The organism is Paenibacillus sp. Root52, assembly GCF_001426865.1.
In the GTDB taxonomy this organism is placed as follows: domain Bacteria; phylum Bacillota; class Bacilli; order Paenibacillales; family Paenibacillaceae; genus Paenibacillus.
The window spans coordinates 57,672-115,342 of the sequence record NZ_LMFO01000001.1 but is presented as its reverse complement, the minus strand read 5'-3'; the positions used below and the strand labels follow the sequence as shown (position 1 = coordinate 115,342).

Genomic DNA, 57,671 nt, shown 5'->3' with positions numbered 1-57,671 from the left:
CTTGCACCAAGATAATGTGTACATCCATTTCTCCACCGCTGAATACACGGAACACTACGACAGACCCTGTCACAATGCCTTCTTTGAAACCGGCTCGAACAATGACCGGAAATGCAATTAATATGTATACCGCCAACACCCAATAATGAAAACCGAGAAAATGAAAAAGCACGCTGGCGAACAGGAGTCCCACGACTGACGCGAAGAAACGCGATGATATTGTGCGGATACTTTTTTTTCTGGTTACATCCACACCTAGGATGGCAAGCAATCCTGCCGATGTCGGACCAGGTAGTCCGCACCAGTCCGCAATCAGTACAGCCATTAGTGCTGCGATTGCGGTTTTTATTACCCTAAAGCCCATTTAACTTTCCATCTCCTCTAAGCTGAAAAAAATTCATAGCCAGCTCGTCTCCCTCCGGAATTCAACGCTTTGCACGCTTGTCCGCTGGTACGCGTTCAATCCTCTGATACAACAGATCCCACCGATGGCATGCATAACGCTACAAACGATAATGCTAGTATTACACAACTTGCAACAATCCATTGATCCCCCAAAATAAAAACAAGGAATGATGCATGATACGGTTATGATTGAAATGACAAACGACATCAACCGACATGCACAGGCATGCCGGTTATAACAATGCGCCCCAAGAGGACGCTGGCTAATCCATGCGACGGAACCATCAGGCTCTCTATTTCAATCGTCATCTGTATTCCGGACTGCGCGGAATATCGTAATTGTATGGTACTTGATTTTGTCTGTTCGGGCAACGTGACACCTCTTGTGAAATTCTATACATATCATTTCAAAGTCCAAAAAATCTTTTTCAACGGCACTATAATGATCTACGGCCTGCAATTAATTTACGTTCAACGTATACCACCAGTTGGTACATCCCAGTGGCGACAACAGCAATAATTAATAAGCTGGAGAGTACTAACGTGAAATTAAACACTTGGAATCCATAGATAATAAGATAACCTAGACCCTGTTTTGCAACCAAAAATTCACCTACGATTACACCAACCCATGCCATGCCAACATTCACTTTAAGCGTAGACACGATGGCAGGAAACGACGCAGGCAGAACAACTTTGGTGAAAATTTCAGTGCGATCCCCACCAAATGTGCGAATCACTTTAATATAATTGCGATCCACCTCATTAAAGCTGTTGTACACTACAAGCGTCGTAATAATGACTGTAATAGATAACGTCGTCATTACGATGGCTGTAAAGCCAGCACCAAACATCACAATAAAAATCGGCCCCAGCGCTACCTTCGGCATACTGTTGAACACAACCATATACGGATCAAGCACCTTGCAGAGAAAAGGAGACCACCAGATCAGGACAGCAAGTAATGTTCCCACGAGTGTCCCCAGCAAAAAACCGACTGCTGTCTCTCCTACAGTAACCCCAACATGCACCCAAATTTCCCCACTCGCAACATCCTTGCCGATTTGACTGAATATTTTACTCGGATAACTAAACAGCAATACATCAATCCAACGCATCCTTCCAGCAAGTTCCCATAAGAGAAACATACCTACCAGCAGGGATAACTGTACCGCAAGCACCTGACGACGCCATCTCGCTACCTGCTGGATGTGGTTTTGATATAACTCTTTCATCCAGACCTCACGGTTTTCCTGCTTTCGTTTTGCCTGATTCACTCGATATTCTCACCTCCTCCGGACTGTTCAAGCTCACTCCATAAAGCTTGAAAAAGTTCGTTGAATCCTTCCTGCTCCCGAGCAAAAAAAGGCTGAGCCTCCCGTATCGATGCTGGAACAACAAATTCCTTACGTATGCGACCCGGATTGCGATCAAGCACTATAATTCGATCACTTACAGCAATAGCTTCGGATAGATCATGGGTTACAAGCACTGCCGTCTTCCCTGAGTCCTTCAAAATATCAGAAACCAGATCTTCCAACTGCAGCTTAGTCTGGTAATCCAGCGCAGAGAACGGTTCATCCAACAGCAATAATCCTGGGTCAGTCGCAAGTGTGCGTATAAGAGCAACTCTCTGCCGCATGCCACCAGACAATTCGGAAGGGTACTGATTCTCCGTTCCCGCAAGCCCCATGTCTGCCAGCAGTTCACGCGTTCGAATTCGACTTCGGTCGTCGAGTCTGCCTGTAAGCTCAAGTCCAATCAGTGCATTGTCCAAAATAGTTCTCCAGGGGAACAGATAGTCCTGTTGTAACATATAGCCTACTTGAGAAGACGGGCCTTCAACCAGTCTTCCTTTGACACTAACCTCGCCTGCTGTCGGCGTAAGCAGCCCCGCGATGATCGACAATAAGGTCGTTTTGCCACATCCACTTGGGCCGACTAAGCTGACAAATTCTCCTTGATTCACATGAAGGCTTAGATTCTCAATCACCAAGGAAGCTTCACGTTCACTAACATACACCTGCGAGATCCCTTCCAATCGGATTACCGTTTCGGATTCAGGCATTAACGATCACTTCCTTTCCTGAACACCTTCTTACTTCGACGCAGCATGTTCTGCAAACGCATTATCCACAATCACTTCTGCATCCACACGTTCCTTCAGTTCGCCTGCCGCACTCATCACATCCAGTAGATTGTTCCACTCATCCTCATCAATAATCGGATCAGTCGCATACGTACCTTGTTCCTTGTACCGATTCACACTGCTGATCAGGATCGCTGGATCAATATCTTTGAAGAATGGAAGAATGACCTCGGCAATCTCTTCTGCGGTATGAGAATCAACCCACAGCTGTGCTTTGTGCAACCCATTGGTAAACTTCTGGACCACTTCTTGATTATCATTAATAAAGCTTTGTTTGGTCATGAACACGGTGTAGGGCAGCTTCCCACTCTCCGTTCCGAATGATGCTACGACTTTTCCGCGTCCCTCTTGTTCAAAGATAGATGCCTGTGGTTCAAACAGCTGCACATAATCTCCCGTACCCGATGCAAAGGCAGACGCGATATTAGCAAAATCCACATTTTGTATCAGTTCGAGATCCTGATGTGCATTGATTCCATGTTTGCTTAATGCAAACTCTCCTGCCATTTGCGGCATACCGCCTTTTCTTTGTCCCAAGAATGTGCTCTGTCTTAATTGATCCCAATCAAAGGTATCCTCTGTATTCCGAGCAAAGAGAAACGTTCCGTCGGTCTGGGTAAGCTGTGCAAAGTTAATGACTCGATCCTCAGCTCCCTGCTGATACACATAGATGGACGTTTCTGCTCCCACCAAGGCGATGTCAACAGAGCCAGCAAGCAATGCCGCCATCGTTTTATCACCGCCAGCTGTCGTTTGAATATCCACCTCAAGCCCTTGCTCTTCAAAAAAACCTTGAGCCACAGCAACATATTCTGGTGCATAGAAGACTGAGCGCGTAACCTCACCTATTGTTATTTTGGACTCATTTTTTTCTTGGTTACAACTGGTGAGTGCAACGATGACAATGAGCAAAATAACGATCGCTCGGATGAACCAGGGCGTGTATTTCATCATATTCCCCTCCTTTTCGGGCTTCCATTGTTTCTCTACTAACAATATGCGGAAGCCCAGCAAAAGGTTAAGAAGTTGCACACAAAAGAAGAGCGAGGCTCGTTCGCCCCGCTCTTGCAGATTAAATATGGTTGTTGCCTTTGAATTACAGCTTATATATTTCAGCGTACTTCTCTTCCAAATAATCAGCCAAATAATCTGGATTCAATTCTTCTCCTGTTACTGCCATGATCAATTCAGAAGGTGTACGTGTTCTGCCATAACGATAAATTTTGTCCGTCAACCATTCCTTGATTGGAATGAGATTGCCTTCAGCGATATGGGCATCGAATTCGGGCATCTCTTTGCGCAACGTATGTAGAATCTGTGCCGCATACATGTTGCCGAGAGAATACGATGCAAAATAACCGAAATCTCCACCGGACCAGTGAACATCCTGAAGCACGCCTTCACCATCATTCGGCGGTGCAATACCAAGATACTCCTTGTACTTTTCATTCCACGTTTCCGGTAGATCCTTCACTTCAATCCCTTCATTGAACAGCATTTTCTCAATTTCATACCGGATAATGATATGCAGGTTATAAGTCAGCTCATCTGCGTCAATCCGAATTAACGAGCTCTCTACACGGTTAATCGCGCGATAGAAATCCTCCAGCTCAACTTCGCTAAGCTGCGGGAAATGTTGCTGCAGATCCTTGTAATAGCGCGACCAGAACGGACGGCTGCGGCCAATCATATTCTCCCAAAGGCGTGACTGAGATTCGTGAATCCCCATCGACGTTCCTTCTGCAAGTAGTGTGCCCGCCAGGCTGTCATCAATATTTTGTTCATACAAGGCATGTCCACCTTCATGCAATGAACTGAAGACAGCACTCGCCACATCATCCTGCAAATAGTTCGTAGTGATCCGTACATCACCTGGGTTAAGACCTGTAGCAAATGGATGAACACTCTCGTCCAAGCGACCCGCTTCAAAGTCATATCCCATCTGTTCCAAAATAAATAGACTGAACTTCTCTTGTTGTTCTGTATCAAACAACTGGTTCAGGAAAGCAGTGTCAGGTTTGTGATTCGATGCATTGATCTTCTCCTGTAAAGGAACTAAGCGGTCTTTAAGACGAGCGAACACCGCATCGACCTTCTCTACTGTAAGATCAGGCTCGTACATATCCAGCAACGTATCATAACGTGTATCCTTGACACCCCAGTAATCAATAAACTCCTGTTTGAGTTTAACAATGTCAGTAAGATATGGAGAAAATCCAGCAAAATCGCTGTTATGTTTGGCGTCTTCCCATGCTGTTTCTGATTTAGCCGTCAGCACAGTGTAGGCCTGAACTTTTTCAGGAGGAACGGACTGACTACGATCGTATTCCTTCTTGCAATCCTCCACCTGGCGGCGATCAAGATCCTCAAGCTGTTGTAATACGTCAGCCTGGGTCAATGTATCTAGGTATGATTTCATTTCAGCAGAAGTTTGCAGCTTGAAAGCTTCGGTAGACAACATACCAAGGGTTTCGGATCGTGTCGGAACACCTTTCTTTGGCGCACCTGTGCGTAAATCCCAGTGAAGCAATCCAATGGCTTCATGATAACTTTTGATTTTGCGAACTAAAAGACGAAAAGATTCCAGATGTTCTAGTGTTTGTTGATCCATTGTTACGCTCACCTCTCGAAATTTAATAGTTTTCCCTATTGATGATACTTTTTGAAATGGCTATAATCAACTTTTAACAGAGGCAAATTGAATTATGCTTCTAAAATGAAGCCATAATGATAGATGCTGACGGTAATGATTGAAGCAAAACGGCTTAGGCTAGGACAAGCTACACGAAATATTAGTGGCCGTGCTCATCGTATTTAATCACAGGAGGCAATGGATATGAACAACATTCAAGAGATACTGGAATACAACAAAACATTTGTCGAGACAAAAGAATACGAAAAGTATACGGCTGGCAAATTCCCAACCAAAAAAATGGTAATCATCACCTGTATGGATACCCGGTTGGTTGAAATGCTGCCTAAGGCCATGAATTTGAAAAATGGCGATGTGAAAATTATCAAAAATGCAGGCGCGATCATCTCCCAGCCTTTTGGTAGTGTTATGCGTAGTGTACTCGTCGCTATTTATGAGCTTGGAGCCGATGAAGTTGTCGTTGTGGGACATACGGAATGTGGTATGGCTTCCCTTCATGCTGAGACGATGATTGGTCATATGGTAGAGCGCGGCGTATCTAAAGAAGTCATGTCTACACTTGAAAACTCTGGCATCCGTCTGAACAAGTGGTTGCGTGGGTTTGACAGTGTTGAGGAAGGGGTAAAACATACTGTGGAAGTGATCAAGAAACATCCATTGCTCCCACCTAGTGTACCCGTCCACGGCATGGTTATCGATTCTTACACCGGTAAGCTTGACCTTGTCGCTGAGGGGTATAGCGAGTAGACATCTCTCTTATATGGTTTTGGGTGCGAACCTTCAAGGTTCGCACTCTTTTTTTGTCTAAATTAAGGCAGTTTAGCTGTCAGGTTGTCAAACCATACAGTTTCAGTGTACACTTTTATGAAAGCGGTCAAAGATTACAATTGTATTGTTTTCTCTGGCTCAGCCCTAATATTAAGGAGACATGTGCATGAACATACTTTCCTACGGATTGCTCGGGCTGCTTACCCGCGAGGAGTCGTCAGGTTATGATCTGATGCTGAAGATTCAGCCACACTGGCAGGCTAAGCATAGTCAGATTTATCCCCTCCTGTCCAAGATGGAAAACGATGAGTTATTATCTTCCCGCTGGGTGCAACAGTCTGACAAACCGGACAAGAAAATGTACGCAGTCACGGACAAAGGCATTGAAAAACTGCTTGGATGGATGATCACTCCCGTTACTGCGCCCGTTACACGCGATGAATTCAATCTTCGGATATTGTGTGTTGGTATTGCAGAGGACGGAAGCATGAGACGCATCCTCAATGAGCGTAAAAACTGGTTTAACGAGCGAATACGATATTTTGAAGATTTGAAATCTCGAATCCCTCAGGATAATTTACGTGTGGGAAGTCGAGAGTTCGGGAGCTATATTCTCGTGCAGAAGGGCTTAATGAACGCTCAAACCGGCCTCGAATGGTGTAATTGGGTCACCCAGTTACTAGATGGTCAAGCGGCGATTCAGGATCCAATTCCAGTCATTTCGGAAAATTAAACAAAATTTGAAACGTTTCCGCGAGTTAACCGTATTACTTAAGCAAGGCTGTATTTTATGGAGAAATCCAACAACATTAATCGGGGGGTTACGATCTTTACAATGAAGAAAAAATTCGGTATTAAACATCTTATGATGGTATTCATGGCATTTACATTACTGTTCGCAACAGTTGGTGTGGTTAACCCAGATTCAGCCGATGCAAGACGTGGCGGCGGTTTCAAATCAGGTACGAAAAGTTATAGCAATACTCCTAAGAAATCGGATTCCAATAACAATGTAAGTCAATCGAACAGCAATAACTCAGGTACAGGCGCAGCTGCAACAAACCGTGGCGGATTCTTCGGCGGTGGCGGCGGGTTCATGAAAGGTATGATGCTTGGTGGTTTGGCTGGAATGATGTTCGGTGGATTGTTCGGCGGCATGGGAGCTCTGGGTAACATCCTTGGATTGCTCGTAAACGTAGCTGCTATCATGTTGATTGTTATGCTTGCGATGACACTCTTCAGAAAGCTCACCAACCGTAAACCAGCGGCAGACGGACGTTATAACCGCCGTGATGATCGTGATGATGACCGCAACAGAAACGGACGGTACTAATTCCTATGGTTCTGAGCATGGATGAAATCGTGAATGCGATCTGCCTTCACATGGCAGAACGTAAAGGTGTACGACCAACTGATGTTAACGTTGAATTGAGCTGGGAGGAAGACACAGGATACTCCGCTGAAGTCTGGATTCAAGGCCGAAGTCAATTTTTGGTTGAATCCAACATGATTGAAGCGATTCTGCGTTATCTCAACAGTGAATATAATATTCGAGCTTATCGTGAGGATGTACGACTGGATCTTGATGAAGAGATTACAGCGATTGTAAATCAACACTAATTGAGCTTGAAGCACTAGTAAAACCGCCCTCCTTTGATCTAATCAAAAGGGGGGCGGTTTTGTATTGCTTTCGCTTTTTACTTCAATTTCACCAGGCTGTAGTTCTTCTTCCCTTTACGGATAATGATGAACTTTCCACCGATGGCATGCTCTGCAGAAACGGTAAATTCCAGCTCTGTTACTTTCTCACCGTTCATGGAGATGGCTCCTTTGGTAATATCCTCGCGCGCTTGACGTTTAGATGGCTCTAAACCAAGATCCACCAACCAGTCAACGATATTTTTGGCTTCGCCTTCCGTTTCAAAGGTAGGCATTTCTTTGAAGCCCTGCTCAATCTCATCTGCCGTCAAGGAGCGAATATCTCCACTGAACAAGGCTGCTGTAATCCGTTTAGCTTGCTCCAGCATGTCCTCACCATGCACGAATCTCGTCATTTCTTCAGCGAGTGCCTTTTGTGCTTCACGTTTATGCGGCTCTGTCTCCACCTTTTGTGCCAAGGCATCGATCTCCTCTTTACTCAAGAACGTGAAGTATTTCAAGTATTTCACGACATCACGATCATCCGTGTTCGCCCAGAACTGATAGAACTCAAATGGTGTTGTTTTGTTCGGATCCAGCCAGATTGAACCACCTGCTGATTTACCGAATTTAGTGCCGTCTGCTTTGAGCATAAGCGGAATCGTCAGACCGTACGCTTTTGCCTCAGAGCCTTCTTTTTTACGAATGAGATCAAGACCACTCGTGATGTTACCCCATTGATCAGAGCCGCCGATCTGCAATTGTACGTCTTCATTCTTGTACAGGTGCAGGTAATCGAGTGATTGGAGAATCTGGTAGGAGAATTCAGTGAATGAAATTCCGTCTTCAAGTCTGCTCGCCACGACGTCTTTAGCAAGCATCGTATTCAGGTTAAAGTTTTTGCCGTAGTCACGTAAAAATTCAATGACATTGATCTGGTGTGTCCAGTCATAGTTATTTACCATGCGTACCTGATTGTCGCCTTCGGTCACAAAAAGCTTTTTCAACTGAGCTGTCAATGCATTCACATTGTCTTGAACTTGCTCCAATGTCTGCAAAGAACGCTCAGACTGACGTCCGCTTGGATCACCAATCGTACCTGTCGCCCCGCCAATCAAAATGACTGGACGATGTCCTGCCTGCTGGAAACGCTTGAGCATCATAAAAGGAATCAAATGCCCGATGTGCATACTGTCTCCTGTAGGATCGACACCACAGTACAAGGAGACCGACTTCGACCCAATTAGCTCACGCAGTCCTTCCTCATCCGTCTGTTGATTAATGGCTTCGCGCCATTCTAATTCATCAATAATATTCACGAATATACAACTCCTTCTCCAGTTTCATAATCCTCAGCTCATGAGATACGTGAGTCAGCAAGAAACACATCTGGGCAGCTTTTTTGGACACAAAAAAATCGCCTCCTTGTCATCTGTTGACATAGGGACGATTCTTAACCGTGGTACCACCCAACTTGCACAGACATTGAAACCAAACCTGTCTGTACCGCTTTTGGCGAAATATCGTTCGCCATCCCGCTTGGCATTACCCAAGATACTCCAGAGTGTAATTCGCAGCCCTTGTATGTATCAGGTTCCATCAACCCCTGACTTTCTGTAACAGGGACAAAGCCGCTACTGCGCTCTATCATCGTAGTTCATGTATTAGATTATAGCCAGTATAGCGGAACCTTTGAGCCAATGCAAGACCAAGTAACTTCTACCTTACATGCTTTGCGAATCTATTGTTACTGACCAGCAATATTCTCAAGAGAATTTTTCTTGCATAGATGCTTTGAAAACAGCGTTCGTCTATATTTTACACTCGTAGCTAAAGAGTTATTCTCTTTAACTCTGTTCAAGCTCCCGCCTCTTGCCACTTTCGTGCCAATGTAGATAAACTCCGCCAATCTGTTGGAAAGCTGCCTTAACATCCGAGTTCAGTTCTGCATAGACAGCCTCCGTATACTTCAAATGTGTATGTACATTGTCAACTCCATGCCGTTTCATAAGTTCAACATGCGCAATCGTAAAAATAATATCTTCCAGTAGCCAGTATATAACTTCGTCTGTTTGCTTCAATCGCTTCTTCAACATGGGCATTCCCCGCTCATAGATTGTGACTATATAGGCAGTTTTGTCCACTTCTACATAAGGCACACCCTCCCATTTAAACGCTTCAAATAAACGATTAATATTACCCGCTAACTGATCCGAAGGTAAAGATGTATGCTTGAGTAGTTCAGCTAGTGCATCTGCAATTCCTTGTTTGTTCAGCAAATGTGACATATTCACTCTCCTATAGCCTGCCGATTTAATACGGGATTGCCTTCCGCTATTCAAGGCTTGTCCTCGACATTGATTCACTTTATATATCTTAACCTTCATCCTTACACTATTCCATTAAAAAAGCTGCCCTTAGGCAGCCTTAATTTATTTCATTTTACGAATAACACTAGATGTGGTGCGATAATTACATATTACCATGTTTTATTCTTAGGTTTAAGTACCGCAGAATGTTCGATAGGATGGGTCACATGTGGCAGGGACTTCGGTGTACTCTGAACGTTCAATCGAATGGTCGAATGGATTCGACAGCACCTCAACTAATTTCTCCACCAAACTGAGATCCCCGTGATTTTCCGCATGCTCCAATGCTTCCTCCACTCGATGATTCCTCGGAATGACGGCTGGATTATGATTGCTCATCAGCTGTCGTGCTTCTTCTCTAGATTGAGGCTGTCTCTCCAACCTTGCCTGCCAGCGTGTATGCCACTCCTTGAATTGAGCAAGGTCAGCGAGATTAGAATGAGGAGTCTTATCGAAAGTAAGAGCCAAGAAGGTATTGGTATAATCTGCTCCGGCCTGCTCCAGCGTTTCCAAGAGATCCTTCACCAATGTTTCGTCCTCAGGCTCCGCATTAAACAATCCAAGTTTGGCTCTCATGCCAGACAACCACGCTTGATGATACAAGTCAGAGTACTGGGAGATGGCATCCTGGGCAATTTGCACAGCCTGATCCTCATCCTCATGTAATAACGGCAGTAGAGACTCTGCTAAGCGCGTTAGGTTCCATCCCGCAATGTAAGGCTGATTGCCATACGCATACCGTCCCTGAGTATCTATTGAGCTGAACACAGTTCCCGGTTTGTACACATCCATAAAAGCACATGGCCCATAATCGATCGTCTCGCCGCTTAACGTCATATTATCCGTGTTCATGACCCCGTGTATAAAACCAACCAGTTGCCACTGAGCCACCAGCGATGCCTGGCGTTTGATTACTTCCTCAAGCAGAGAGCGGTAGCGATGCTCATCCAGCTTAATGTGCGAATAATGACGCTCCAGCGTATAATCCGCCAATGCCCGCAATTCCTCTACTGTTCCCCACCTTGCTGCATACTGGAATGTACCTACACGCACATGACTGGAAGCCACACGGGTCAGGATAGCCCCTGGCCGCTCCGTTTCGCGAATGATGGCCTCTCCTGTTGAAACAACAGCGAGAATTCGCGTTGTAGGAATGCCTAATGCGTGCATGGCTTCACTAATAATATATTCGCGAACCATCGGCCCAACAGCCGCACGTCCATCCCCTCCGCGAGAATATGGCGTTCTCCCAGATCCTTTTAATTGAATATCTACGCGTTCCCCTTCTGGGGTAATTTGTTCACCTAAGAGTAATGCACGTCCATCCCCCAGCATATTGAAATTTCCAAATTGATGACCCGCATACGCTTGAGCCAAGGGCTCGGCTCCTTCGGGTATGTGGTTGCCCGCAAAAATGGCCGCCCCTGCATCACTGTTCAGTTCTTCTGTATTTAAACCAAGTTCCCTTGAAACTGTATCATTAAAAATGATCAAGCGAGGGGATTGCACAGGTCCCGCTCCCTGCTTCGTATAAAACGTCTGTGGTAATCGTACATAACTATTATCAAAATTCCAGCCTGTCGCAAGCTTCGCTGTTGGCATGATATCGCTACACTCCTTTTCCTTGAAAACAAGGTTCTTGTTGTACTATTGTTGCCTACTCAAGCAATGCTCATTTATGTAGTCGCATGAAAATTCATTGATAGCGAACATGACACTCATGTTCTTGTAGAAACTTTAGCATATTTAGTTCAATATTGCATGCTTATTCCTTAAATACAGAGCTGTTAACTCTGATAAATATTATAAAGATGAACCTGACTATCGTCCAATCACAATTATCAATAAGTGAACGATTCCAACTTATCAAACGACAACACAAAAACAGCTAATCCATAGTCTGAACCATAAACTAGCTGTTGCTGATTCAATTGATCTTCCCTTTTAATTTCACTTTTACTTCTCGTCAATTATTTAAGGGGCAACGGATAGTCTGATACGATAACATTCTCAATCCATCCATTAAGAGAAGCTACGAATGCTTGATGAGCTGTATGTGGCCCGTAGGCGCGCAATGCCTGCTCATCTTCAAATGTTACTCTTAATCCAATCGTATAACCTTGAATTCGGTCTGTCTCTTCCGTTTGGTTAATACCTGCTGTCAATTCAAGAATGCCCGGAACCTTCTCCTTTAGAGCCAACAATTGATCTACAAACTCCTGCTGCTTAGCCAGTGTGGTCTGATCGTTAAACTTGAAAATAACCAAATGTTCGAACACGTTATTTTCCTCCTTTGCCTGCCTTGAAGCATAGCTTGTTAGTAGTTAATCGTTTACAATCTAAGATGCTCAAATTGTAATGCAAACCGCAATATCATTCAAGAAAATTCCTTCTTCTCCCTTTATACTATCTATAACTTACTTGAAAGAAGGTGCACCATATGACACGTGAAGTGCGAACCGTCGTTTATGATACAGATCTACAATTGGAAGCCTATCAATTCGAAGGTATTATGCAGAAATTCCCGAACCATTTTCATGACTATTACGTCATTGGTTTTATTGAGCAAGGTAAACGTTACCTCGCCTGCAATAACAAGGAATATATGCTGAACAGTGGTGATGTCATTATTTTCAATCCGCAGGATCCTCATGCCTGTGAAGGAATAGATGGTAGAACTTTGGACTATCGATGCATCAACATCCAACCTGAGGTGATGAGAAAATATGTGCAGGAAATTACCGGTCAAGACTACCTTCCTCGGTTTACAGAACCCGTGCTGTATCAGAGTGAACTCTGCACGTCATTACATGAATTACATTTGATGATCTTGGAAGGTCAATCCGATTTCCATAAGGAAGAAGCATTGTTAATGCTATTGGATCAATTGATCAGAGATCATGCGGTTGCGCTGCCTCCAGTAGCGTCACAGGATCTCACCACCGAAATTAGACGTGTCTGCGAGTACATTGAAACTCATTATATGGATCCGATTATGCTAGATCAGTTTGTCGAGATGACAGGTCTGAGCAAATATCATTTATTACGCTTATTTACAACCCAAAAAGGCATTTCGCCCTATCGCTACCTGGAAACAATTCGCATTAGTCATGCCAAGAAGCTGCTTGAACAAGGCGCACTCCCCATTGAAGTTGCTACGCGGACAGGCTTCAGTGACCAGAGCCACTTTACGAATTTTTTCAAAAAACTGATCGGGCTCACCCCTCGGCAGTATAAACGCATTTTTAATCATGAAGCTAGCGCCAGCGCTGCGAAAGATAGTATATGATGACACATGAACGTCAGCTTTCAACTGGGCATATGCTTGCTTTATTTACAATACTCATCTGGGGAACAACATTTGTCTCTACCAAACTTTTGTTGATCAATTTCACGCCTGTGGAGATATTGTTCTTTCGTTTCGTCATCGGATATGTTGTCTTGTTTCTGCTGTATTCCAAACGAATACCCTTGGTCTCATTTAGAGAAGAAATGCTTTTTGCAGCCGCAGGTTTGTGTGGGGTAACCCTTTATTTCCTCATCGAAAATATTGCTTTAACGTACACACTTGCATCGAATGTAGGGATCATTGTCAGCATCGCTCCATTTTTCACAGCTGTACTTGCACACTTTTTCCTTCATGGAGAGCGTCTGAGTCGCTCCTTTGTTCTAGGATTCACCATTGCACTATCTGGCATCATACTTATTAGCCTGAATGGCAGTTTTGTACTGAAGCTGAATCCTATTGGAGATATTCTCGCTTTTCTCGCACCTATGGTCTGGGCAGTTTACTCCGTTCTCATGCGCAAAATCGGCGCATTACCCTATCCTATGATCGGTGCAACACGCAAAGTATTCTTCTATGGCTTGGTTTTCATGCTGCCAACCTTGTTTATGTTTGATTTTGATCTCAATCTGGTGCGGTTCGCCAACATGAACAATCTTGCCAATCTCCTCTTTTTGGGTATAGGAGCCTCTGCACTCTGCTTTGTCACTTGGAACCGAGCTGTACGGATACTTGGTGCCGTGAAAACGAGCATATATATTTATCTTGTGCCAGTAATTACAGTCGTTGCATCTGCACTCATTCTGGACGAAGCGATGACTTGGGTCACCATCCTGGGGGTTGTGCTAACCTTGCTTGGATCTTACTTATCCGAAAAAAGAGGTACAGGTCATGTGGATACTTCAAGTAATGTAGCTGGAAAATCCACTAGTCGATCATTGTAATAGGGAAAGAAGTTTGTCCAGTTCTGCTGGTTCCAGATGTCTCCATTTCCCTCTTTCCAGATGATCCAGCGTAATATTCATAATGCGTACCCGCTCCAGCTTCATAACTCTGTACCCCAGTGCTTTGCACATGCGTCGGATCTGCAAGTTAAGCCCTTGTGTCAATATGATGCGAAAAACAAATTCATCCTGACGATACACCTCGCAAGGCTTGGTAACGACATTTAGAATCTCAACACCCGCCGACATCGCATGGATAAACTCATCTGTTAGAGGTTTATCAACGGTTACGATATACTCCTTCTCGTGATTATGCTCAGAGCGCATCATTTTGTTAACGATATCTCCATCATTGGTTATTAAAATCAAGCCCTCTGAGGCTTTGTCGAGTCTACCAACAGCAAAAATCCGTGAGGGATAATTGACATATTCAATGATATTGCCCGCAACGCTCTCGGCAGCCGTACATACAACGCCAATAGGCTTATTCAGTGCTATGTATACACGTTCACGTTCTTCCCTGGGAATTTCTTGTCCATCGATGAGCACGATATCACCTGGCTCAACATCAGCCCCCCTTTCACACACTTCTCCATTGATCGTAATGCGCCCAGCAGCAATCAAGCGATCAGTTTCTCTGCGTGAGCAGTAACCCGTCTCACTGATGTATTTGTTAATTCTCATGTTCCACCATCCTTTATAATTGAAACGGACTTTTTGGGTAACCTCTTTTGGTACCTTGTACTGATTTCCATTCGTGTCTTAGCCTTATATAATTTAGAGAAACAATACGATCTACCCTTATGTATAAGAACGCTAACCTAATGTTCATTGAGAGGAGATTTTATGGACAAGAAGTTACTTAGGACTCTGAAGAAATTATATCATTACTCGAATGGCGTGTACGACCGCGAACGTCAAGTTACATTGTACCAGGTTGATACACTGACTGCTGCAGAACAAGAACTCTTGCAAGTTCACAATTGGAATGTGAATGACATCGTACAGATCGAACATGATGTGATCATAGACAAGCTGATTGCTCTACAACATAATGAGAGCTTATCTTGGCGGACAATTACTGATGCTTTCATTGCAGGAGTAGGCGGCAGTTATCCGAGGGGCATTTCGACACTTGCAAGCTACCATATGATGATTCATACCACTCCGCATATATACGAACAAGCCGATAAATTTCTCATGTGCAAAATCTGCGGGTTTAGTCACAACGACAATGGCTGGGAGAATATTTCTTGGATTCGTTATGCCATCCACTTGGGGAATTATTATGGAGGCACTAGCCGTGGTGCTTATGTGGATCTGTATGAGATCGTACACCTGCTGGAGAAAACACCGATTACACCAACAGCAGACGATATCACTATTTTTAACCAACTGCTTATCAGTCTAAATGAGGCAACCGATGATGAATCTCCGGGCAAATATGAGAAGCGTCTCACCTCGAATAAGTTAATCAAAGGCACACCTGGAATCCGGCGTGGTATACTGCAATCTCTCGCCTTGGTTGGGGTTCTACCCAATCAGAAGCTGAGTCTCAGTCCAAACCATTGGACAAATGTCGAGGATCTTCATCTTGCGGGGTTACAATTAAACAATACCAGTGGCCGTTCAGACATGGAAATGCCATGGGCAGGCTGGAGAGGAGAACTCGGTGTCGATTGGAACCATGCGAAGCAGCTCTTTGGATATGCCATCCAAGATAAATCTTAAACCTACCGATATTTTCACTTCCCACTGCAAGTAACACATTGAAGCCACAGTACTCACAATTAAGGAGCTTGATGATGAACCAAGTCACAAAAATGACATTTGAACTCAATCATGCCAATGAAGATTCAGGAATATGGATCGGCGGTGACAAAGCATACGTCCAAGAGTGGCCCCTTAATCCTGAGGGTGCCCCTTTAATTCATCTCTTTTCAATCGATAGTAATCAACTTGCCAAGCATATACCTTCTGCCTCTTTACCAGTAGATACGTTCATCTCGGTATTCTCCACCTATTCGGCAGCAGATTATTTTCTGGATCAAGTAACATATACCGGGGATGAGCTGGAGTGGAATGAAAACATATTGGGAGGCTATACATATGTCTCAGTGACTCCTTATTCTATAATGTCCGCCAGCCCTACTTCATGCATACCGTTGTGTGGAATAACATTCTCGGAAGTTGAACTAAGGGAGCATGATTTTCCTGCATTCTCATTTCTCACCTCAAATCCACCTAATGGCATGCACGGAATCTCACATCTATTAGTTCATTACGATATCGTATGTCAGATCTATTCGGGTGATTTCCCGGCGCCATATCAAGACATATTAGGACTTTCCGATGCGAATGGATATTTAATGCTACGCAAAGATAACTCGTCAACTGAAGCGCCATTAGTAGGAATTTTCTTTGTGCAGACTGCTTGAATTTGGATTCTCAAATTACAGTTTAATCTTATTATGAACACGAAAAACAGCCCAAACGGCCTCAATTCTTACGAACTGGAGCTGTTTGGGCTTGCTTGCTGCAGGTTGAACCAATTGGAATACATCATACATTGGAGCAACGTTTATACAGAAATATCCAATGTTCCTCCCAGATTGGGATGTGGAGCTGCCGATTTCAACATTTCAGCCATTTGCTGACCTTGCTGTTGTGCCATATCTTTTGACATCGACATCACTTGCAAGCCCGCAGACTGTTTAACTGATGCTTGACTCATAACTATAGACAATGCTGCGATATCCATAATCCACACTCCTTTCGTCTACAGGCTTTTGCACGTACATCATATATATCGGACAGTCGTGTCGAAATGATGAAAAAATGAATTGACTCTGTGCTTCTTTATTATGTTTTCACTGTTCCTAGATCCGTTCTTCATGCTATAGTTTTAATAACTTAACTAAAATTCATCTCCAATGATCAAAATAAGTTAAATTCACAACAGGGAGAGATCTATATGAATGGCAAAAAATTCACGCTCATCTTCACGGTAGTCAGTATTATCATTGTAGGAGCCATGGTTGGCGCATTAGTTGCAATTGTTCGGATGATGTCCAATTAATGAATTCACCCTAGATACTTCAATTCTCCATTCTCGCTTTTCACCCTCAACACAACTTTGGCATTAACATATTCTGGTGGCTGAATGAATTCCTGTCGGATCTCTGCCATCAGTTCCTTAATGACCTCTTCGACTTCCCCCAACGTGGTGTCTCTCGATACCAGTTTTGTGCGAACAATCTCATTTTGGCGATAGGCCTCGGAATACCCCTCGTGACCTTCTAATCCAAAGGCCTTAATTTCGAATTCCATTTTCATCAGATCCGACATTCATCAACCGTCCTTTCATCATATAAGAGTGCAGTTAGAATTCAATTGCCCATACTTCCTCCACACTCACCAAGCTGGAGTTACCCTTTAATTAAGCCATACTTCACAAAAGCATGGTATAATCCATCCTCTTGGACGGTACCCGTGACATCGTCTGCAATCGCTTTTAACCCAGGCTTCGCATTGCCCATCGCAACACCTACGTGACAGAAGTCTAACATCTCCACATCATTCATCCCATCACCAATCGCAATGGTGTCTTCTCGGCTTATCCCTACATGTTCGATCAGATCAGCGATCGCTGAAGCCTTGTGCACACCCAATATCGTGAGTTCTCCGCTACCTTCACCAAAGATCGGCACGGTGCATTGAATGACTCCGAACTTTCCATCAAACTCCTGCTTAATGCGTTCAAAGGGTACTATAGGATTCTCCAGAAAACAAACCTTATTGACGTCATGCTTGTACAGATCTGTTTCACCATAGGTGATCCCTGCAATAAATGGATGAGGCTGCTGTTCTTTTTTGGCTCGTGCTGATGGATCATTGTCTATATCGCCATATATGCGTCGCTCAAGGTGACCTTGCAGATTCCGGCTGCCATACAGTGCAGAGTTTGATTCCAGAAAGAAATCAATGTCATGTTCATTGAAAAAATCAACCATCTGGCGTACAGCTTCGACTGTAACCTTTTTGTGATATAACACCTGTTCGCCAAATTCCACATAGCCACCGCCTGCACCAATCAGGCCATCAAACCCCACTTCCCAGATCGCATCATAGACCTCAGCCTTGGAACGCCCCGTACAAAGATAGAGCAAATGCCCATTCTCGCGTGCCTGTTGACAAGCTTGTCGCGCTGATAACGGAATGGTTCCTTCGTCATCTACCAACGTACCATCAATATCAATAAACACCATTTTAGGTTTCACTGTGTTCTGATTCGTTCTCTTCATCTCGTTATCCCTCATTGTGTAAGTCTATAGTCTGTTAATACGATAATGAGTTATCTTGGCGTGCGTTCGTCGATCAACCTCTCCAAAAATGCAGCAAAAGAATCAGCATATACTTCAGGTTCTCCATTTAAATAGTCAAGCCTAATTACCTTGTATTCCCCATTTGCATCTGCTGTTCGAATATCGAAATAATATATTTCATCCTCATCCGGGACAAAAAGCTCCACTTTCCCTTCCCGCTTCGCATCTTCATCAGCAAGACGATACATATACAAAATATCCGTATCCGCGTATTCTCGGTGTTCGGGAGGAGATATCGTAAGAATACCTGTCCCACTTAGGTGAGCTACACCATAATTCAGCAGCCACCAGCGATAGGAAGGTGGTAATGGAAAACCAAGCTCCTGTTCAATTTCAACAATCCAGCTCTCTTGAACCTGACGATTCGGAAACCAACGTAAGACTTGGGTATGCTCCAGTTTCTCAATTAGACTTGTATACATAGATAACTCCCCCCAACTCGTGATATTAGGTTACTAAAGAACGTTCGTAAACGTTAAACCCCTTCGACTTTACCTGCTGGCTTGTCCATATGTACAGTCTGCCAGTCATCGTTCTGTTCCGTAATAATGGTAAACCCTTGACGATTCCAGAAATCTACAGCTCCAGGCAAAAAGCGATGTGTGTGTAAATACAGCGTTGTGTACCTCATGTCTCCCACCCTGTTTTCCAAGGCTTGCAACATCATCGATCCAATCCCATATCTGCGATATGCAGGATCGACATAACATTTCACGATCTCGGCTGCGGACTCCTGTGGATATCGCCCTTGTATCACTTCAATTCGATCATCATATGGCAGAATTCCGATAGAACCAACGATCTGACCTTCACCCACCGTAGCTACCAAGAAAATTGCATCTTTGGACTCCATATAATGTGCACTGAATTGCTCAAAATCTAGAGGTAGTCTTGTGTGATCCAACATCGGAAACACTTCACGACGAACTCGCATGGCAAAATCAATGGCTTCCTGAATCTGGTGCACCTGAACAGGCGCTACTGTCGGTTTAATCAGAAATTGTGTCAAAACATTCCACGTTCCTTATCTGTGTATTTGGAGCTCATTGCTGGCACTTCTCAGAATGCTGTTCGTGCAGATCTGCTCTTCCATCCATCTTACCGAATTCCCGTCATCCTATCAATCTATCTGCACATCTAACCAAATTGGTAGAGCACCCACGCCATCTAATAGATTCTGCATACGATAAGTCGTATCATAATCCAAATTAGAGGGGGTATCTTCCATGTGGTTATGGATCAGCATCAGTGCAGTAACTGTCATGATGATAACCTGGTTCGTTTATCGTTATGTGGATTACGTGACGGAAAGTTCGTTTCATCCTCACGCTCCCAAGCAGCTTTTAGTCAAATTTAAAGAAGGGACAACCCCCGACGAGATGCATACGCTTCACCGGAAAGGTAAATGTAACGTTGCTGAAACGTATGAAGATATGGGCTGGTACCGTCTGGAATCTCGTAAAAACATGCATCGTATGCTCAAGCATTACAAGGATCATGAACTGATTGAGCATGCGGAACCCAATTATTACGTTAATACCTCTTTCACGCCTAACGACCCTTTTTTCCCTTACCAGTATAATTTATCAAAAATCAATGCCCCTGCTGCCTGGGATATTAATCAGAGCAACAGCACGATCAAAATCGCTATCATCGATACAGGCGTGCAACTGAATCACCCCGAACTTGCCGCCAAGCTTCTCCCCGGTTACGACTATGTTGATTATGATAATATTCCCGAAGATGGGAACGGTCATGGTACCCATGTAGCCGGCATTGCTGCATCCATCACCAATAACGGTGTCGGGATTGCAGGTGTTGCACCACTAGCCTCCATCGTTCCAATTCGCGTACTGGATAACAACGGACAAGGAACGATGGGCAATGTCGGTAATGGGCTTGTCTTTGCAGCCAACAATGGTGTTCAAGTGATCAATCTAAGTTTGGGTGGTCCAATGGGCGAAGCATTCCTTCAAGCTGCCGTACAGTATGCTTGGGATCGAGGTGCCGTCATTATCGCTGCGGCAGGTAATGACAATACATCTTATCCAATCGTGCCTGCATCCTATCCCAACGTCATTGCGGTTGCTTCGACGAACCCTTCTGATCTAAAATCTAACTTCTCCAACTATGGCTCTTGGGTCGACATGGCTGCACCGGGCGACACCATCTTATCCACATATTTGGGTAGCTCTTATGCTTATCTTAGCGGAACATCAATGGCAGCTCCGCACGTAGCCGGAGTAGCTGCTTTGCTCGCTGCCAAAGGTAAAACAAACGCACAGATACGGGATGCACTCTGCTTCGCTTCCGATCCAGTATCGGGTTCAGGTGTATACTGGCAGTATGGACGGTTGAACGCCTACCAGAGCCTGCAGGTACCTTAAACAGATCGGGTTTACTCAGGATCGCGTAAAGCATTCATATGTATCTTTGAGCGCCAACAAGTCAAAGTGTGACACCTAACTCATACATTCCATTCTACTATCAATCATAAAAAACCATAGGCCAACTGTTAAGATGTCTACCCTTTGGTTTGCTAATGCTCAATTCGATCTAAATTTTGGCCGCCCAAATCTCGATTCTATTTCAATCTCAGGTAGACCTAACTCCGGAAAAATCCATGTTGATCGACTACAAGTTGGCCTTAAAAATTAAATGGTAATTTCAAGTCATGCAAACAAAAAGCAATCCCGTTATAACGAGATTGCTCTTTGTTTATTTAGGTATTGCCAGAAAAATGATTAGAAGTATTGTGCGCCATTATTAGCAATAACGTCTTTATACCAATGGAAGCTTTTCTTTCTCACTCTTCGCAGTGTACCTGTGCCGTCATTGTTCCGATCTACATAAATGTATCCGTAACGCTTCTTCATCTCACCAGTACCTGCGCTGACCAAGTCAATTGGCCCCCAGCTTGTGTAACCGAGAATCTCAACGCCATCCTGAATCGCTTCTGCCATCTCAGCGAAGTGGCTGTTCAGATATTCAATCCGGTAATCATCTTCTACGGTATCGTTGTCTAATAAGACATCCGTTGCACCAAGCCCATTCTCTACAATAAACAATGGCTTACCGTAACGGTCGTGTAGCTGATTACACGTAATGCGGAGCCCTTTGGGATCAATCGTCCATCCCCACTCTGAAGCTTGAAGATAAGGATTCTTCACGGAACCAAAGACGTTACCTTCGGTTGAATTCTTCAGCACTTCTGGATCAGCACTTGTACAACGGCTCGCGTAATAGCTGAACCCGATATAATCTACCGTGTTTTGTTGAAGAATAACTGCATCTTCCGGTTGCATATCAATATGAATGTTATGTTCTCTGAAGAATCGTTTCGTATACCCTGGGTATGCTCCCTTCGACTGCACATCGATGAAAAAGAAGGATTCTCGATCTAACTCCATCGCTTTCCATACATCATCCGGGTTGGACGTGTAAGGATACACCATACCTGCCGCGAGCATACAGCCAATCTGTGCACCCGGAATAATCTCGTGACAAGCTTTAACTGCTAGTGCACTTGCAACCAATTCATGATGTGCCGCTTGATATAACAGCTGTTCTTTATCCTGCCCTTCCTGAAGTACAATTCCGGCACCGATATACGGCAGATGCAGCAACATATTGATTTCATTAAAAGTCATCCAGTACTTCACTTTACCCTTATAACGGTTGAATAACGTCTTCGCATACTTCTCAAAAAAACCAACCATCTTACGGTTTGTCCATCCACCATACGTTTCGACAAGATGAACCGGCACATCGAAATGGCAGATCGTCACAACAGGTTCAATGTTATATTTCAACAATTCATCAAAGACATTATCGTAAAATTGTAATCCTGCTTCGTTCGGCTCTGTCTCGTCCCCATTCGGGAAAATCCGTGCCCAAGCGATCGATAGTCTAAGACACTTGAATCCCATTTCGGCAAATAAGGCGATATCTTCCTTGTAACGATGATAAAAATCAATCGCTTCATGTGAAGGATAAAATTCTCCAGCTTGAGGTACAAAGGAACTTAGATTACCGAGCGCAATGTTCATTCGATTGGCTCCCGTTGGAATTAAATCTACGGTCGTCAAACCTTTGCCATCTGCTAGGTAAGCACCTTCCAATTGATTCGCTGCTGTTGCTCCTCCCCAGAGAAAATTCTCTGGGAAGGCTGTCAACTTCTCAAACATTGAGTAGCCCTCCCATATCATTATTAATTTTTGCTTATTTAGATTTGGCTTAATTTAGTACGGTGATCAATTTATCTTTTTCTTGAACGGATGCATCTTTGGTTCCTACAACATCCAGATAACTTGAAGTATTTGTGATGATAATAGGTGTAACCGTCTCATATCCTGCATCCTTGATTGCTTGCAGATCGAATTCCATAATTAGATCCCCTACATTAACGCGGTCTCCATCTTTTACATGTGCGTTGAAATGTTTACCTTTCAGTTGCACTGTATCCTGTCCGATATGGATGAGCATCTCTACACCATCATCAGTGACAAGACCAATCGCATGTTTAGTCCGATAAACCGTTTGTACTGTGCCTGTAATTGGAGACACCACTCTGCCACTCGTTGGACGAATTGCAATCCCTTTACCCATGTGCTCTCCTGCAAAAGTTACATCATTGATTTCTTTCAGTTGAACGATTTCACCAGCCATCGGGCTCATGATTTCATATCTGCTGTTTGGGTTTGGATCAAGTACTGGCGCTGGAGCAGGCGTTGCTTCTTCTTTGTCTTTGAAGCCAACCACATAAGTTAGAATGAAACCAAGGACAAAAGCAACCAGTGTTGCCACGATTACCATATAGAATGAGGATTCAATTCCAACTTCTTTATTAATGAACGCCGGATATCCAAATACCCCGAGACCACCAAACATATACAACTTGGAACCCGCAAATCCTAAAATACCACCACCGATACCACCAGCAATACAACTCATGATAAACGGTTTTTTCAATGGAAGTGTGACACCATAGATCGCTGGCTCAGTTACGCCGAATATACCGGAAATAAATGCTGGAATACTAAGAGTTTTTAATTTTGTATTCTTAGTTTTGAGCAATACGGCAAGGACAGCACCAGTTTGAGCAAATGAAGCTGCGAATGACATCGCTACAATCGGATCGGCACCTGCTGTGCTAAGATTGAGCAACAGAACTGGAACCAGACCCCAGTGAAGTCCAAACAATACAAACACTTGCCACAAACCACCGATAACCAGACCTGTAATAAGTGGACTCAAGTCATAGATATACGTAGCTCCCGCGCCGATGATTTGACCTGCCCATGTGGAGATTGGACCAATAACCAAGAATGTTGCAGGAACAATTACTAGCAAGGTGAAGAACGGAACTAGGAACGTGCTTACTACTTTTGGAATGACATTTTTGAAAAATCTTTCGATTTTTACAGCTATGAAAGTTGCAATGATGATTGGAATTACCGAAGAGGAATATTCCATCAAAATGACAGGCATACCTAGAAACGTAACGTGAATTGGTGATTCAAACAATGTACCTGTAAACAAGGTGTATAATGGATCTCCTGCTTTAAGACCAGCTAAGGTCGGATAAACGAGAGAGGCACCAATTGCCATCCCTAGGAACGGTGAACCACCAAATTTCTTGATTGCTGTGTATCCCAGGAAAATAGGGAAGAAGTAGAATAAGCTGTCGCCTGTTGCTTTCAAGAGCTGGTACGTTCCAGAATCCTGAGTGATCCATCCAAAGGCTACGAACATCTCGTTGAAACCTTTGATCATCCCTGTTGCCGCAAGCAAACCGAGCAACGGTGTGAACACACCTGAGATCATATCGATAAAGCGGCTGAACAAACCAACTTTCTTACCAGAGTTATCCTCTGTCTCTTCAAACTGTCCCTCGCTCGGGAAATTCCCTGCTTTGACTACGGCTTTATATACATCCGGCACTTCATTGCCGATGACCACTTGATATTGTCCACCACTCTGCATTACGGTAATTACACCTGGCAGATTTTTAAGTTCTTCTGTTTTGGCTACGCTTTCATTTTTCAGTTTAAACCGCAATCTTGTTACGCAATGGAATACGCTATTTACGTTCTCGCGCCCCCCTACACGTGACAGAATATCCTTGGCCAATTGATCGTAGTTACTCATTGTATTTCCCCCTCTAAGTGTGTCTCATCCATGCCTTTGAAACAAAGAAAACCTGAACTACTGAACATACACAACGTACCGGATCATCCGGAAATAAGTCGTGTTATTCAGCAATTCAGGTTTTGCCCTTAACGGTTGCAACCCTGTAAGGCTGTACACATTGGTATTTAGTTATATTAATAACTAAAGTAAGTTGCGATCAATCTTCACTGACCAAGGTTGGTCGGAATTGCCTGATTGAACAGTTACAATCCGATTGATGTATGCGCTTACTTCTTGAATTCATAATAGTACATCTGAACTACATTTGCAACAGTTATTTTTAAAGAATATAAATATTTTATTTCCGGTATCTGGAATAGAAAAAAACAACTTCGAATAGTTCGAAGTTGTCTTTGAGTTATATTCTATTTTCCAATAAATGATTGCACAATAAACTAGATCTAACCAATTACTGTAATCAATTTATCCTTCTCCTGCACGTTCTGAGCTGTCGTACCGACCACATCAAGATAATCCGCTGTGTTCGTTACAATAATAGGCGTGACAATCTCGTAACCCGCTTCAACAATGGCTTGTAGATCGAACTCAACGATCAGATCACCCACACTCACACGGTCTCCATCCTTCACATGAGCTGTGAAATGCTGACCTTTGAGCTGTACCGTATCTTGACCGATATGAATCAGAATCTCAACACCTTGATCATCTACAAGTCCGATCGCATGTTTAGTACGATAGATCGTCTGTACCACACCATGAATAGGTGATACTACTCTACCACTCGTTGGGCGAACTGCAATCCCTTTGCCCATATGCTCACCAGCAAAGGTAGCATCATTAATTTGTTGCAATGGAACCACTTCACCCGTCATTGGACTAGCAATCTCATAACGATTGTTCGGATTAGGCTCAAGAGCAGCCTTCTCTTCTTTTACTAGCTCTGGAGTCTGTTTAGCAGCTTCTGGATTAGCAGGATCATTGAACCCAAAAACATATACCAATACAAAAGCTAGTACAAAGGCAACTACTGTAGCGATCATAGCCATCCAGAATTCATAGTTAATTCCTTCTGTTGGACTAATTAGAGCTGGAATTCCGAAAATCCCTGAGGCAAACACAAACAATTTGGAGCCAGCGAAACCAACGATACCACCCGCTGCTGCTGAAGCAATACAACTCATAATAAATGGTTTTTTCAGTGGTAACGTAAGACCATAAATTGCCGGCTCGGTTACACCGAAGATTCCTGATACAAAGGCAGGTACACCCAGTGATTTAAGTTTAGTATTTTTCGTTTTCAACATGACACCAAGAACCGCACCAATTTGTGCAAATGAAGCAGCAAACATCATAGCCAAAATAGGGTCTGCTTTTAATGTGGACAGATTAAGGAGCATGATCGGCACAATTCCCCAGTGAAGACCGAAGATAACCAACACTTGCCACAATCCACCAACAACAATACCTGTTACTAAAGGACTCAGGTCATAGATACCTGTTACACCTGCGCCGATTAACTGACTTGCCCAAGTAGCGATTGGACCAATCAATAGGAACGTTACGGGTACAACGATGAGAATCGTGAAGAATGGCGTAAGGAACGTTCTCACCACAGAAGGAATAATTTTCTTGAAGAACGCTTCTACTTTGGAACCAAAATAAGCAGCGATAATAACTGGAATAACGGATGTAGAATAGCTCATCAAAATGACTGGAATACCTAAGAACGTAATATGAATCGGTGATTCAAACAACGTGCCTGTAAACAACGTATACAATGGATCTCCAGTACTTAAACCGGATAACGTCGGATACACTAGTGATGCACCAAATGCCATACCAAGGAATGGTGATCCACCGAATTTTTTCATAGCTGTGTATCCCAAGAAGATTGGGAAGAAGTAGAACAGACAGTCACCTGCCGCGTTCAACAATTGATACGTACCCGAAGCAGGATCAATCCATTCAAGTGAAGTAAACATCGACAGGAAACCTTTGATCATCCCTGTTGCAGCAAGCAAACCTAGAATTGGCGTAAATACACCTGAGATCAAATCAATAAAACGACCAAGCAAGCTTTCCTTTTTGCCAGATGAGTCACCATCATCACTTGCACTCACGGGTTCATCAGCACTCATATTCCCAACTTGAAGCAGTGCTTTGTAGACATCAGATACTTCGTTACCTACGACGACCTGGTATTGTCCTCCGCTTTGCATAACTGTGATCACACCGTCGAGGTTTTTGAGCTCGTCCGTTTGGGCATTATTTTCATTTTTCAATTTGAATCGCAGTCTGGTCGCGCAGTGTACAACACTATTAATGTTTTGTTTGCCACCAACGCCAGTTAGAATGTCTTTGGCTAATTGCTCGTGTTTCATGTATTATGTTCTTCCTTTCTGATTAAACACGGATTCGAGGTATATTGGAGAGAATAAAAAAAACCTGAACATCTGAATGTCAAAACATTTCCCTTATAGGGGTAGTGTTCTGCATTCAATCGTTCAGGTTTTGCCCTTGTGGTTGCAACCCTGCAAGCTGATCTATGGGATTATTCAGAAGTTGCGTTCACAACTCTCTCAATATGAATTGTTAAGTACATCATTTCTTCGTCAGTCAGTTGATACGTGTAGTTGCTTTCAATGAATTTCTTAATCTTCTCGGAACACTTATGCGCTGCAGGATACTTTTTCTGAATCATCAGGAACAATTCATCATCATTGTTGCTCTTGTAATGTTTTCCCTTCACCAAACGTTGGGCAAAAAATTTCAAGTGTGTCACAAAGCGATAAAATGTCAATGAGTTCTCATCAAAATCAATCTTGAAATGATACTTGATGATCGTCAAAATTTCTTGCATCACCTGCGTCATACTCTTGATATTCGGCATTTCTTCGTTCAACGCAGCATTTACAAAGTGCAGTGCCATAAAACCGGCTTCGTCCTCGGGCAGAATTACACCAAACTGATCACAGATCATATTGAGTGCTTCCAATCCAATTTCGTACTCTTCCTTGTACAACTGCTTCGTTTCCCAGATTAATCCGTTACGAATAGGCAGGTTCTTGCGATACCGCTCAATGGCAAAGTGGATATGATCTGTGAGATGAAGATAAATGCTCTCATTCAATTTCTTACCAAGTTTTAATTTGGCGTATGCGATGATCTCCTCCGACACTTTCATGTATTCCAGAGGAATGCTTGAGATTAATGCCTTAAAGTTTTCCTGAATATCTTCATTCTGTAAAGTAAATATCTTATCGATATGCTGCTCGGAAACAATATCACCCGCCCGCTTCTGGTAAGCAATCCCCCGGCCAATGATAATAACTTCCTGCTCGTCATTCATTGCAACTACAGCATTATTGTTCAGCACCTTCTCGATTTTCACTTTATCACTCCAATATACAGAAAAAGACAAACCAATCCCTTTTCTCAAGGTATACGGCTTTGCCTGATTCAACAGTTACAACCCGATATGTTGTACGCGCTTCCCTCATATTATTACAAAATTCTACATAGTGCAACAAAAAGTTAATATTCCTCTATTATCTCTTCTAGGGCTTACGCATCATTATTGTCATGATGGATGATTAGAACCCGATCTTTAAATTAGAAAGCATCGTGTCTGTGTGATCTTTAATCATAATATAGCCAGAACGAGCACGATCATGCTTACGGTATTACATTTTTATTTTTGTTGTTCATGTGTTCTTTTTGCGATCCTGCTCAAGCTCTGCTTCAATCTCCTGATTGATACTTTTCATCTCATCAGGACTTAACTGACTTACATCTTTATTCTGACGTTCTATCTCATACTGTTCCGCTTCTTTTTTGTTCATCAGTCCCAGATGGTTCTTAATCGCCAGAATATCCTCTCGCATTTTCACCGTTTGACGGTAGTTCTCCGCCACCAATGCTACCGCTATGCCTATTAACAGAATTGGTCCAAACGGAACTAACACAGCAAGCACTGATGCTACAATAAGTACCAAAAGCATATACAAACTTCTCACTCCTTTATTAATTTCCCTTCAGCGTAACCCCTGAGTTCAACAAAATTTGCTCCGGAAGCAGGTCTAGGTGGATCTGATTGAGCAACCTCTCACCAATTCCAAAATATTGAAATTACAATATTACCCCATCATACATGCTCCTAATGAAATAAAAAAGAGATTTCGAGCAATCCTCGTAAGAAAGGAAGCTTGAAACCTCTATCGTTCATCTATGCTTGCATGATATTTAATATCTAGCGACCGATCAATATCCAGCCCCAGTTCACTTTGCGAATGCCAAGTGCAAGCAACCATGATAGTCCTAGAGCTGCAAGGTATGACAATATAATGCCGATACTGAAATGTGAGACAAATATTGTAGTGAACTCACGTCTCCAGAATAACAATACCATTGGATGTATGAGAAACACACCAAAGGCGACAGTTCCCAGTGAATTCAAAACTGCTCTGACCTTAACCGGGTTTGAATGTTTTATTTTACGAGTGCCTAATTGTTCACAGATCAGCATCAACAGTAAGCATGCCGACAATGTAAACAGATTACGAAATACAAACAATAGTGCATATGTAACAAACGGCAAGTCTTCAAGTATCATTTTCACATATGAACTAGCATAGATGGAAATGACGCCTCCGGCAATGAGTGCCGCCAGTACAATAAACCGAAACGAATGTAATATTCGAAGAGCTTTCTCGAAATTCAGACCGATCCAAGCTCCAAATCCAATGACGATGAAATAACTTGGCAACATACTGCCCAAACGTTCAAAATGAACTTGAAGATGAATCATATAAAATACCGCCTGTGCGGCAATGAAGAATAGTGGCATGTATTTGGTGAAGACAGCATGCTTCGTTAAGGACAACAATATAGGAAAGACCACATAAAATTGCAGAATAATTAGAAAAAAGTACAGATGTGTATGTGCCGTCCCCGTCAGCAATTGCTCGCCAAATCGCTCCAGATGATCGATAGGCTGTTTCCCTGCGATAACTTGCTTCACAACAAAGTAAATGAATGACCATACGAGATAAGGAACAAAAATATACAGCAAACGTTTCTTGTAAAAAGCTGGAACCCAGCCACGATCGTTCGCCTTAGAATGATAATTGTAGAACAGAACAAGTGATGACAGAAATAGAAATGCCGGTACTGCAAATTGGAAAAATTGATTCCAAAAATAATAAAACTCTTGCTGGAACGTATTCTTCGCATAATGCGTAACTGCTGTAGAAGTAGCATGAATCGCAACTACTGCAATAATAGCAATGGCACGATAGAAATCCAGATAGCCAATATGCTTGGGCCGATTAACAGATTGATTCATACATAAAAAACCTCGCTTATGCCTGATATAAAAGAAGATAGGCTCCGGCCGCAATCCAGATTCCATGCTTCATTCTAATCAGCGAGCGAGGCTAATACAATGGTTATACATATCATTTTTCGACAATTTAAAACAATATAAAACAACCTTCGACATTTAATTTATGATGCTTGATCGTTATGCTTCCGTTAACTGCATTTTATATTGAAATAGATAACTTCCTGATCCCAACATCACTTGGAGTTGACCTGCTTCTAATTGAATGTCATTTACGTCTGAAGCCTGATCCAGCGCTACGTCATCAAGCAGGACTGTATCAGATACCGCATTGGGAAGCACGACTATTGCTGTCGTATTCGCTGGCACAACTACACGGATCTGCATCTCACCTTGTTCTTGTCGTGTCCAGCCGGAAAGCACTTTTCCATACATCGTCTCTACACTCGCCTCCACCCAATCTAGTCCAGGCCCTGGTTGTGGCTCAATATGAATGGCTTGGAAACCGGGACGTTCTACGTCTGCACGTATGCCTGCCACATAACGATACAACCACTCGCCAATTGAACCATACGCATAATGATTGAATGAATTCATGTCAGCACTCCACATCCGGCCATCTTCCTTGATACCATCCCAATGTTCCCAGATCGTAGTGGCACCTTGAGTGACCTGATATAACCAGGATGGATAATCCTCATGAAATAGTAGGGTGTAAGCTAGCTCATGTTGCCCCGTCTCGCTAAGCACAGGATTCAAATAAGGTGTGCCTACAAATCCCGTTGTCAGATGATTATTCGCTTCAGCAATCAGTTTGCTGAGTTGATCAATCGCTCGTTTTCGTCCAGACTCCTCTAATAGATCAAAGTGCAATGCCAGCACCACAGCTGTCTGAGTTGGTACCGCAATACGACCCGAAGGTGTCACGAACTCCTCTCGAAACGCTTTGACAATATGATCATGCAGTTCACCATAATGCAGTGCTTCTTCGCTTTTCCCCAATGCCAAGGCAGCTTTTCTCGTTAAAGATACAGAATAGGCATAAAAGGCCGTTGCTACATAATCCGGATCGGTCGCTCCGATGTAGCTATCTGGTTTGGAATCCAGAGCCAGCCAATCTCCAAAGTGGAAACCCGTATTCCATAGATATGGCTTATCGCCTTGATTATAAATATAGTCAACCCAGCGTTTCATACTTCCATATTGCTCAGCTAACAATCGTATGTCACCGTACATTTCATACAGTGTCCATGGACAGATTACCGCCGCGTCTCCCCAGGCCGCAGACGAGTGCCCTGTATCTTGCATTTCATTGGAGAAGATATCACTACTTGGGTTAGGCACGAAAAAGGGTATGCCGCCATCCGCACGCTGGTCTGCTCCTAGATCACGAAGCCACTTCGTGAAGAATGGGGCCGTGTTCATGAGATAGGACGCTGTTCGAATAAACATCTGTGCATCTCCCGTCCACCCAAGACGTTCGTCCCGCTGTGGACAATCTGTCGGCACATCGAGGAAATTCCCCTTTTGCCCCCACAAAATGTTGTGATGTAGTTGATTCACAAGTGAGCTAGAACACTTGAATTCACCGGTCTGCTCCATATTGGAATGAAGGACAACCCCTGTAAAATCTTGCAGATTAATGTGCTCTGGAAAACCAATCAACTTCACATAACGGAAGCCCTGAAATGTAAAATGAGGTTCATACGTCTCTGCCTCCCCTCCCTTGAGAGTATATTGAATTCGCTGCTTGGCAGCCCTCAGATTATCGGTGTAGAAATTACCGTCATGATCCAATATTTCAGCATGTAACAGCTCAACTTTATGACCCGATTTACCTTGAACCTTGAATTTCATCCATCCTACCATGTTCTGACCCATATCAAGCACACGGTCACCCTGCGGTGTGGTGAGGATAGCTATAGGTTGAAGATGCTCAACTTGTGTAACGGGTACATTTTCTTGAGCGACAATGATATCTTTTGGATGATTCAGAACTTCTACCGGCGACCAGGAAGACGGATCAAGATCTGTCCATGCAGATTCAAGACGAGCATCATACGTCTCACCCATATAAATATCAGACATCTGAATAGCACTTGAAGATGACTGCCAGTGTTCATTTGTCACGATATACTCCTCTGAGCCGTCTGAATACTCTATGTGAAGTTCAAGTAATAAGGCTGTCCTTTTGCCATAAAATTGTTGTTCATTCTTCCATCCCAAATATCCTTTATACCACCCATCACCTAAGTAGGCGCCGAGTGTGTTCTCACCAATCTCTAAAGAGTCCGTAATATCATACGTCTGATATTGTAATCGCTTACTATAACTCGTCCATCCAGGTGTGAAATACGCCTCTCCCACACGTTTATTATTCAAATGAAGCTCATACAACCCAAGAGCTGTGACATAAACTCTCGCTTTAGCTACAGCCTTACTTAGTTGAAATGATGTGCGAAGACGCGGGCATGATTCATCCTTCTCCTCTTCTGCTGATAATGGTGCCGAGATCCATTCCGCTCGCCAAGCATTCGTACTGTCCATTAGTCCCATTTCGAAGAACGCGGTATTCGACCAGTCTGATTCGTTCTCGAAGTTATCCCACACTTTAATCCGGTAATGATACCTTGTTCGCGCCGATGGGAGCCAGCCATCTAATTCAACATGTATGGATTGGTTAGAGATCACCTTACCGGAATTCCACACCATCTGCTCATGCGAATCTTGTAGATATAATTGAATCTGGTAGGCGGTCTGAATACAGTTTCGCTGGTCTGATTGTAGATGCCAGCTTAATCTTGGCGACCTTACATCCAGACCGATTGGATTTATTTTATACTCACAGCGAAGATGATGAACCGTCAACATAAGAGAAACATCCCTTTCCATCGTGGTTTCATATTCTGTCTTACGCTATAATTATATCGATCCTATACGAGATCATACCCGGTGATTCGGTCAAATTCACCCGGTAATTCGGTCATGAATTGAGGTTGTTACATATGAAATCAGCGATTGAGCTATTTAGAAGTGAAACCTTTTTAAACAACAATCTTAAATTATTTGTGAATCGATGCTCGGAGAATTTTGATGCCCCGTTCCATGCACATGACTTCGTAGAGTATTGTTATGTCGCGGAAGGAAAGGGCTTTCATCATATTGGAGAAGATGTCATTCCAGTACACAAGGGTATGCTGTTTGTTATCCCAATTGGTATTCCTCATGTCTTTCGGCCTTCCAGTCCAAACCTATCCGTGACACCACTTATTATTTATAACTGCCTGTTTAATGCTGAACTGACCTCAACGCTCAGTACAATCATTCAGGAGCAAGCGATATGCGATCACCTCAAGCAACTAGAACTCAATCAGATGCCTTATGTACATGTCGTTGATCATACTCAGCAGATCGAAGAAATTATGATTAGATTATATAAAGAATCATCTCTTCTAGACACCGGCTCTTCCACGATGTTATTCACCTTAGTCAGCCAGCTGGTTGTGATGACTTATCGACAATACCAACAGGATTATAAGCAAAAGCATTCAAATACAGATGATTTTGAACACGTCCTCAGGTACCTGGATCACCATATTCATGAACGAATCCGTCTACGTGATCTCGTCCGTATATCCAGTTGGAGCGAGAAGCACCTTGGACGGTTGTTTCTGAAGCACACAGGCCAGACTTTTGGTTCTTACCTTCAATATCTGCGTATACAAAAAAGTTGTGAACTCCTAAAGAGTTCACAACATAATGTCAGCCTGATCGCCGAACTCGTCGGCTACCGGGATGTAGATACTTTTTACGCCGTCTTCAAAAGAATCACGGGAACAACACCGCATATGTATCGTAAAAGCTATACATCAGATTAACCGGCAGCTAAGACGCTCAGGAAGAGTTCATAATTCATGACGTTCGTTGTTGCATATCCTGAAGACGAGATGCCGCCAAACATTCACCGCAATCAAAAGTGAACTTATTCAACAGCTGTTTATAGAACGGTTTATCAGGCGTTTACCGTTTCAAGCATTCTATCAATGTATTCTTTCGCTCCATGCCATGTGGACATCAACGGAAACCCATACTGCTCCCGTTCTTTCACGTTCCATGGATGAGGAATACAGAGAACTTTTCTCCCTAGGTCATGTGCAGCTATTAAGTTATGAGCACCATCATCGATTAACAGATCGAAGCCAAGTAGGTATTTTCTTTTGCATGTAATAAATTGGTCTGCCGTAATAAAAGGCATATGCTTCTGAAGCCAGTTCCACTTCTCTACCACTGTTCTTGGTTCTGCCGCAGTCACGATAATTAGATCATACGCTTGGTTCAACTTCTCCATCTCTTCGACCACATATTCGTCATATAGCTCCAACTCTTCGAACAGACCCGGGCGACCATAGAATACATCATGGGTACTCTCTGGGTGGCGCAAGTGAGAGGTGTCCCAATGAAGCATATCCTCGTATCGCAGCGGATGTGTTGGGAAGTTAATGTTGTTATGATATATGGCGCGTTTCACGAGCTGACATATGGTGTCGTCCATGTCGACTGCAATAATTGGTTTATCCATCTAGATCCCCCCCGATACGAACACAGTATATCACCATACATGTTAGGAGGCTATTGTTTTTCAGCTATAATCAAAAGGCGGCTCTTGCGCCGCACATCGACATGCAAGAACCGCCCAGCATATTACGCTAAGTCTTCACCATTTGTAGCAATCACTTTCTGATACCATGCAAAGCTTTTTTTCTTCAAACGATTCAGTGTACCCTTTCCATGATCGTCCTGATCCACATAGATTACGCCATATCGTTTGGACATTTCTGACGTGGAAGCACTGATGATGTCAATGGCGCCCCAGTTGGTGTACCCCATAAGGTCTACCCCATCCATTACGGCCTCTTTCATCTGAGTAATGTGTCTTCTCAGGTAATCGATCCGATAATCATCGTTAATGGAACCGTCAGCCTCAAGCGTATCCTTGGCTCCGAGACCATTTTCAACAACGAATAACGGCAATTGGTAGCGATCATACAGTTCTTTCAATGCAATACGTAGCCCGATGGGATCAAGCTGCCAGCCCCACTCTGTACGTTCCAGATTCGGATTCTTGATCGTGCTATACAGATTGCCTCCAGTCACCCCATAGTCTTCGGGATTCACTGCCGACACTAGCGATGTATAGTAGCTAAACGAGATAAAGTCAACGGTATGCGCACGTAGAATCTCCTTGTCTCCTGGTTCCATTACAACAGAAATTCCGTTCTCTGCCCAATAACGATCCATATACGCGGGATAACTACCACGAACCTGAACATCTGTATGAAGTAAATTCAACTGATTATCCACCTGAGCTTGCAGAACATCTTCTGGCTTCGAGGTAGCTGGGTAGTGAATCATACGAGCTAGCATACAGCCGATTTGGAAATTCGGATTAATCTGACGTGCTTTCTCCGTAACCAGACTGCTGGCAACAAACTGATGATGGAGCGCTTGGTATGAAGCCTGCATGGTGTTCTCCACACGATCCTCGATAATACCACCGCCAGTGAACGGCTCAATAATGGTTGTATTAATCTCATTAAACGTTAACCAGTATTTTACCTTGTCTTGATATCGCGTCATCACTGTCTCTGCATATCTCACAAAATGTTCGATCACCTCGCGGCCTGCCCAACCGTTGTACTTCAATACAAGCCCCATCGGCATCTCATAATGCGAGAGCGTCACGAGTGGTTCGATATCATATTTGCGCAGCTCATCAAAGACTTCATCATAGAAACGTAATCCCGCTTCATTCGGCTCAGTTTCATCACCATTAGGGAAGATACGCGGCCAGTTGATGGACAACCGGAATGTCTTGAATCCAAGTTCAGCGAATAACGCGATATCCTCTCTAAAACGGTGGTAAAAATCGATTCCGTAACGCTTCGGATACCCTTCCGCGCTGTGGTGAGCCATGGCCTTTTCAACCGTTGCACTAGTTACATGCATAAGCTCTCTTAGGTTCGTATAATCCTTTTTCTCAAAATAAGGAACCATATCTGCCGTAGAGAAGCCTTTGCCTCCCGCGTCGAATCCTCCTTCTGCTTGGTTAGCTGCTATAGCGCCACCCCACAAAAAACCTTCTGGAAAACCTTGTCGATTGCTCATCGTTATCCTCCTCTTCTCTCTTACAGTTCTGCTTTTAATACATCCTGACCCATCTGAATGTCGCCTAATTGCACAGGTTGAACTGTACGATAATCGGCTGTATTAGTAACTACCATTGCTGTAGTAATGTCATATTCCTTCGCAATTTCATCAAGTTCAAACGTAAGCATAAGATCTCCCGCTTGCACACGTGTGCCTGATGTAACATGGGATTCAAAATACTGTCCACGCAGTTTCACGGTGTTGATTCCGACATGAATCAGTAGTTCCATACCATCATCACTGCGTACAACAATGGCATGTTTTGTTTTGAACACATTCATTACTGTTCCAGTGACTGGAGATACGAGTTCACCGATCGAAGGCACGAAAGCAACACCTTTGCCCATCAATTCGTCTCCGAAGGTCGGATCATTGACCTCTTGCAGGGGGATTGCTTTTCCTGTCATCGGTGCAACTGCTGTTGCATTACCTGTAGGTGCTGGAGCACCCATGTCGTCCACGTCTACAGATGCGTTATTGGCAGGTGTAGCTTTGGGTGACGCTGTGGCGCTCGGAGAGAATTGGGCCAACGCTTCAGCATCGCCTTCTTCCTCCTTAATTCCGAATACGACAGACATGATCGTTCCTACAATAAACGCTAGCGCCATACCACCTAGTGAATACCAGAAGGTTTGTCCGATCAACGAAGGAAGTCCTGGGAGACCACCGTTACCTGCAAGGACATATGCTTTAGCACCAAATGCGAGTGCGAATCCACCACCCACTGCGCTACCAATCATAGCTGCCGCAAAAGGTTTTTTGTACTTCATGTTCACGCCGTACATTGCAGGCTCCGTTACACCCATGAGAGCAGTGAAGCTTGTGGACAATGCAACGGTTTTAAGTTTTTTGTCCTTCGCACGGAAAAATACTCCCAATGTTGCGCCCGCCTGACCCATGTTAGAGATGAACGTCAGTGGCAAGAACTTATCGAAGCCCAGTGTTGCAATGTTACTCAAGATAATTGGCACTAACGCGTAGTGCATTCCCGTCATGATGATCAATGCCATCGCACCGCCCAGTACAATACCCGCGATCAGACCACCTTCATTCAGCAACCAGTTAATGCCGCCCGACAAACCGTTCCCTACAAATGTTCCCAGAGGACCAATGGCAATTAACGTTACTGGAACCATCACAAGCAAGGTAATAAGAGGTACAAGCAACAATTTCAATGCTGCTGGAATGATGCGGTCAACCCACTTCTCCACATAGGACATGAGCCATACTGCAAGTAAGATCGGAATAACCGATGAAGCATAACTTACAGCAGTTACTGGAATACCGAGAAACGCAACGGATTGACTTCCATCAAGCAATTTGCTCATGTCTGGATACATTAGTGCCGTACCCAGCGCAATCGCTACGAACGGGTTACTGCCGAATTTACGAGCAGCACTTACTGCGATGAGTAGCGGTAAGTAGTGGAAGACTCCATCACCAATAGCTGAGAGAATCCGATATACATCTGTTCCCGCTGTCATCCAGCCCACAGATACAAATAAGGCAAGCAATCCTTTGAGCATACCCGCCGCTGTAATAGCTGGCAGCATCGGCGCAAATACACCCGCAATGGTCTCAAAAATATTAAGAATGATATTTTTATTTTTATCTGGCTTAGGCTGTTTCGTCTCTGTACTTTGCCCAATGGCTGGATGATCCTTGACCATTGCATCAAATACTTTAGAAACATCGTTACCGATGATTACCTGGAACTGATCGCCAGAGATATTCGTGCCCATGACTTTATCTAGTTGCTTTAGGGAACCATTATCCACTTTGTCGTTATCTTTCAGATCAAAACGTAACCGTGTGACACAATGATATACCGAGTTAATATTGTCTGTACCCCCGACGGCTTTAATGATTCCCTGTGCCGTTTCCTGATGTTTCATATGGAGCTCCTCCTCATTTTTCCAATAAAAAATACCCGAACGAATACAACGCAGACTTCTGACGTCATTTCATTCGGGTATTGCCTGATTGAACAGTAACAAGCCCAGTCGTATTCAATTGTTGTTACTACAATTGGTGTTTGGTGCAATAGATGTGTGTTATTTATCTATCTCGCTTGGTCTTCATCAACCGCTCCAAGTGGAGCGTCAGATATAACTGCTCCGAATGTGTCATGTCATACTGATAGTTCTTATGGATAAAAGCTTCAATCTTACCAATACATTTGAAGGTTTCCGGATAGTTTTTCCGAACCACCTCGTATAAATACTCTTCCGCGTCATCATGTGATGAATGTGTAATGACCCGCTGACAGAAATATTTCAAATGTGTGATGAACCGGAAATAGTTAACACTATCTTCATCCAATTCTACATTAAAGTGATATTTGATAATATTCATGATCTCCTGAAGCAGCTGCATCAGGTGGGTGACATCATTCATTGAATCATTGACTTCTGCATTAATGAAATGCAAAGCGATATTGCAAATTTCATCCTTAGGAAACTCGATATCCAGTCGTTCCTTGAGCAAGGTTAATGCTTCTCTAGCCACATCGTACTCTGCCTTATAGAAATGCTGTACTTCCCACGAGAGTGGATTACGCGTAATCATGCCGTTTTCCATCCGCTGAACGGCAAAATGAATATGATCTGACAGGGAGACGTAAATTCCGTCACTGATCGTTTTATTCAGCTGCGTCCGCGCAAGCGTCACGATATCATCCGTTGCCTGCAGAATTTCAATGGGCACTTCCGCCACGATGGATTTGAATCTCTCATAAATCGATGTATCCTGAAGACGAAACACCTTTTCAATTCGCTCTTCGTCAATCTCATCGCCAGCTTTAAACTTAAATCCGATACCCCGGCCGAGGATCAGCAATTCCTGATTTTTATCATCCACTGTGCTGACGATATTGTTATTAAATATCTGTTTGATAATCATAATGGACCCACCTGCTTTATTTTGAGACATAAAAAAGGGCAAAACCAAAACAGAAATAATAAAATCATTTCCATAGTGGTTTTGCCCGCTTTACCGGTAACAAGCCTCGGATATAATTTATCACAAGCTGAAAACGGTGTCAACAGAAATTCCTGCCACTGTCTGTCTTCTATGTTTTTTCATATTGAACATTTACTTTTCCTTTCACATTGAAGAGGCATGTACTTTTATAATATTTACATTTTAATGAAGGAACAAACAGGGAGAAATTCAAGGAGAACTCTCGATCTTATTCGAGCCACAGAGCTAGAGGTATGCCAAGGGGATTACGTACATGTAACATATACAAAAAGCCCTTCTAGCGAAGGGCTTTGGTTTTATTGCTTAAACGTTACGTTAATCTCTACGATCTCAGAGCGACTGCTTGTCCGAATTGGAGGTCCCCAGAAACCATATCCAGAGGTCACAATGGAATGCATATCACCTTTTTGCAGATAACCCCAATCATTCTCGTAAATCGCTGCTGTAATGAACTGTGCCGGCGCAATCTGTCCTCGATGCGTGTGACCGGATACGACCAAGTCAACCTTATTCTGTTCGGCAATATCCAGATCATAAGGCTGATGATCCAACATGATCACCGGTTTACTTAGATCTGTATCCTGCATCAATGTCGCTACTTCAGCACGATCCTTCTCTGTTCGATCTTTACGCCCAATAAGCGTGATCTTATCATCTAACATAATCTTATCATCGTATAATACTTGCATATCACTCTTCTCTAACGCTGCGATGAGATCTTCAATCGGCCCATCAAACTTATCATGGTTACCCAAGGAAGCGTAGACCCCATAAGGTGCTTTGATGTCACGAATAATATCTGCAATCCCACTATTGAGATACATGTCCAGATTATCATCAATAATGTCACCAGGGTATAACACGAGATCCGGCTGGAGTGCATTAATTTCCTCTACCATACGCTTCGCATGAGCTGAGCCTGATAGAAGTCCAAAGTGCATGTCTGCTGCCATCACGATCTTGAGCTTATCCATGCCCTCTACCTTTTTATCCACCTGGATATTATACTGTCTAACGACTGGACTATACGCATTAAATATCCCGTAACCTAGTGTAGACAGAAGCAAAATTAGCGTAACTACACCACCCCATTTATGTGCGTGATGTCTTGGAATACGAGTTAAGCGGAGTAACCAAAGTACTAAATGAGCAACAGGCAAAATGATTAATAACAAAGAGAAAATCGCGAGCCAGTATGAACCTATAATGCTCAAAAATGAAATGTTACCAAACATTCTCGCCAAAATAAACGACAGTGACAGGAACACCAGTACAATGATGTACAGCAAACGGAATCTGGCTGCCACAACAGGCTTCATCCAGCTCCAACCGCTCCATCCTATGTAGAACACTAATAAACCATATACAAGCAAAAACAATATACCTACAAGTACAAACATGCCAAGCTTAACCCCCACGTCAAATTAAGTATAAGTTGTTATTTGAATCAAATAGACAACTTTCACCTCTATACATGAGTATAACGTAGTTAAAGGGGTCGACGCATCTATTTACCTCAAGTAGTTGCGTACATTTTATTACAATTTGATGATACTTAAATTCAAACATTCTCCAATCACGTTTTTAACCATAAAAAAAACATCCTTGTTCCTTCATGAGTCTACACTCATGAGGAACAAGGATGTCATTTATCCATAAATGGAGTTTATTGATTTTAAGTTCCATCTATATCATATAATTACTCGTTAGTGTCCATCCATTGGAAGTGGAATGAACCTTCTTTGTCCACGCGTTGGAACGTGTGTGCACCGAAGTAGTCACGTTGTGCTTGCAACAGGTTTGCAGGCAAACGCTCTGTACGGTAGCTATCGTAGTAGGACAGTGCGCTGGAGAAGCCAGGAACCGGGATTCCTTGTTGTACAGCAGCGGCTACGACTTCACGCCATGCGCCTTGGTAAGATTCAACGATGTTTTGGAAGTATGGATCTAAGAGCAGGTTTTTAAGCGCTGCATCTTTATCATATGCTTCTTTGATGTTTTGCAAGAACTGTGAACGGATGATGCAGCCACCACGGAAGATCATAGCGATGCTACCGTATTTCAGATCCCAGCCGTACTCATCGGATGCAGCACGCATCTGAGCGAAGCCTTGAGCATAGGATACGATTTTACTTGCGAACAGTGCTTTACGCACATTCTCAATGAATGCTTTTTTGTCGCCAGAGAACGCTTCTGTTGCAGGGCCATTCAGAATTTTGCTTGCTGCTACGCGCTCGTCTTTCATCGCAGACAAGAAACGGGAGAATACTGATTCGGTAATCATGGACAATGGTACGCCGAGATCAAGCGCACTTTGGCTTGTCCATTTACCTGTTCCTTTTTGTCCAGCTGCATCCAAGATTACGTCTACCATTGGTTTGCCGGTTTCTGGATCGTATTTGGAGAAGATGTCTGCTGTAATCTCGATCAGGTAGCTATCCAGCTCTCCTTGGTTCCATTCTGTGAAGATTTCATGCAACTCTTCTACGGAAACGTTCAATACGGATTTGAGCAGGTGGTATGCTTCGCCAATCAACTGCATATCCCCATATTCGATACCATTGTGAACCATTTTGACATAGTGTCCTGCACCGTCTGGTCCGATATATGTGCTGCAAGCATCATCGCCAACTTTAGCCGAGATTGCTGTCAGGATAGGTTCAACTAAGGCATAAGCACTCTCTTGTCCACCTGGCATAATTGCTGGACCTTTCAATGCGCCTTCTTCACCACCGGATACACCTGCGCCGATGAAGCGGAATCCTTTTTCCTCCAGCTCTTTGCTGCGGCGTTGCGTATCAGGGAAGTACGCATTACCACCATCAATGATAATGTCTCCTTGGTCTAGGTAAGGAAGCAATTGTTCAATCGTTGCATCTGTTGCTTTACCTGCTTGAACCATGATCAAAATTTTGCGCGGGGATTCCAAAGATGCTACAAACTCTTCAATTGAAAACGTACCGATTAGGTTTTTCCCCTCAGCTTCTTTCAAGAGGTCATGCGTTTTCTCAGGTGAACGGTTAAATACCGATACGGAAAACCCTTTGCTCTCGATATTAAAAGCCAAGTTTTTACCCATTACTGCCAATCCAATAACACCAATCTGTTGTTTACTCATTATGTCCTCCCAAAGTCCATGTTTTATATTTTTCTTCTCGTCAGACCTTATTGAACTGTTTTTTTCCAGTCTGCTGCGAATTTCTCCATACCTTGATCTGTGAGTGGGTGTTTGGAAATCTGCTCAATGACAGAGAAAGGAACGGTAGCAATATGAGCACCAGCCATAGCTACACGCGTAACGTGATCCGGATGTCTTACGGATGCCGCAATGATCTGTGCATCCAAGTTATGTGTACGGAACAACTCAGCAACTTTGGCAACCAACTGTACTCCATCTTCTGAGATATCATCCAGACGTCCCAAGAACGGGGATACATAAGTTGCACCGGCACGTGCCGCCAAAAGCGCTTGGTTAACTGTGAAAATCAGTGTAACGTTTGTTTTTACACCTTTCTCAGTCAGATAACGGCAAGCTTCCAGACCTGCGAGTGTCATCGGCAGTTTAATCGTTATGTTTTTGTCGTTATTGTTGATTTTGATCAATTCATTCGCTTGTGCAATCATCTCTTCTGCAGTAAGTGCATCTGGAGTAACCTCAGCAGATACGGACTCAACCGTTGGCACTTCACGCAAAATCTCTTCAATGCGATCCTCAAACTTAATGCCTTCTTTGGCAACCAAAGATGGGTTAGTTGTTACGCCTGAAAGTACACCAATTTTATATGCTTTTTTGATATCCTCTAAGTTTGCTGTATCGATGAAAAATTTCATGGTTAATTCCCTCCATAAGATGATTTTTAGTTTCCAACAGAGCCAGTTCAACCTATCCTATCGAAGTGGCTCGTTGGTTCAATACATGTGGTAAGGTTAGGTATTACAGGTTGCCATTCACTGCCAAAGGAACATCTGTTACGGATGATATATCCTGATCAGCGGGCTCGTCAAACCACCAATGGTGACCCTCAGCTGCAAGCATTGCATCCGATTCTGCTGGACCGTAGCTTCCTGCAGGATATAAGTGAAGAGGCAACAAGTTCTCAGTAAATGCATCCAAGATTGGCTGCACCCAAGCCCATGACAACTCAACTTCATCCCAGTGTGCGAAGAATGTTGGGTCACCATGCAGTGCATCGTGAATCAAGTTCTCATACGCTTCAGCTAGATCTTCACGATCAGGCGAAAGATCAATATGCACTGGCTTAAAATCTCCCTTATTCTGCGGATCACTTGCATTCAGTTGCAATGTCATACTTTGATCAGGACTCATCTCAATGACAAGCAAATTAGGTTTGGAGCCGTTGCTCTTGACTCCATGAGCTTGACCAGATGGTTCTTTGAATTCAATGACGATGCGTGTGGATTTCTCCTTCATTCTTTTACCCGTACGGATGTAGAATGGAACACCACGCCAGAAGAAATCATCAATTTGTAACTTTGCAGCAATGAACGTGTCGTTCATTGTGTTCTCAGCTACACCTGGTTCAGCAGTATAAGCATTAACAGGTTTACCTTGGATGCTTCCCTCTGCATATTGTCCACGGATCACGCTTGCTCCAACCGTTTGTTTTTGCAAAGGCAAGATCGATTCCATAATATGCTTTTTCTTCAAGCCTACTTTTTCCGGTGTGCTGTTGTGAGGAAGTTGGATCGCCATCATCATCAGCAGTTGCAGCATGTGATTCTGGAACATGTCACGTACTGCACCTACATGATCATAGTAGGATGCCCGTTCCTCTACACCTACTGTTTCGTTTGCCGTAATCTGCACATTCGAGATGTAGCGATTGTTCCACAATGCCTTCATGATTGGATTGCTTTGATGCAGTGTCTCTAGGCGTTGTACCATCGGTTTACCCAGATAATGGTCAATCCGATAAATTTCTTCTTCAGTGAAAGATTCACTCAAGTTGCGGTTAAGATCACGAGCAGACTGGAGATCATGTCCGAATGGCTTCTCAATAACAAGCCGTTTCCAGCCTTCTGTTGAGCCTAACCCGCTTTCTTGAATATTCTGCGCAATAGGCTCGAAAAATTCCGGCCCAACGGAAAGGTAAAACAAACGGTTGGAAGGAATGCTAAGCTCAGCTTCTCTTTTCTGAACGAGATCTAACAACTTTATATAATCTTCCTTATGGCTTATATTCAATACACTGTAGCGAAAAGCTTTTACGAATGACTTCACTCTTGCAGGATCAGCTTGGCGTCTGGAAAACTCATGAAGCGACTTTTCCACTTGTGCCTGAAAGAATTCATCAGACCATTCTCTACGACCTAAACCAATCAAGGAGAAAGATTCTGGAAGCTTCTGCTCAATGTATAAATTATATAGTGCAGGATATATTTTTCTTTTGGCTAAATCGCCAGTAGCACCAAACAAAATTAAAGATGTTGGTTCCATCTCACTATCTCCTTCCAAGTAACTCTGGTTTCTTTGCTGTAGTTACACTATAATACGTTTCATAGCCATACAAGTAATTAATATATTTCACAGGAGCTATAGACCATATCTATGACAACAAATTATGAATTATATAAAGTGTTTTATTGGGCTGCCAAGACGGGAAGTTTAACCCAAGCGGCAAAAGTGTTATACATTACGCAACCAAGCGTCAGTCATGCGATTAAGCAGCTGGAAGAAAGCTTTGGTTTAACATTGTTTTATCGTAATTCAAAAGGGGTTGCACTGACGCAAGAAGGCATGAGCCTATACTCTTACATCGAGCAGTCACAGATTTTGATCTCTTTGGCCGAAGAAAAGATGGCTGCGTTGAAAAGCCTGGATAGCGGTGAGCTTAGAATTGGCGGTAGTGACTCCCTGTTTAAACATTACATGTTGTCTTATCTCGAAGAATTTCACGTGCTGTATCCAAACATCAAGCTACACTTAAGCCATGGAACCACACCAGAGGTTATCACCTTCCTGAAAGAGGGTAAAATCGACTTAGGCGTTGTCCGCATGCCAATTGTGGATCCTCAGTTGGAGGTTAGAGAAAGTATTCAACTCAAGGATTGTTTCGTCGCGGGGGAACGTTATGCTGAACTCAAAGACAAAGTGTTGTCTCTGGAGACACTGCTTGAACATCAGTTAATTCTCTTCTCTCGGAATAGCCGGGTAAGGATGGCTATTACGGAATTGTTTAATTCCTATGGCTACACACTTAAACCGGAAATCGAAGTAGGTAGTGTTGATCTACTCATTGAACTAGCAAGGCGGGGGTTAGGGATCTCTTATGTAACTCGGGAGTTCATATCGAAGGAGTTAGAAGAAGGATCTTTGTTTGAAATTCAGCTGGATGTGTCCTTGCCACCTTCCCACGTCGGAATTATGACAAAGCGTAATATGCCTACTTCCCTAGTAACGAACCGCTTCATGGATCTAATCTTTAAACCGTAACTTAGTTATTAACAAACACATATAGCAAAAGAGTGCTCTATCATCCTAAGCAGCAGGATAATAAAGCACTCTTTTGTTGTTCTCATACGATATCTCATTGATATTACGATCTCGTTTAGACAGTTTTCTTGACTAATGGCTAACCAAATACGATGCATCAAGGATGACAGCGACTCGTCCATTGCCCAGAATTGTTGCACCAGACAGATGATTCATTGCTCCTAAGTACGATCCTAGACTCTTGATAACAACCTCTTGGTTACCCATGATTTCGTCCACAGCAAACGCCGCAGTTTTATCCACCGAGCGAACGATAATGAGAGGAATCGTCTTGGACTCCCGATTGGTAGGCGGATAATTCAGTTTATCCCGCAACCAATGGAACGGCACGATACGTCCATGATTCAAGATAGCTAGCTGGCCTTGTATCGTTTGGATATCTTCTGGATCTATGCGAACGATCTCTGCAATATTATACATTGGAATAATCAATACACGACCCGAAACTTTAACAAGCAAGCCTTTGATAATGGCAAGTGTGAGAGGTAAACGGATCGTGAATGTTGTCCCCCTACCAGGCGCCGTGTCAATGTCAATAATGCCGTTCAATCGACCGATCTGGCTTCTCACTATGTCCATGCCCACTCCACGACCCGAGACCTCGCTCACAGAGGAAGCGGTAGAGAATCCTGGTTCGAAGATCAGATGCACTGCCTCCTGCTCCGTTAGATGTGAGGCTTGTTCCTCTGTAATTAGCCCTTTGCTCAAGGCAGATGCTTTAATTCGTTCACCGTCAATGCCTTTACCATCATCCGAATATCGGATAACGACATGGTTTTCTTCGTGAAATGAAGTGAGTGTGATTCGTCCTTTGATGGGTTTACCTTGTTGCTCCCGAATCTCTCGACTCTCAATGCCATGATCTGCACTGTTTCGAATCAAGTGAATCAATGGGTCACTCAATTCCTCGATAATCATCCGATCAAGCTCTGTCTCTCCGCCTTGAATAATCAGTTCCAATTCTTTACCCAGCTTCTGAGATAGATCTCGAACCAGACGTGGAAAACGACTGAATAGCTGATCGATAGGCAGCATACGAGTCTTCATTACACCTTCTTGAAGCTCCTTGATCACTCTGCCCATATGATCCGAGACACCACCAATGCTCTGCATTAACGGAGAGGGGGCACTACGCGCCCCTTCACCGCTGAGGTCAGCAAGCGAGGTCTGATCAATCAGAAGTTCTCCGACCAGATTCATCAAATGATCCAGACGTTCAACATTTACTCTTACGGTTGGTTGCGTACCCTTGTTACGGTCGTCCGAAAGCGATTTTTCTGTAGATGGTTCAACAGCGCCTGCTTCAGCCCTCTCCTGAACAGCAACCGGTTCGTTATGAACGACGGCCACATCTTTAACATACTCCTCTACGACCACAATCTGCACATCGGACTCATTAGACAGCTCCACTTGGATTACCTGAGGGTTGCCAGTAATGGCTGCCACGATAACAAAATTGGCATACCGATCATCGTCTTCCCCACTTGCTACTTGATCTGCCAGAGATGCTGCAATGATCCTGCCACCTTGTTCTTCTATCCGCTGTCTCACAATAAAGTACCTTGCAGCCTTCATCACACATGCCGTTTCCAACGTAATTCGGATGGAGAAAAGCTGATGCCCCGCATCCACAGCCTCCTGTGCAACCAACCATTCCGACTTCTTAAGCGCAGGAGCCTTTACTGGCTCCATAATGACAGGCTTCTGAATAAGGGATTGGATCTCGGCAACCACGCTCTTAAAATTCTGAAATGGCTGGCCACTAACATACTGATCCCGTAGCACTTTCATTGCATCTAGAGAACGGAACAACGTATCGATGAGCACCGAATTGATCTCAGGCTTCTTATCGCGAACCCACTCCAGTGCAAACTCCACCTCATGGGTTAGATCACTAAGCTCCCTGAAGTCCATGGTTGAGGCCGATCCTTTAATCGTGTGCGCTGCTCGGAAAAGCGTCTGAACAAGCCCTACCGATGGAGAACGTTCCAGTTCCAACAACGATTGATCCATGCGCTCCAACTGATCATTTAATTCCTCTATGAAGATGTCGCGGTAGGCAGATAAATCCATCATGTCATGTTCCCCTCCCTATCCGCCCAATATCTCTTCTAATTTCAAAATGCCCACGAGTTGGTCTTCACGTTGCCCAACACCAAGAAAGACGGCTTCTCGGCTTCGGGCATGTCCACTGGTCGGAGGATGAATCTCATTATACGTAGTCACTTTATTGACTTTGTCTACGATAAGTCCCACATATTCATCCTGATAACGGACAACAATAATTCGTGTTGATCTTGTATCCGGCTCGTCAGGCATTCCTAACAGATTGCGTAAACTCACTACGCATACAACCTTGCCTCTAAGATTGACTACTCCTTTTACCTCCGGACGGCTGTAAGGAATGTCGGTAATACTGAGCATTTTAATAATTTCATGAATCTCTTCGATTCGGATCGCGCAGGTTTCAGCCCCAACGGATAGTTCAATGTATTGCTCTTGCTGAAGTGAAGACATCTGGTCACCTCTGTTTGGTTTGATTATTGAGTCTTAAATGCAGATGCGGAATGAGACAGTTCTTCAGCCAAGTGTGCTAGTGATTGACATGTTGCTGCAGTTTCTTCTGAAGCCGCAGCGGACTCTTCACTAGATGCTGAGATCGATTCAACAGAACTCATCACTTCTGCCGCCTGTGCCGCTTCCTCTTCACATGCAGCTGCAATTTCGTTCACTTTGTGTGAAGAATTATTGACCATCTCAATAATCTGATCAAATGCCTGCCCTGTCATAGAGGACTGCTCTACGCTATCTGCTACAGCGCGTACACTCTGTCTCGTGTTTTCTTGCATCACTTTAATAATGTTCGTGATCTCTTTTGTTGCTTCGCCGCTTCGCTCTGCAAGTTTACGTACTTCATCGGCTACAACAGCAAACCCACGGCCTTGCTCCCCTGCCCGTGCCGCTTCAATAGCTGCGTTCAGCGCAAGTAGATTCGTCTGCTCTGCAATATCGTCGATCACTTCAATGATGTCACCAATTTTGCGAGAATCTTCTTCTAACTGTGACATTTTAAGATTTACAGCCTGCATGCCTTCCAGTGAAGTTTGCACGACATGTCCACCTTCACGGGCTGTTTTCACGGTATCATTAGACAGCTCTGCTGCTTCTTCAGCACTTGCTGCAACCGAGTTAATGGCAAGGGAAAGTTCCTTGAACAGTTCAGAAATATTCGCTGCTTCGCTCGATTGACTTGTGCTTGTGCTTGCAATTTCTTGTGTACTTGCTGAGATTTGCTCAGATGATGCCGCAACACTTTGAGAGTTTATAACAATGCTGTCAATCAATGTTTTCAAGTTATCGACCATACGATTCAGGGCTTGGGCTAGTTGACCTACTTCATCACGGCTTGAAATATCTGACTTGAGGGTCAGATTACCGTTAGACACTTCCCTTGCCAATTCCACCATGGACAATAACGGTTTGGAAATGGAACGTGAAATAATATATCCGATTAAAATACTAAACGTCACTGCGAGAACAACTAAAATGATTGTTACCATAAAGGAGGCGGAATAAGCCGCTTCTGATTTTGAATTTGCTTCTTCAGCTAGACTTATATTAATATTCATTAAATCTTGCAGTACTTGTACCACACCATCACCAGGAGGTTTTAAAGTTTCTCTAAGGAATCTCGTGAATTCAGCGTTGTTGTCACTTAAAGCTATCTGTGTTCCTTGGTCGTACAAGGTTAAATAATTTGGATACTGTGTATCAAAGTTTCGAAGTAGATCGCTTTCTTGTGGAGTAGTTGCTAAAGCGCGGTAATTATTGATGTGATCGTCCAGCGTTTGACGAATTGAGGCGATGTTATCCATAATTCTTGTTTGTTCAGCATCAATGGATTCAGTGTTTAGGTCGCGCACACCTACACGCATACGCTGATAATCTACTTGTGCTGCTGATAGTTCTTTTACAGACATAAGATTGTTATTATACATTTCTTGCATTCGTTCGTTCGTACTTCTCAATGTAATCACTGAATAAATCCCGAGTGCTGCCAAAATCATGGACACAATTAAGAATGCTGAAATAATCTTTGTTGCTGTTTTCAAATTACCGAACCACTTCATCTAATCTCCTCCTAGGCATCTTCGTGTCCAGTTATGTATTTATTTGCGTCTGTAACCCCTTCCCCCGGGCAACGCTCTAGACAACTTACGATTTATTTCGACATTACTATCAAAAATGTGAATAGAAGATTTGCATTTATTAAATATTTCACTAATACGAAAAAAATAAAGGATTCTACAGTACCTTTCTTTTTGTAAAAGAAAATCTAAATATTCATATTATTAATCACTAATCGTTCGCAATTACGAAAATATAAACAACTATTAAATTTATTAACATTTTTAATATATCTGTAATTCATCTAATGTAAGGTATTTAGAATCACTTATACCAAGTACAAAGACCTATATACACTCAAAGCAAAGCCTGTGTTCAAATTAGTGGGTTTGCATTTCTGTGACTTTGGATTCAGGCCGCAATTTCAAATTTCATCCAATTGAGATTATATCTTCATAGATGACAAAAAAATCAAACTCTTCTAAAGAGTTTGATTCTCTGTTCTTATAATTTAATGGTATATATGAATTGAGCTTAACTATCCAACTAAGATGAAGAAGACGAAGATTGTTCAAACAAATGTTCCAGTTCTGTTAATCGGCTCTTAATTCGCTGTGGAATTAGTGCAAACAGCCTGTCCCATGACATGAATGTTTCCAGCTTCAATGGATATTCTTCAAATACCATGGTGGGTATAAACGATTTACTTAATAGATAATTCCGCACACGGGCATCGATCTCTGCATTCGTTTCAAAATAGTCCTGGAATAGCTCATTGACTAACAAACCATCACACCCAGCCTTCACTCCTGCTGCACTATATAAGTCTGGCAACAGCTCAAATACGATAGGTAAAGGTGAAAATGCATGCTTGCCCGGTTGTGAATACAGAATCACCTGATTGTTCACAACATTGATTCGATCCTTCAACATGCCTCGGAGTACTTTACCATGAAAACTGGCTTCACAATCCACGACTTCGCCATCGTGACCAACATAGATCCATACATGCTCCATTTCATACAAATGTCCAATCTCATAATCCCACCAGATGGCATATTCAATAACGTATTGCACAGCCTCCACGGGAAAATCGATCTCTCTTCTAAATGATGGAGATGCCCCGGGACGTTCCAACAGTGAGATTCCTACAAAGTCAGGATAAAAGGGTTCATTCATATCAAACATTAGAACTGGTGCATATTTCGCAGCGATTTCGAGCATTTCTGCCTCTTTCATTGCCATAGTTTAGCCCTCCACTTTCTATGTTGATGAAGTATATAGTTGGACAACAAATGATATATGCAAACTATTCTAACAGAGAATTATGTACGTGTTAATGGATTTACTTAAGACCATGTTACCGTTTCTGAACCAGCTCTACATGATAAAACACAAGAAAAAGGACCCGTATCTGGAAGACGCTCCAGTTCACGAGTCTATGTACTACGATGCAAATATGTGAGAATTACGCTTTCGATGATTTGTCTGATTTTAATGTTTTGGATGGTTGACTAGTCTGATCGTAAGCTGGCTCTACACAACCAATCGGTGGACCAAGAATTGCATCATTTTGAATGGAGGCAACGGCTTTGGCATAGGCTTCCTCGTCGATACAATACGCGCGATGCGCCACCTCAGGCGGTGTTGCTGCGAGGAAATCAGCACCAAGCACAATGTCAGGTGTTGGCACATCAAAAATAGTGAGCAAATGCACATCATCTGTATCTGCTACAAACCAGTGAAACCACCCTTTGGGAAAAATCGCCACTTGCCCGGGTATTAGATGGTAACTGATTCGTTTACGGGTAAATGGGTCAAATACGGAGGTTGTTATCTCTCCGCTAATTAACACAATCATCTCTGTTGTATTCGTGTGCCAGTGTGGCTGTACAATAATACCTTTACTCATGTGTACGTTGAAGAAACCATTTTTGATGGTAGGTAGCTGTTCTCCAAACAACTGAGTTACATAATTTCGTGGATCCCGCTTGTAGTACAACAGGGCTGTAGAATCCCCTGCTAACTGTACGTTCGGGGCTTGTAATATCGGATCGATCATGCCGTTTCCTCCTTCTGCACATTCATCTCATTGTGTACTTTATGTTGCGTATAGCGATTTTAAGCCTAGAAAAATGGAAAACATCCGAGTTCTTAATATCCCACCATTTGTAAATAGAAAAAAGTCTGGTTAATAAACCAGACTTCGCTGAACTTCTTCTCTAAATGGCTGAAACTTAAAACATATTCGAATCGATCAGAGCTGATTCATGTAGTTCGCAATTAAAGTTCCCGGATCAGCCAAAAATGCATCAAGCACAGCAACATTCTCGTACTCTTGGTGTTCAATATCATAGAATCCAAGACACTTCTTGCTAGGATGCCATACCATCATTAAGTGCGAGTATTGATCCAATTCAGATGAGATCCGTAGCAGCTTCTGTCTACCCATTTTCATCTCAACCGTATCTACCAGATTAAATATTTCAACATATTGAACGTTGGACTCGTTCTCAGCAATTTCAATGCGCCGTGGTGCTTCGGATAGAAAAGTGATTAATTCCTTCGGCAACTTGTATGGCTTCAACGCTAACAACTTATTGCTGATGTCATGGAACTCCTTTGGTTCGAGAGATTTCAGATACTCGGCCATTTCTTCATTTTTTTGACTAAGCGCAATGGTGTATGCCCGTTCACCGTCCTTCTCCTGGATCGTAACATCCGCGCCCTGTTCTACCAAATATCGAACCATCTTCATGTTATTAGATCGTGCCGCTACCGTGAGAGGCGTCGCTTTGTACGGATAGACCATATCTGGCTCATTATAATTGATATCTACCCCTTCACGCAGTAAATACTCGAGGGTCTTCATATCGTGATCAGCTACTGCTTTACGTAAAGTCTTCCCACCAAATTTGCGAATATCTAATCCGAGTTCATGAAGGAGGGGTATGTTCTTTTTGTTACCGTAATAGGCTTCATCATACGCGCTTGATTTCACACGGTTAAGTCCGTTTAATTTCGCACCATTCTCGTACAAATACCGAACCATCTCTTCCCCACAACATCTCACTGCCTTCAGCATCGCCGGATTATTTTTGGCATTCAGGTTAACACCGTGCGAGACCAACAACCTGACCACTGCAGGCTGATTGCAGATTAGAGCGAGATCGATGGGTGTCATAGCGGTATATTGACTAAGTACAATCTCAGTTTCCAGATCCATGCCTTGTTTAATGAACTCTTCTACTGCAGCGGTATCTCCTTGGTAAATGGCCAGAGCTTGATCCGGCAATGTTTTGAATGTTCCTTGATTTCCGATTTTGAACATTGGTGTAACCTCCTACAAGCGAAGTGAAAATTTCCATATTCTCTCTCACAAGTTTATCACGTTATCTCTAGTGATTGAATGGTTACAACTGAACCAATCCAGTAGCCTGCCTTTTAAGCAAACCAATAATCCATCTACGATGCCTTCAATCCTGCATTATACCTACAGGCTCCCCCGGTACCATCTCCATACCTTGCTCTAGAAGCTTAATCGGCTTTAACCGAGAAGTGATAGCAGCCATAATGACCACAAACACTCCCCCAATAATAAATAACAAAGCAATACCTCTGCCAGAACCAACACCAATAATAGAACCTACGGTCGAAGAAAGAGCTCCCCCTTCAATAAGCAACGGGTTGAACACATGATCTGCCAGGAAACCCGCAAGACTATAAGAAACGATAAATCCGAGTTGCGATAGAATTCCGATAATGCCCCATACTCTGCCCTGCTTTTCATTAGCAATATTATTACGCACCAGCACATCAGCACTCATATTCACAAAAGGAAGTGTACCTAGGAACAAGAATCCGGCAAAGATAATAAAGTAAAGATTCGTTGATATCCCTATAAGAGAAAACGAGATACCTAACATAACTAAGCCAATAACTAATACCTTGGCATATTTCTTCGTCATTGTAAAAATACCAATACACAGGCTGCTAATCAGCATACCGATTGCACTAATGGATTGAAACATTCCTAGCGTCCTTGTATCTGAGAACGATAATATCATTGGACCGATGAGTGTTTCCAAGAATCCAAGATAGAACGTAACAATCGAAATAATAATGACGAGCAGCAGCACACCCTTGTTCGTAGTCACTTCGACCCAGCCTTCGATAAGATCTGTGAACCAAGGCTTCTTCTCCCTACCCGCTCGATCCACTCTGGCACTTCTGCGAATGCCAAGTACCGCTAGAATGGCTATAAGGAAGGTTAACATATTAATGATTAAAATAACTTCAATCGAAGTGATGGTAAGTAAAATGCCTGCAATAATCGGTGATAACAAAAATTTGGAGGATTCAGCAAGCTGTAACAAGCCACTGCCTCTGGAAAATTGCTCTTTCGTCAACAGATCGGTAGCCGAAGCCTTATAAGCAGGACTTTGAATAGCGGAGAATACAGAACTGAATGCAACGCCAACATAAATGTGCCACAGCTCGATACTTCCTATTATGAACATGGATAGAATAAAGAGTATCCCTATCGCAGACCCTAAGTCTCCAATAATCATCATCGTACGACGATCATATCGATCCGCAAGCACACCTCCGATTGGACGCAATACGATATTGGGTAAAAAGGTGAACAATGTAATTAGAGCTACCGCAGTCGCTGTACTCGTTTGTTCAAAAGCGTACACACCAAGCGAAAATGCCGTTAGACCAATGCCAATTGTCGAGATCAGCTGTCCAAACCATACGATTAGAAATTTACCAAATGATTGATGTTCGGTGAGTTCCATAGGATTACCCCTCCGCTAATTTGATTCATTCGGGCGATATCTCTCGATGATATACGAGAAACTTCCTTTTTCCGCACCAAGTGTACATTCCAGAATATACATAAACGCTTCGACTTTGCGTTGCAGTTCCTCCTCTGTCCACTGAAATATGCCTTGATCCAATAAAAACTGTGAAGAGACCAGCAAAAACTCAACCACTTCTCTTGGCGCCGGTGTATGGAACACCCCTTCCCGAATGCCTTGTTCAATCACTTCTGTCAAGATCGGACTGAGTTGCAGAATCGTTTCCACCAGACTTTTCTGATGCATCTCTACGTTATGGACTTGGTGTAATTCTTCGATAAATTGTTCCTTGTTGCCTACATCCTGTCCTTGAGCAGTAATAATGTTAAAAATCTTCGTATGTGCATCCAAAGAATCGTCTTCGGCTATTCGCTTCGCTGCATTTACACCAACGGCGATAAAGCGCATCACAACGGCATTCATAACCTCTTCTTTGGATTGAAAATAATGATAAAACGTACCTTTGGCGATGTTCACCGCCTGTAAAATATCAATGATCGTTGTTTGGGTATAGCCTTTTGAAATAAATAAAGCCTCGGCTGCGTCCAATATTTCATTCCGACGTTCTTCAGGATTTTTAATGATCCTCACGTGCACAACCTCCAATTACAGTAGACCGACTGTCGGTCTATTGTAGTCATGTTTATGTTCATTTAGAACCCTTGTTCCGTGAGCCATTCAGACAGTACCGACTCTCTTGCTTTGATGTCCTGCTGCTTGTTATATTTTCCAATGTTACACTCAGCTACGAGTTTACCATCCAGCATAAATAATACTCTCTGGGATCTGACTGCTACCTTAACATCATGAGTTACAATCATAATCGTTGTTCCTGCAGCATTAATATTGTCTAGGATATCCATGATCTCGGCAGTTGTCCTTGAGTTCAGCGCTCCTGTTGGCTCATCGCCAAACAAAATATCTGGATTGTTAATTAACGCTCGACAGATCGAGATACGCTGCAATTGTCCTCCCGAAGCCTGTGTAATATTATGACTAGCCAGCTCATCTACTCCCATTTGTTTCATTAATCTGAGCGCTCTAGCACGGATAACCTCTTTACTACTATTCTTAGCTAAATAAGCCGATAAGACAACATTGTCGAGCAAGTTCAAGTTTTTCAACAGATGACTATGCTGGAAAATGAATCCCATCTTATTCAACCGCAGCTTCGCTAATTTTTTCTCAGGTAACGCAGAGATCTTCTCTCCTGCAAAATAAACACTTCCTTCACTAACCTGATCCATACCGCTGATATTATATAGTAATGTAGATTTGCCAGAACCCGAAGGACCCATAACGGTGACAAACTCACCTTGTCTTACTTGCAGATTAATATCTTTAAGAATCTGGTGTTCCTCGTGCTGATGAACCGTATGCGACTTATTCACATGTCTGGCTTCCAATATCACTGTCATATTCATTCTCCTTATTCAACAATCATTTGGACAATGCTAGCTTCTCGGATGGATTGAATACTGAGCAGAGCAGCTATGGTGATGGCACTCGCCAACAATAGCGGGCATAGGATGTACGCTTGCCATGGATTGATGACAAACTCAATATGGGAGGCTCCGAATGAGGACATAATGGCACTGATGATCCATGGCCCAACCGTATTGGCTAGAACCGTTCCAGCAAGTACGCCGATGCTTAATAAAATGAGTGTAATCGTGACATATTTTAGTTTTATGTTAGAGAGAGCGAAGCCCAAGCTTCGTAAGATGGCAATATCTCCGTGATCCTTGGCAACAAGCATTCTGAGGAATAACGATGTAATGAGAATGGAGACCAACAGGGACACAATAAGTACAGCTATCGTCACTCGTTTCAACTGATCAATAGTGCCACCAAGTGTTTGATGTAAATACCCCTGTAAATCGGTGACCTTTGCCGGTGCAAATGCCTGCTCATACGCAACAATCTTATCCCTAATCTGACTTGCATCCTTAAGATCCAAACTAACCACATACCAGAGCACACGATCCTTGTCATACGGCAGTAGTGCTTTTGCGGTCTTCCCACCGTTCGTGACATCCTGATATACTCCGCTGACAATCACTGTTTTCTCCCGACCTTCTACTATAAGCACAAGAGGATCGCCTACCTTTTTGTCCATCTCACGACTGTTGGTATCAGATAACGCAATCTCATTATCAGTTTTGGGAGCCGAGCCACTCAGGTAAGACAAGGGAAAAATATTGAAGTCTCCTGTCTCGACGCTTAAGTGGTCATAGCCTCCTTCATTGTTACGTACGTTGAATTGGCTTGTTACAAGGGGTGAATATTGCAGCACATCGTTGTCCGTCCGCACATGTTCGAGTAATTCCGTGTATCGCTGCTCTACATCTTCGGAATAACGCAGATCAATACGAATGTCACTCTGGCCGACACCCATATATGAAATAAAACTAGGTGCCCGCAAGGTATTCAGGAAATTAACAGGGACAATAATGATGATTGTGCTTACTGTAAACACCAGCAATATCAGTTGGAACATCCGTTTACGCTGAATCACATCTTGTAACGCCAGGAAAATGGGAACAGAACGTGACCACCGGCTAGTAGATAAACTTAGCTTCATTGTGGAAATATTCGTATCGCCAAGGCTTCCTGACCGCAGCCCTTCAATTGCAGAGATCTGATTGAAACGACGGAGCACTAAGATGCAGCATCCTAGGACAATAGCAAAAATAGCAGCGACGGCGAATAAGGAAAGTGCTTCATTCAGCCATGTTGTGGGAGCTATTCCCATGTACAGCATGATATTGGACGTGAACAGCCTATTCACAAATATCGAGGATAGGTAACCCACAATACATGCCAGACCCGCTATAACGACATATTTGCTTAAATATAACGTTCGAATATCACGTCCAGATAT

General features: G+C 43.3%; 51 protein-coding genes and 1 other annotated feature (2 of these 52 cut by a window edge). Of the genes, 11 read left to right on the top strand and 40 right to left on the bottom strand.

Going from position 1 to position 57,671, the window contains the following annotated elements:
* From ASD24_RS00530 to ASD24_RS00510, 5 genes are all read right to left on the bottom strand, one after another.
* A protein-coding gene (locus ASD24_RS00530; RefSeq protein ID WP_056689911.1) for an aromatic acid exporter family protein crosses the window boundary here: on the bottom strand, positions 1-364 show its start. The gene continues 614 nt to the left of window position 1, outside the view; the window shows 364 of its 978 coding nt (coding positions 1-364); the start codon lies at positions 362-364; the stop codon falls past the left edge of the window.
* A gap of 478 nt (positions 365-842) precedes the next feature.
* Entirely contained in the window at positions 843-1,640 is a 798-nt protein-coding gene (locus ASD24_RS00525) for an ABC transporter permease (RefSeq protein WP_056692418.1), read from the bottom strand.
* Positions 1,641-1,678: 38 nt separating this feature from the next.
* Entirely contained in the window at positions 1,679-2,473 is a 795-nt protein-coding gene (locus ASD24_RS00520; RefSeq protein WP_056689908.1) for an ABC transporter ATP-binding protein, read from the bottom strand.
* A gap of 30 nt (positions 2,474-2,503) precedes the next feature.
* The gene (locus ASD24_RS00515; protein WP_056689905.1) at positions 2,504-3,505 is read right to left on the bottom strand and encodes an ABC transporter substrate-binding protein; all 1,002 of its coding nucleotides are present in this window, start codon (positions 3,503-3,505) and stop codon (positions 2,504-2,506) included.
* Positions 3,506-3,650: 145 nt separating this feature from the next.
* Entirely contained in the window at positions 3,651-5,165 is a 1,515-nt protein-coding gene (locus ASD24_RS00510) for a carboxypeptidase M32 (protein WP_056689903.1), read from the bottom strand.
* 225 nt (positions 5,166-5,390) lie between these two features.
* Between ASD24_RS00510 and ASD24_RS00505 the strand changes: the two genes are divergently transcribed.
* The 4 genes from ASD24_RS00505 to ASD24_RS00490 all read left to right on the top strand — a co-directional run bounded on the left by ASD24_RS00505 (position 5,391) and on the right by ASD24_RS00490 (position 7,595).
* Entirely contained in the window at positions 5,391-5,954 is a 564-nt protein-coding gene (locus ASD24_RS00505; RefSeq protein WP_200956115.1) for a beta-class carbonic anhydrase, read from the top strand.
* Positions 5,955-6,141: 187 nt separating this feature from the next.
* The gene (locus ASD24_RS00500) at positions 6,142-6,708 is read left to right on the top strand and encodes a PadR family transcriptional regulator (RefSeq protein ID WP_056689898.1); all 567 of its coding nucleotides are present in this window, start codon (positions 6,142-6,144) and stop codon (positions 6,706-6,708) included.
* Positions 6,709-6,810: 102 nt separating this feature from the next.
* Entirely contained in the window at positions 6,811-7,308 is a 498-nt protein-coding gene (locus ASD24_RS00495) for a hypothetical protein (protein ID WP_056692415.1), read from the top strand.
* Between the two features lie 5 nt (positions 7,309-7,313).
* Complete coding sequence (locus ASD24_RS00490; protein ID WP_056689894.1) at positions 7,314-7,595, top strand: YxcD family protein; 282 nt, start codon at positions 7,314-7,316, stop codon at positions 7,593-7,595.
* 77 nt (positions 7,596-7,672) lie between these two features.
* On the opposite strand, the gene tyrS is transcribed toward ASD24_RS00490, so the two are convergent.
* The 4 genes from tyrS to ASD24_RS00470 all read right to left on the bottom strand — a co-directional run bounded on the left by tyrS (position 7,673) and on the right by ASD24_RS00470 (position 12,261).
* Complete coding sequence (gene tyrS / locus ASD24_RS00485; RefSeq protein WP_056689891.1) at positions 7,673-8,932, bottom strand: tyrosine--tRNA ligase; 1,260 nt, start codon at positions 8,930-8,932, stop codon at positions 7,673-7,675.
* A 120-nt stretch (positions 8,933-9,052) separates the two neighbouring features.
* Positions 9,053-9,273 (bottom strand) — a binding site (T-box leader).
* 187 nt (positions 9,274-9,460) lie between these two features.
* Positions 9,461-9,901: an Imm63 family immunity protein gene (locus ASD24_RS00480; RefSeq protein WP_056689889.1), complete on the bottom strand. Its 441-nt coding sequence runs from the start codon at positions 9,899-9,901 to the stop codon at positions 9,461-9,463.
* 213 nt (positions 9,902-10,114) lie between these two features.
* Positions 10,115-11,584, bottom strand: coding sequence for a protein adenylyltransferase SelO (locus ASD24_RS00475; RefSeq protein WP_056689886.1), 1,470 nt, complete (start codon positions 11,582-11,584; stop codon positions 10,115-10,117).
* Between the two features lie 368 nt (positions 11,585-11,952).
* A complete protein-coding gene (locus ASD24_RS00470) occupies positions 11,953-12,261 on the bottom strand; it encodes a Dabb family protein (RefSeq protein ID WP_056689884.1) in 309 nt (102 codons plus the stop codon).
* Between the two features lie 161 nt (positions 12,262-12,422).
* Here ASD24_RS00470 and ASD24_RS00465 point away from each other — a divergent pair, with 161 nt between their 5' ends.
* The gene (locus ASD24_RS00465; protein WP_056689881.1) at positions 12,423-13,271 is read left to right on the top strand and encodes an AraC family ligand binding domain-containing protein; all 849 of its coding nucleotides are present in this window, start codon (positions 12,423-12,425) and stop codon (positions 13,269-13,271) included.
* The gene (locus tag ASD24_RS00460) at positions 13,271-14,212 is read left to right on the top strand and encodes a DMT family transporter (RefSeq protein ID WP_056689878.1); all 942 of its coding nucleotides are present in this window, start codon (positions 13,271-13,273) and stop codon (positions 14,210-14,212) included. Before ASD24_RS00465 ends, ASD24_RS00460 begins: the two co-directional genes overlap by 1 nt.
* Here ASD24_RS00460 and ASD24_RS00455 read toward each other — a convergent pair.
* Positions 14,204-14,896 carry a pseudouridine synthase gene (locus ASD24_RS00455; protein ID WP_056689876.1) on the bottom strand — a complete coding sequence of 231 codons (693 nt, stop codon included), beginning with the start codon at positions 14,894-14,896 and terminating at the stop codon, positions 14,204-14,206. The genes ASD24_RS00460 and ASD24_RS00455 overlap by 9 nt on opposite strands.
* Positions 14,897-15,058: 162 nt before the next feature.
* Here ASD24_RS00455 and ASD24_RS00450 point away from each other — a divergent pair, with 162 nt between their 5' ends.
* Together ASD24_RS00450 and ASD24_RS00445 are read left to right on the top strand one after the other, a co-directional pair.
* Positions 15,059-15,943 carry a hypothetical protein gene (locus tag ASD24_RS00450; protein ID WP_056689873.1) on the top strand — a complete coding sequence of 295 codons (885 nt, stop codon included), beginning with the start codon at positions 15,059-15,061 and terminating at the stop codon, positions 15,941-15,943.
* Positions 15,944-16,011: 68 nt separating this feature from the next.
* Complete coding sequence (locus ASD24_RS00445; protein WP_162248909.1) at positions 16,012-16,650, top strand: DUF1963 domain-containing protein; 639 nt, start codon at positions 16,012-16,014, stop codon at positions 16,648-16,650.
* A 143-nt stretch (positions 16,651-16,793) separates the two neighbouring features.
* Here ASD24_RS00445 and ASD24_RS00440 read toward each other — a convergent pair whose 3' ends face one another.
* The 5 genes from ASD24_RS00440 to ASD24_RS00420 form a co-directional block, all read right to left on the bottom strand.
* The gene (locus tag ASD24_RS00440) at positions 16,794-16,973 is read right to left on the bottom strand and encodes a YjfB family protein (RefSeq protein ID WP_056689867.1); all 180 of its coding nucleotides are present in this window, start codon (positions 16,971-16,973) and stop codon (positions 16,794-16,796) included.
* 323 nt (positions 16,974-17,296) lie between these two features.
* Positions 17,297-17,560: a hypothetical protein gene (locus tag ASD24_RS00435; RefSeq protein ID WP_056689864.1), complete on the bottom strand. Its 264-nt coding sequence runs from the start codon at positions 17,558-17,560 to the stop codon at positions 17,297-17,299.
* Positions 17,561-17,640: 80 nt separating this feature from the next.
* A complete protein-coding gene (locus tag ASD24_RS00430) occupies positions 17,641-18,516 on the bottom strand; it encodes a Cof-type HAD-IIB family hydrolase (RefSeq protein WP_056689861.1) in 876 nt (291 codons plus the stop codon).
* A gap of 50 nt (positions 18,517-18,566) precedes the next feature.
* Entirely contained in the window at positions 18,567-19,019 is a 453-nt protein-coding gene (locus ASD24_RS00425; protein WP_056689857.1) for an SMI1/KNR4 family protein, read from the bottom strand.
* 53 nt (positions 19,020-19,072) lie between these two features.
* Positions 19,073-19,606: a GNAT family N-acetyltransferase gene (locus ASD24_RS00420; RefSeq protein ID WP_056689854.1), complete on the bottom strand. Its 534-nt coding sequence runs from the start codon at positions 19,604-19,606 to the stop codon at positions 19,073-19,075.
* Positions 19,607-19,823: 217 nt separating this feature from the next.
* Between ASD24_RS00420 and ASD24_RS00415 the strand changes: the two genes are divergently transcribed.
* Entirely contained in the window at positions 19,824-20,984 is a 1,161-nt protein-coding gene (locus ASD24_RS00415; RefSeq protein WP_056689851.1) for a S8 family peptidase, read from the top strand.
* A gap of 357 nt (positions 20,985-21,341) precedes the next feature.
* On the opposite strand, the gene ASD24_RS00410 is transcribed toward ASD24_RS00415, so the two are convergent.
* The 7 genes from ASD24_RS00410 to ASD24_RS00380 form a co-directional block, all read right to left on the bottom strand.
* A complete protein-coding gene (locus ASD24_RS00410; RefSeq protein ID WP_056689847.1) occupies positions 21,342-22,784 on the bottom strand; it encodes a 6-phospho-beta-glucosidase in 1,443 nt (480 codons plus the stop codon).
* A 49-nt stretch (positions 22,785-22,833) separates the two neighbouring features.
* The gene (locus tag ASD24_RS00405; protein WP_056689844.1) at positions 22,834-24,747 is read right to left on the bottom strand and encodes a beta-glucoside-specific PTS transporter subunit IIABC; all 1,914 of its coding nucleotides are present in this window, start codon (positions 24,745-24,747) and stop codon (positions 22,834-22,836) included.
* Positions 24,748-25,190: 443 nt separating this feature from the next.
* Positions 25,191-27,131 (bottom strand): beta-glucoside-specific PTS transporter subunit IIABC, encoded by a 1,941-nt coding sequence (locus ASD24_RS00400; protein ID WP_056689841.1) that lies wholly within the window; start codon positions 27,129-27,131, stop codon positions 25,191-25,193.
* A 170-nt stretch (positions 27,132-27,301) separates the two neighbouring features.
* The gene (licT, locus tag ASD24_RS00395) at positions 27,302-28,141 is read right to left on the bottom strand and encodes a BglG family transcription antiterminator LicT (protein WP_056689838.1); all 840 of its coding nucleotides are present in this window, start codon (positions 28,139-28,141) and stop codon (positions 27,302-27,304) included.
* Positions 28,142-28,454: 313 nt separating this feature from the next.
* Complete coding sequence (locus ASD24_RS00390; RefSeq protein WP_056689835.1) at positions 28,455-28,757, bottom strand: hypothetical protein; 303 nt, start codon at positions 28,755-28,757, stop codon at positions 28,455-28,457.
* A gap of 242 nt (positions 28,758-28,999) precedes the next feature.
* Entirely contained in the window at positions 29,000-30,094 is a 1,095-nt protein-coding gene (locus tag ASD24_RS00385; RefSeq protein ID WP_056689833.1) for an acyltransferase, read from the bottom strand.
* A gap of 177 nt (positions 30,095-30,271) precedes the next feature.
* The gene (locus tag ASD24_RS00380) at positions 30,272-32,962 is read right to left on the bottom strand and encodes an alpha-L-rhamnosidase (protein ID WP_056689830.1); all 2,691 of its coding nucleotides are present in this window, start codon (positions 32,960-32,962) and stop codon (positions 30,272-30,274) included.
* A 134-nt stretch (positions 32,963-33,096) separates the two neighbouring features.
* On the opposite strand from ASD24_RS00380, the gene ASD24_RS00375 reads away from it, so the two are divergent.
* On the top strand, positions 33,097-33,969 hold the full coding sequence (locus ASD24_RS00375; RefSeq protein ID WP_056689827.1) for an AraC family transcriptional regulator: 873 nt from the start codon (positions 33,097-33,099) through the stop codon (positions 33,967-33,969).
* Between the two features lie 134 nt (positions 33,970-34,103).
* On the opposite strand, the gene ASD24_RS00370 is transcribed toward ASD24_RS00375, so the two are convergent.
* The 8 genes from ASD24_RS00370 to zwf form a co-directional block, all read right to left on the bottom strand.
* Positions 34,104-34,670 carry a 5' nucleotidase, NT5C type gene (locus ASD24_RS00370; protein ID WP_056689824.1) on the bottom strand — a complete coding sequence of 189 codons (567 nt, stop codon included), beginning with the start codon at positions 34,668-34,670 and terminating at the stop codon, positions 34,104-34,106.
* Between the two features lie 122 nt (positions 34,671-34,792).
* Entirely contained in the window at positions 34,793-36,256 is a 1,464-nt protein-coding gene (gene ascB, locus ASD24_RS00365) for a 6-phospho-beta-glucosidase (protein WP_056689822.1), read from the bottom strand.
* Between the two features lie 20 nt (positions 36,257-36,276).
* Entirely contained in the window at positions 36,277-38,193 is a 1,917-nt protein-coding gene (locus ASD24_RS00360) for a beta-glucoside-specific PTS transporter subunit IIABC (protein ID WP_056689819.1), read from the bottom strand.
* Positions 38,194-38,356: 163 nt separating this feature from the next.
* Positions 38,357-39,199: a BglG family transcription antiterminator LicT gene (licT, locus tag ASD24_RS00355; protein WP_056689816.1), complete on the bottom strand. Its 843-nt coding sequence runs from the start codon at positions 39,197-39,199 to the stop codon at positions 38,357-38,359.
* A gap of 377 nt (positions 39,200-39,576) precedes the next feature.
* Complete coding sequence (locus tag ASD24_RS00350; protein ID WP_056689813.1) at positions 39,577-40,680, bottom strand: metallophosphoesterase; 1,104 nt, start codon at positions 40,678-40,680, stop codon at positions 39,577-39,579.
* 299 nt (positions 40,681-40,979) lie between these two features.
* Positions 40,980-42,398 (bottom strand): NADP-dependent phosphogluconate dehydrogenase, encoded by a 1,419-nt coding sequence (gndA, locus tag ASD24_RS00345; protein ID WP_056689810.1) that lies wholly within the window; start codon positions 42,396-42,398, stop codon positions 40,980-40,982.
* Positions 42,399-42,445: 47 nt separating this feature from the next.
* A complete protein-coding gene (gene fsa / locus ASD24_RS00340) occupies positions 42,446-43,111 on the bottom strand; it encodes a fructose-6-phosphate aldolase (RefSeq protein ID WP_056689807.1) in 666 nt (221 codons plus the stop codon).
* Positions 43,112-43,214: 103 nt separating this feature from the next.
* On the bottom strand, positions 43,215-44,738 hold the full coding sequence (gene zwf, locus ASD24_RS00335; RefSeq protein ID WP_056689803.1) for a glucose-6-phosphate dehydrogenase: 1,524 nt from the start codon (positions 44,736-44,738) through the stop codon (positions 43,215-43,217).
* A 111-nt stretch (positions 44,739-44,849) separates the two neighbouring features.
* Between zwf and ASD24_RS00330 the strand changes: the two genes are divergently transcribed.
* Complete coding sequence (locus tag ASD24_RS00330) at positions 44,850-45,734, top strand: LysR family transcriptional regulator (protein ID WP_056689800.1); 885 nt, start codon at positions 44,850-44,852, stop codon at positions 45,732-45,734.
* Between the two features lie 132 nt (positions 45,735-45,866).
* On the opposite strand, the gene ASD24_RS00325 is transcribed toward ASD24_RS00330, so the two are convergent.
* The 10 genes from ASD24_RS00325 to ASD24_RS00280 form a co-directional block, all read right to left on the bottom strand.
* Positions 45,867-47,870, bottom strand: a complete 2,004-nt coding sequence (locus ASD24_RS00325; protein WP_056689796.1) for a chemotaxis protein CheA — start codon at positions 47,868-47,870, stop codon at positions 45,867-45,869.
* Between the two features lie 15 nt (positions 47,871-47,885).
* Positions 47,886-48,311 (bottom strand): chemotaxis protein CheW, encoded by a 426-nt coding sequence (locus tag ASD24_RS00320; protein WP_056689793.1) that lies wholly within the window; start codon positions 48,309-48,311, stop codon positions 47,886-47,888.
* A 23-nt stretch (positions 48,312-48,334) separates the two neighbouring features.
* Positions 48,335-49,924 carry a methyl-accepting chemotaxis protein gene (locus ASD24_RS00315; RefSeq protein ID WP_056689790.1) on the bottom strand — a complete coding sequence of 530 codons (1,590 nt, stop codon included), beginning with the start codon at positions 49,922-49,924 and terminating at the stop codon, positions 48,335-48,337.
* A gap of 544 nt (positions 49,925-50,468) precedes the next feature.
* Positions 50,469-51,167, bottom strand: a complete 699-nt coding sequence (locus ASD24_RS00310) for a hypothetical protein (protein ID WP_056689787.1) — start codon at positions 51,165-51,167, stop codon at positions 50,469-50,471.
* Positions 51,168-51,390: 223 nt separating this feature from the next.
* Positions 51,391-51,984 (bottom strand): cupin domain-containing protein, encoded by a 594-nt coding sequence (locus ASD24_RS00305; protein ID WP_056689784.1) that lies wholly within the window; start codon positions 51,982-51,984, stop codon positions 51,391-51,393.
* A gap of 195 nt (positions 51,985-52,179) precedes the next feature.
* On the bottom strand, positions 52,180-53,253 hold the full coding sequence (locus tag ASD24_RS00300) for an ankyrin repeat domain-containing protein (protein WP_056689781.1): 1,074 nt from the start codon (positions 53,251-53,253) through the stop codon (positions 52,180-52,182).
* Between the two features lie 145 nt (positions 53,254-53,398).
* Positions 53,399-54,724, bottom strand: a complete 1,326-nt coding sequence (locus ASD24_RS00295; protein WP_056689778.1) for an MFS transporter — start codon at positions 54,722-54,724, stop codon at positions 53,399-53,401.
* A gap of 15 nt (positions 54,725-54,739) precedes the next feature.
* On the bottom strand, positions 54,740-55,378 hold the full coding sequence (locus ASD24_RS00290) for a TetR/AcrR family transcriptional regulator (RefSeq protein WP_056689774.1): 639 nt from the start codon (positions 55,376-55,378) through the stop codon (positions 54,740-54,742).
* A gap of 62 nt (positions 55,379-55,440) precedes the next feature.
* Positions 55,441-56,205 (bottom strand): ABC transporter ATP-binding protein, encoded by a 765-nt coding sequence (locus tag ASD24_RS00285; RefSeq protein ID WP_056689771.1) that lies wholly within the window; start codon positions 56,203-56,205, stop codon positions 55,441-55,443.
* Between the two features lie 11 nt (positions 56,206-56,216).
* Positions 56,217-57,671, bottom strand: partial view of an ABC transporter permease gene (locus ASD24_RS00280; RefSeq protein WP_056689768.1) — the 3' portion only. It continues 882 nt past the right edge of the window; the window shows 1,455 of its 2,337 coding nt (coding positions 883-2,337); its start codon lies beyond the right edge, outside the window; it ends in the stop codon at positions 56,217-56,219.

Coding starts and splice junctions, on each gene's coding strand:
- ASD24_RS00525 (WP_056692418.1), bottom strand. CDS start 1,640: ATGAAAGAGTTATATCAAAACCACATCCAGCAGGTAGCGAGATGGCGT.
- ASD24_RS00520 (WP_056689908.1), bottom strand. CDS start 2,473: ATGCCTGAATCCGAAACGGTAATCCGATTGGAAGGGATCTCGCAGGTG.
- ASD24_RS00515 (WP_056689905.1), bottom strand. CDS start 3,505: ATGAAATACACGCCCTGGTTCATCCGAGCGATCGTTATTTTGCTCATT.
- ASD24_RS00510 (WP_056689903.1), bottom strand. CDS start 5,165: ATGGATCAACAAACACTAGAACATCTGGAATCTTTTCGTCTTTTAGTT.
- ASD24_RS00505 (WP_200956115.1), top strand. CDS start 5,391: ATGAACAACATTCAAGAGATACTGGAATACAACAAAACATTTGTCGAG.
- ASD24_RS00500 (WP_056689898.1), top strand. CDS start 6,142: ATGAACATACTTTCCTACGGATTGCTCGGGCTGCTTACCCGCGAGGAG.
- ASD24_RS00495 (WP_056692415.1), top strand. CDS start 6,811: ATGAAGAAAAAATTCGGTATTAAACATCTTATGATGGTATTCATGGCA.
- ASD24_RS00490 (WP_056689894.1), top strand. CDS start 7,314: ATGGTTCTGAGCATGGATGAAATCGTGAATGCGATCTGCCTTCACATG.
- ASD24_RS00480 (WP_056689889.1), bottom strand. CDS start 9,901: ATGTCACATTTGCTGAACAAACAAGGAATTGCAGATGCACTAGCTGAA.
- ASD24_RS00475 (WP_056689886.1), bottom strand. CDS start 11,584: ATGCCAACAGCGAAGCTTGCGACAGGCTGGAATTTTGATAATAGTTAT.
- ASD24_RS00465 (WP_056689881.1), top strand. CDS start 12,423: ATGACACGTGAAGTGCGAACCGTCGTTTATGATACAGATCTACAATTG.
- ASD24_RS00460 (WP_056689878.1), top strand. CDS start 13,271: ATGACACATGAACGTCAGCTTTCAACTGGGCATATGCTTGCTTTATTT.
- ASD24_RS00455 (WP_056689876.1), bottom strand. CDS start 14,896: ATGAGAATTAACAAATACATCAGTGAGACGGGTTACTGCTCACGCAGA.
- ASD24_RS00450 (WP_056689873.1), top strand. CDS start 15,059: ATGGACAAGAAGTTACTTAGGACTCTGAAGAAATTATATCATTACTCG.
- ASD24_RS00440 (WP_056689867.1), bottom strand. CDS start 16,973: ATGGATATCGCAGCATTGTCTATAGTTATGAGTCAAGCATCAGTTAAA.
- ASD24_RS00435 (WP_056689864.1), bottom strand. CDS start 17,560: ATGTCGGATCTGATGAAAATGGAATTCGAAATTAAGGCCTTTGGATTA.
- ASD24_RS00430 (WP_056689861.1), bottom strand. CDS start 18,516: ATGAAGAGAACGAATCAGAACACAGTGAAACCTAAAATGGTGTTTATT.
- ASD24_RS00425 (WP_056689857.1), bottom strand. CDS start 19,019: ATGTATACAAGTCTAATTGAGAAACTGGAGCATACCCAAGTCTTACGT.
- ASD24_RS00415 (WP_056689851.1), top strand. CDS start 19,824: ATGTGGTTATGGATCAGCATCAGTGCAGTAACTGTCATGATGATAACC.
- ASD24_RS00410 (WP_056689847.1), bottom strand. CDS start 22,784: ATGTTTGAGAAGTTGACAGCCTTCCCAGAGAATTTTCTCTGGGGAGGA.
- ASD24_RS00405 (WP_056689844.1), bottom strand. CDS start 24,747: ATGAGTAACTACGATCAATTGGCCAAGGATATTCTGTCACGTGTAGGG.
- ASD24_RS00400 (WP_056689841.1), bottom strand. CDS start 27,131: ATGAAACACGAGCAATTAGCCAAAGACATTCTAACTGGCGTTGGTGGC.
- ASD24_RS00385 (WP_056689833.1), bottom strand. CDS start 30,094: ATGAATCAATCTGTTAATCGGCCCAAGCATATTGGCTATCTGGATTTC.
- ASD24_RS00380 (WP_056689830.1), bottom strand. CDS start 32,962: ATGTTGACGGTTCATCATCTTCGCTGTGAGTATAAAATAAATCCAATC.
- ASD24_RS00375 (WP_056689827.1), top strand. CDS start 33,097: ATGAAATCAGCGATTGAGCTATTTAGAAGTGAAACCTTTTTAAACAAC.
- ASD24_RS00370 (WP_056689824.1), bottom strand. CDS start 34,670: ATGGATAAACCAATTATTGCAGTCGACATGGACGACACCATATGTCAG.
- ascB (WP_056689822.1), bottom strand. CDS start 36,256: ATGAGCAATCGACAAGGTTTTCCAGAAGGTTTTTTGTGGGGTGGCGCT.
- ASD24_RS00360 (WP_056689819.1), bottom strand. CDS start 38,193: ATGAAACATCAGGAAACGGCACAGGGAATCATTAAAGCCGTCGGGGGT.
- licT (WP_056689816.1), bottom strand. CDS start 39,199: ATGATTATCAAACAGATATTTAATAACAATATCGTCAGCACAGTGGAT.
- ASD24_RS00350 (WP_056689813.1), bottom strand. CDS start 40,680: ATGTTTGTACTTGTAGGTATATTGTTTTTGCTTGTATATGGTTTATTA.
- gndA (WP_056689810.1), bottom strand. CDS start 42,398: ATGAGTAAACAACAGATTGGTGTTATTGGATTGGCAGTAATGGGTAAA.
- fsa (WP_056689807.1), bottom strand. CDS start 43,111: ATGAAATTTTTCATCGATACAGCAAACTTAGAGGATATCAAAAAAGCA.
- zwf (WP_056689803.1), bottom strand. CDS start 44,738: ATGGAACCAACATCTTTAATTTTGTTTGGTGCTACTGGCGATTTAGCC.
- ASD24_RS00330 (WP_056689800.1), top strand. CDS start 44,850: ATGACAACAAATTATGAATTATATAAAGTGTTTTATTGGGCTGCCAAG.
- ASD24_RS00325 (WP_056689796.1), bottom strand. CDS start 47,870: ATGATGGATTTATCTGCCTACCGCGACATCTTCATAGAGGAATTAAAT.
- ASD24_RS00320 (WP_056689793.1), bottom strand. CDS start 48,311: ATGTCTTCACTTCAGCAAGAGCAATACATTGAACTATCCGTTGGGGCT.
- ASD24_RS00315 (WP_056689790.1), bottom strand. CDS start 49,924: ATGAAGTGGTTCGGTAATTTGAAAACAGCAACAAAGATTATTTCAGCA.
- ASD24_RS00310 (WP_056689787.1), bottom strand. CDS start 51,167: ATGGCAATGAAAGAGGCAGAAATGCTCGAAATCGCTGCGAAATATGCA.
- ASD24_RS00305 (WP_056689784.1), bottom strand. CDS start 51,984: ATGATCGATCCGATATTACAAGCCCCGAACGTACAGTTAGCAGGGGAT.
- ASD24_RS00300 (WP_056689781.1), bottom strand. CDS start 53,253: ATGTTCAAAATCGGAAATCAAGGAACATTCAAAACATTGCCGGATCAA.
- ASD24_RS00295 (WP_056689778.1), bottom strand. CDS start 54,724: ATGGAACTCACCGAACATCAATCATTTGGTAAATTTCTAATCGTATGG.
- ASD24_RS00285 (WP_056689771.1), bottom strand. CDS start 56,205: ATGACAGTGATATTGGAAGCCAGACATGTGAATAAGTCGCATACGGTT.